The sequence below is a fragment of the Bifidobacterium sp. M0353 genome (genome assembly GCF_016100645.1).
GTDB classification, from domain to species: Bacteria; Actinomycetota; Actinomycetes; order Actinomycetales; family Bifidobacteriaceae; genus Bombiscardovia; species Bombiscardovia choladohabitans.
Map to the genome: position 1 here is coordinate 141027 of NZ_JACFSB010000001.1, position 57671 is coordinate 198697.

At 59.2% G+C, this 57671-nt stretch carries 31 protein-coding genes, 1 tRNA gene and 1 pseudogene (1 of these 33 only partly in view); 12 read left to right on the top strand and 21 right to left on the bottom strand.

Annotated features, from left to right (window positions below; all coding sequences use genetic code 11):
- Positions 1 to 2486: InlB B-repeat-containing protein (locus H3V04_RS00520; protein WP_198186865.1), on the bottom strand; the 2486-nt coding region annotated here is incomplete at its 3' end.
- Between the two features lie 417 nt (positions 2487 to 2903).
- Here H3V04_RS00520 and H3V04_RS00525 point away from each other — a divergent pair.
- A complete protein-coding gene (locus tag H3V04_RS00525; protein WP_198186866.1) occupies positions 2904 to 3932 on the top strand; it encodes a LacI family DNA-binding transcriptional regulator in 1029 nt (342 codons plus the stop codon).
- Positions 3933 to 3937: 5 nt separating this feature from the next.
- Here the strand turns inward: H3V04_RS00525 and H3V04_RS00530 are convergent, their stop codons facing one another.
- From H3V04_RS00530 to H3V04_RS00570, 9 genes are all read right to left on the bottom strand, one after another.
- The gene (locus H3V04_RS00530; RefSeq protein ID WP_198186867.1) at positions 3938 to 6361 is read right to left on the bottom strand and encodes a beta-L-arabinofuranosidase domain-containing protein; all 2424 of its coding nucleotides are present in this window, start codon (positions 6359 to 6361) and stop codon (positions 3938 to 3940) included.
- A 237-nt stretch (positions 6362 to 6598) separates the two neighbouring features.
- A complete protein-coding gene (locus H3V04_RS00535) occupies positions 6599 to 10036 on the bottom strand; it encodes an InlB B-repeat-containing protein (RefSeq protein ID WP_198186868.1) in 3438 nt (1145 codons plus the stop codon).
- 375 nt (positions 10037 to 10411) lie between these two features.
- A complete protein-coding gene (locus H3V04_RS00540) occupies positions 10412 to 14137 on the bottom strand; it encodes an InlB B-repeat-containing protein (RefSeq protein WP_198186869.1) in 3726 nt (1241 codons plus the stop codon).
- Positions 14138 to 14396: 259 nt separating this feature from the next.
- On the bottom strand, positions 14397 to 18077 hold the full coding sequence (locus tag H3V04_RS00545; RefSeq protein WP_373564630.1) for an InlB B-repeat-containing protein: 3681 nt from the start codon (positions 18075 to 18077) through the stop codon (positions 14397 to 14399).
- A 466-nt stretch (positions 18078 to 18543) separates the two neighbouring features.
- On the bottom strand, positions 18544 to 22074 hold the full coding sequence (locus H3V04_RS00550; RefSeq protein WP_198186871.1) for an InlB B-repeat-containing protein: 3531 nt from the start codon (positions 22072 to 22074) through the stop codon (positions 18544 to 18546).
- 52 nt (positions 22075 to 22126) lie between these two features.
- Complete coding sequence (locus H3V04_RS00555) at positions 22127 to 22330, bottom strand: hypothetical protein (RefSeq protein WP_198186872.1); 204 nt, start codon at positions 22328 to 22330, stop codon at positions 22127 to 22129.
- A 247-nt stretch (positions 22331 to 22577) separates the two neighbouring features.
- A complete protein-coding gene (locus H3V04_RS00560; protein ID WP_198186873.1) occupies positions 22578 to 23243 on the bottom strand; it encodes a TetR/AcrR family transcriptional regulator in 666 nt (221 codons plus the stop codon).
- Between the two features lie 6 nt (positions 23244 to 23249).
- Positions 23250 to 24026, bottom strand: a complete 777-nt coding sequence (locus tag H3V04_RS00565) for an ABC transporter permease (protein WP_198186874.1) — start codon at positions 24024 to 24026, stop codon at positions 23250 to 23252.
- On the bottom strand, positions 24023 to 24994 hold the full coding sequence (locus H3V04_RS00570; RefSeq protein ID WP_198186875.1) for an ABC transporter ATP-binding protein: 972 nt from the start codon (positions 24992 to 24994) through the stop codon (positions 24023 to 24025). The genes H3V04_RS00565 and H3V04_RS00570 overlap by 4 nt, the downstream gene beginning before the upstream one ends.
- Before the next feature lie 324 nt (positions 24995 to 25318).
- Here H3V04_RS00570 and H3V04_RS00575 point away from each other — a divergent pair, with 324 nt between their 5' ends.
- Positions 25319 to 26482 carry an IS1249 family transposase gene (locus tag H3V04_RS00575; protein ID WP_198186876.1) on the top strand — a complete coding sequence of 388 codons (1164 nt, stop codon included), beginning with the start codon at positions 25319 to 25321 and terminating at the stop codon, positions 26480 to 26482.
- A gap of 283 nt (positions 26483 to 26765) precedes the next feature.
- On the opposite strand, the gene H3V04_RS00580 is transcribed toward H3V04_RS00575, so the two are convergent.
- From H3V04_RS00580 to H3V04_RS00600, 5 genes are all read right to left on the bottom strand, one after another.
- Positions 26766 to 30551: an InlB B-repeat-containing protein gene (locus H3V04_RS00580; RefSeq protein ID WP_198186877.1), complete on the bottom strand. Its 3786-nt coding sequence runs from the start codon at positions 30549 to 30551 to the stop codon at positions 26766 to 26768.
- A gap of 1854 nt (positions 30552 to 32405) precedes the next feature.
- Positions 32406 to 32984 (bottom strand): hypothetical protein, encoded by a 579-nt coding sequence (locus tag H3V04_RS00585; protein WP_198186878.1) that lies wholly within the window; start codon positions 32982 to 32984, stop codon positions 32406 to 32408.
- A gap of 556 nt (positions 32985 to 33540) precedes the next feature.
- Positions 33541 to 34077 (bottom strand): Panacea domain-containing protein, encoded by a 537-nt coding sequence (locus H3V04_RS00590; protein WP_198176749.1) that lies wholly within the window; start codon positions 34075 to 34077, stop codon positions 33541 to 33543.
- A gap of 35 nt (positions 34078 to 34112) precedes the next feature.
- Positions 34113 to 35177: a hypothetical protein gene (locus tag H3V04_RS00595; protein WP_198186879.1), complete on the bottom strand. Its 1065-nt coding sequence runs from the start codon at positions 35175 to 35177 to the stop codon at positions 34113 to 34115.
- A gap of 136 nt (positions 35178 to 35313) precedes the next feature.
- Positions 35314 to 36165 (bottom strand): AraC family transcriptional regulator, encoded by an 852-nt coding sequence (locus tag H3V04_RS00600; protein ID WP_198178902.1) that lies wholly within the window; start codon positions 36163 to 36165, stop codon positions 35314 to 35316.
- Positions 36166 to 36430: 265 nt separating this feature from the next.
- Here H3V04_RS00600 and H3V04_RS00605 point away from each other — a divergent pair, with 265 nt between their 5' ends.
- The 3 genes and pseudogenes from H3V04_RS00605 (at position 36431) to H3V04_RS00610 (ending at position 38488) form a co-directional block, all read left to right on the top strand.
- Positions 36431 to 37930, top strand: a complete 1500-nt coding sequence (locus H3V04_RS00605; RefSeq protein ID WP_198178904.1) for an oligopeptide:H+ symporter — start codon at positions 36431 to 36433, stop codon at positions 37928 to 37930.
- Between the two features lie 61 nt (positions 37931 to 37991).
- Positions 37992 to 38290 (top strand): annotated as a pseudogene (locus H3V04_RS10440) (glycoside hydrolase family 127 protein); the annotation flags it as partial.
- Between the two features lie 21 nt (positions 38291 to 38311).
- Entirely contained in the window at positions 38312 to 38488 is a 177-nt protein-coding gene (locus H3V04_RS00610; RefSeq protein ID WP_198184066.1) for a hypothetical protein, read from the top strand.
- Positions 38489 to 38506: 18 nt separating this feature from the next.
- Here the strand turns inward: H3V04_RS00610 and H3V04_RS00615 are convergent, their stop codons facing one another.
- Together H3V04_RS00615 and H3V04_RS00620 are read right to left on the bottom strand one after the other, a co-directional pair.
- Positions 38507 to 38983, bottom strand: coding sequence for an MFS transporter (locus tag H3V04_RS00615; RefSeq protein WP_198186880.1), 477 nt, complete (start codon positions 38981 to 38983; stop codon positions 38507 to 38509).
- Positions 38980 to 39372: a MarR family winged helix-turn-helix transcriptional regulator gene (locus tag H3V04_RS00620; RefSeq protein WP_198184064.1), complete on the bottom strand. Its 393-nt coding sequence runs from the start codon at positions 39370 to 39372 to the stop codon at positions 38980 to 38982. Before H3V04_RS00620 ends, H3V04_RS00615 begins: the two co-directional genes overlap by 4 nt.
- 504 nt (positions 39373 to 39876) lie before the next feature.
- Here H3V04_RS00620 and H3V04_RS00625 point away from each other — a divergent pair.
- The 5 genes from H3V04_RS00625 to H3V04_RS00645 all read left to right on the top strand — a co-directional run bounded on the left by H3V04_RS00625 (position 39877) and on the right by H3V04_RS00645 (position 49349).
- On the top strand, positions 39877 to 44430 hold the full coding sequence (locus H3V04_RS00625; RefSeq protein WP_198186881.1) for a discoidin domain-containing protein: 4554 nt from the start codon (positions 39877 to 39879) through the stop codon (positions 44428 to 44430).
- 444 nt (positions 44431 to 44874) lie between these two features.
- Positions 44875 to 45813 (top strand): carbohydrate ABC transporter permease, encoded by a 939-nt coding sequence (locus H3V04_RS00630; protein ID WP_029677855.1) that lies wholly within the window; start codon positions 44875 to 44877, stop codon positions 45811 to 45813.
- Positions 45810 to 46784, top strand: a complete 975-nt coding sequence (locus tag H3V04_RS00635; protein ID WP_198186882.1) for a carbohydrate ABC transporter permease — start codon at positions 45810 to 45812, stop codon at positions 46782 to 46784. The genes H3V04_RS00630 and H3V04_RS00635 overlap by 4 nt, the downstream gene beginning before the upstream one ends.
- Positions 46785 to 46920: 136 nt before the next feature.
- Positions 46921 to 48258: an ABC transporter substrate-binding protein gene (locus H3V04_RS00640; protein ID WP_110412545.1), complete on the top strand. Its 1338-nt coding sequence runs from the start codon at positions 46921 to 46923 to the stop codon at positions 48256 to 48258.
- Positions 48259 to 48494: 236 nt separating this feature from the next.
- Positions 48495 to 49349 (top strand): AraC family transcriptional regulator, encoded by an 855-nt coding sequence (locus H3V04_RS00645; RefSeq protein WP_198186883.1) that lies wholly within the window; start codon positions 48495 to 48497, stop codon positions 49347 to 49349.
- 289 nt (positions 49350 to 49638) lie between these two features.
- Here the strand turns inward: H3V04_RS00645 and H3V04_RS00650 are convergent, their stop codons facing one another.
- Both H3V04_RS00650 and H3V04_RS00655 read right to left on the bottom strand, forming a co-directional pair.
- On the bottom strand, positions 49639 to 50508 hold the full coding sequence (locus H3V04_RS00650) for a bifunctional 2-polyprenyl-6-hydroxyphenol methylase/3-demethylubiquinol 3-O-methyltransferase UbiG (RefSeq protein ID WP_232342394.1): 870 nt from the start codon (positions 50506 to 50508) through the stop codon (positions 49639 to 49641).
- Between the two features lie 165 nt (positions 50509 to 50673).
- A tRNA-Arg gene (locus H3V04_RS00655) sits at positions 50674 to 50746 on the bottom strand.
- Between the two features lie 208 nt (positions 50747 to 50954).
- On the opposite strand from H3V04_RS00655, the gene H3V04_RS00660 reads away from it, so the two are divergent.
- Positions 50955 to 51980 (top strand): endonuclease/exonuclease/phosphatase family protein, encoded by a 1026-nt coding sequence (locus H3V04_RS00660; RefSeq protein ID WP_232342396.1) that lies wholly within the window; start codon positions 50955 to 50957, stop codon positions 51978 to 51980.
- Between the two features lie 6 nt (positions 51981 to 51986).
- Here the strand turns inward: H3V04_RS00660 and H3V04_RS00665 are convergent, their stop codons facing one another.
- Together H3V04_RS00665 and xseA are read right to left on the bottom strand one after the other, a co-directional pair.
- Positions 51987 to 52310, bottom strand: a complete 324-nt coding sequence (locus H3V04_RS00665; RefSeq protein ID WP_198186886.1) for an exodeoxyribonuclease VII small subunit — start codon at positions 52308 to 52310, stop codon at positions 51987 to 51989.
- Between the two features lie 95 nt (positions 52311 to 52405).
- Positions 52406 to 53680, bottom strand: coding sequence for an exodeoxyribonuclease VII large subunit (gene xseA, locus H3V04_RS00670; RefSeq protein ID WP_198186887.1), 1275 nt, complete (start codon positions 53678 to 53680; stop codon positions 52406 to 52408).
- Between the two features lie 520 nt (positions 53681 to 54200).
- On the opposite strand from xseA, the gene H3V04_RS00675 reads away from it, so the two are divergent.
- Positions 54201 to 57671, top strand: the 5' portion of a protein-coding gene (locus H3V04_RS00675; protein WP_198186888.1) for an acyl-CoA dehydratase activase-related protein. 1995 nt of this gene lie beyond the right edge of the window; the window shows 3471 of its 5466 coding nt (coding positions 1-3471); it begins with the start codon at positions 54201 to 54203; its stop codon lies beyond the right edge, outside the window.

A 57671-nucleotide genomic window follows, 5' to 3' on the forward strand; every position in this document is an offset into this window, starting at 1 on the left:
TCGGTGGTCGTCCCGTCGCCGAGCCGGCCGGAGCCGTTGACACCCCAGGCGTAGGCGTTGCCGTCGCTGCCCACGGCCAGGGAATGATAGCCTCCGGCGCTGATTTGCACGTAGGTGAAATCCTCTGGCAGGTCCGGGTACGTGTTGCGGTCAGGCTTGTTCACCCTGACAGGCGTATGCCGTTCGGTGGTCGTCCCGTCGCCGAGCCGGCCATTGCTGTTGTTTCCCCAGGCGTAGGCGTTGCCGTCGCTGCCCAGGGCCAGGGAATGATAGCCTCCGGCGCTGATTTGTACGTAGGTGAAATCCTCTGGCAGGTCCGGGTACGTGTTGCGGTCAGGCTTGTTCACCATGACCGGCGTAGTCTGCCTGGTGTCCGTCCCGTCGCCGAGCTGCCCATTGCTGTTGTTTCCCCAGGCGTAGGCGTTGCCGTCGCTGCCCACAGCCAAGGAAAAAGCATAGATATTGTTTTTTGATCCGCTGACTTGGCTGAACCTGATGCCCCGGCTGGCGCTGTCTGGCGGGGTGATGGTGGTGGATTCCCTGCCCAGCTGGCTGCCCTTGTCCGGGCTGATGCTCCACGTGCTGTTCCGGCTTGCCGGCGTCCACTTGGCGGTCAGGGTCAGATTCTTAGTGACGGGCTTGCTGAAGTCGTAGGCTACCTCGCCGGTGAACCATCCGTCGAACAGGAAGCCTTGGCGCGTAGGGTCGGGGGAGGGCCGCTTCACCCTGCCGTTGGTGGTGGGGAAATGCTGGTCTGCTGGTTCGGGTTTTCCTCCGCCCGTGTTGAATCGGACCGTGAGCGTGGATCTTGGTTCCGCGCCTCGTATCAGCGGCTGGTCGACCGTGTACTTCAGGCTCTTGGTGAAGGGCTGGCCGTCTTGACTACCTGTGATGAGAATGGCGGCTGGCCCCGGCTTGCGTGCGGGCAAGTCCGCCTGCCATGAGCCGTTGTTCCTGGTGAGTTTAAGCGGCTGGCTGTCCATGCTGGCTGATTCCAAGGTGGATTCTATGATGGTGCTGATTCTTACTGGCTGGCCGGGCTGGCCCTGCCCGTCCAGGCTCCACCTGTAGATGCCGCCCTGCCTGTCCCAGGCGGTGATCCTGCTGCCGATGCGAACCGCTTGCATGTAGCGTTGGTTCTCTTTATTCGCACTGGTGGGTGTTTCGCCGGGCTTCCAGGCCCAGATATGGCCGTCCTTGTCCACGATGAGGGCCTGGCTGTCGTTGGTGGTGATCCGGCTGGCTTTCATGCTTTTTGGCAGGCTGAAAGCTGTGATGCTGGTTGTGCTGTCGGCCAGGTGATGGGTATGACCGTCTGTGTCCAGCAGGAGGAATCCCTGGTTGAGGGCTTGGACTTGGACGATGCGCATGCCCGGGTCCTGCTTGATGCGTTCTGGTTTGGCTTTCCCGGTGTTGATCGTCTCCAAGGTCCAGGCTTGTCCGTCCGCGTCCACGATGAGGGCCTGGATGCCGGAGGCGACGGCGGCGACGGCCTGCGCCTGCCCGGGCAGGCTGAACGTGGCCCGCTCAGTGGATTTCGGATCTTGGCCGGCCTGGTGGCTGTGGATTCGGCCCTGCCGGTCCACGGCCAGTAGCAGGTCTCCGTTCATGCTGATGCTGGTGAACCCGACATCCTGTCCGGTGTCGAAGAGCGTAGGCGCGGGCTGCTGGTTGTCCCAGGTGTATATGTGCTGGTCGGATCCGAGTGCTGCCTGCAGGTGGCTGCCGGCTGTGGCCTGCTGGTAGTGGAACCCTTCGTGAGCCTGGGCGGGGAAAGGAACCTGTTTGGGTGTGTGGTCCTGCGTCCAGGTGTGGATGCGGCCGTTGCCTGTCAGGCCGATAACCTGCTCTCCTGCGGTATGGACGTTGACATAGTAAGGCTCCTGCAGGCTGGGCGGCTTGATGGTTAGCCTAGTGCCGGTGGCGGGCCCGTGCTCCGGGCTCAGCGTCCAGTCCGTGGTTTTCGACCAGTGTGCTTTCAGGGTGGTGTCCTGGAGGATGGGGGTCTGGAAGTCGTAGGGCTGGCCGTCACGTGTCCACCCGTCGAACCGGAAGCCGGGACGTTGCGGGTTCTGCTGCGGGGGAGTGGCGAGGGTGCCGGTTTTCACAGTTGATTGGGTAGGCGTGTTGCCGTCGGCCGGGTCGAAGTTCACCACATGCGAAGTTTGATCAGCGGTATCGGACGGCTTGGTTGAAGTGAATCCTGTGTTGTCGGGTGTTCCCGTCGTCGATGACGGAGTGTTTGGGCTTGCTGTTGGACTTAATGATGTGGTGGCTTGTATTGGCGAGGGTGAGGGCAGTGGGGTGCTGGTTGTGCTGCCGGGGGGGATGCCGGGGGTTTGTTCAGCTGTGTGGGGGGTCTGACGACCCCACTCGATGAGTGGGGGAGCGTCCGCGTTGGCGGATGCCGTTGCCAGGCCTGCCAGCAGGCCCAGCAGGAGGATCGTCGTCGCCGAGGCGCGACGCAGACGGGTACCCAGATGCATAAGCCGACAACCTTTCGCCCGCACCGGACACAGTCACCTCGAACATCCCCAGAAACGTGCCGATGAATCCCTGCTTACAACGTCCTATCCGTCAGGATGCCGTCCAGCTCTCCAATGCCCAAGCCAGCCCCCACGCCGACGTACAAGCCATATCGAAACCCAGCCAACTCCCCAACACCACTACACTCATCATGCTACCTGAAAAAACAAGAACACACGACGCCGTTTGTGATATCGGATCCGTATAGGTCAAGCCAGCCTCGGGCTTCGTGCCAGCACAGCGTCTCTATTTACCGCCTCATTGAAGACAAAGCAAGCAAACATCGTATTGCAACCCGTATTTCAGCTTCAAGTTCCTTGTCTGCCCGGCGATAGAATGGGCTGACGAATCAGGCGCGAGGGAAGCGACGGCTAAAAGTGACGACTCTGGATGATGTAGCTGGCCAGGCCGGGGTGTCGCGGATGACGGCGTCCAACGCCCTACGGGGCAAATCCTCGGTCAAACCCTCCACGGCGCGTCGTGTGCTGGAGGCGGCTCAGCGGCTGGGATACCGGCCCAATCTGGCGGCCCGGCGGCTCAGCTCGGGCAGGTCCGGGATCATCGGCTTCTCCACTGTGGAGCTGGACCGTTCGCCCTTCTCTGCTGCCCTGGCGGCGGCGGTATCGGATCAAGCCTTCAGCATGGGGTATCAGACCCTGATTCAGCAGACCCGACAGATGGCCAGCTACGAGTCATCCATGGTGGCAGACATCGCCACCCAATTCTGCGAGGGGACCATCCTGTCCGCGCCGACCCTATCCGCTGATTCCATTGCCGCGCTCAATCGACGCTATCCCCTGGTGGTCTTCGACGGGCCTCGACTGGACCGATCAGTAGACACCGTGCGCAGTCCTAACCGCCAGGGTGCCCAGGCGGCAGTTGGGCATCTGATAGACCATGGTTGCCGGCGGATTCTGGTTCTTGGCGCCACTTACAAAGCCCCGGACGAGCTGGCCCAGTCCAGCCTGGGGCGGGAACAGCGGCTCTTGGGGGCCATGCAGGCAGCACAAGGCCACGGAATCCGCATAGGGCCCGAAGATGTGGTCGACTGTGAGTGGGACCAGGGCAACGCCGACCAGGCCATGGCCGCCCTGCTGTCTCGCCGCAGGGATTTTGACGGGATCTTCGCCCTGACGGATGTGGTGGCCATCGGGGCCCTGCACGCGCTGGGGGAGCATGGGGTTCGGGTGCCCGGGCAGGTGGCCCTGATCGGTTTCGACGGGCTGGAAGTGTCCCGCTTCCTCACACCCGCCCTAACGACCATTCGCGTAGACACGGACCGGGTGGCAGCCGAGTGCCTGCGACTGCTCATGGCTCGGATGAAGGATCAGCCCGGCAGACATCAGCCCGAGCAGGTGGTCCTGCCCTTCTCACTGGTGGTGGCTGGCAGCACAGCCCGGTCCTGAGCCCTTCAACCGCGAATCAGTGCCAGAGTCAGCAGGTCAGGGGTGGGACCTTCGGCTCCGGCCTGGATCTGCACCCTGACGGCCCGGTCGGGCAGGGCATCCAATCCATGACCGGTCAGGGGGTAACGGTCCAGTACTCTGCCGTTTTTGCGGCTTCTTACGGGCTGGCCCAATTCCAGGCCTTCCGTACGCAGGGAGTAGGGCGCGGCGCTGCCCTGGTCCCGCATGGCCACCTCCAGCATTTTCGCACCGCCGGTGGCATCCCTCAGCCGGTACGAGAAGCAGCCTCCGGCCAGGGCGTGACGGGTGTTGATTCCCTCAATCAGCTCCTGCCGGTCATTCCTGCCCTGATACTCGTGGTCGATTTCGGACTGCTGGGACCCGCAGTCCACCCGGTCGCAGACCTGGAGCTCATGGGCCTGCTCCTGTGCATCAATTTCTTCCAGGGCCCGGTGAACACGGTCCTTATCGCCATCCTGCGCCCAGGGCAGGTAGACCGAATATCGGGAGGCCTCGATGGAGGTGAATGGGACCAGCAGCAGGCGTGAATCGGTCCACCCTGGTTTCCCGTCTTTTGGTCTGGAGATGGCCACCTCTATGGCACCGTCGTCCTGGGGGTGGGGCAGCAGGAAGTCCTGGGGTTCTCCCTGGAGTACAGGCAGGTCGCCCAACGGACGCAGGGGGCCGGAGGCGATGTGTCCGGCACGGGAGTCGTCAGCCTTCAGGCCTATCAGGTCGGCATCGTCGCTACGGGCGGCCATGACCTTGACGCCGCGCAGCAGGCTGACCCAGTCCGACCCATCCGGCAGGGGCTCGGCAGTCACCCGGACCCGATGGCACAGCTCCAGGCTCATTCGGCCGGTCCAGGTCAGATGCAGGTGGTCGAAGCAGGGGCTGCCATCCGGATCGGACTTCGCCGGCTCGACGGTCATGTCCGCCTGGCCTTGCGCGATCCGGTAGTCGGCATCCTCCAGCCACCAGGGATGGCGTATGTAGAGGTCCAAGGTCTGCTGACTCTTGTCGCTGGCCTCCAGATCCAGATGGCCCAGGTTGGTGGCTCCAGGGCCGGGAGCGTAGGCCAGGCTGACCTGTAGTCCGCGCTGGAACCAGTCCAGGCTGGCGGGGATGAAGAGGTTGACCGCCAGGGACTCGGATTCCTGGCTGGATTTCTTTCCGGGCCGATGCTCGAAAATCATGGCACCGTAGCGGGCGTGGTTTTCCAGGCCGGTGCCCACACAGCACCAGAAGGAGCGCTGGGCGCTGGAATAGACCCGATAGTGCCGGGGTCGCATGGGGGTGAAGTAGACGAAGCCGTGCTCGCGGATGCCCACCGTGGAAACCAGATGGTTGACCAGAACCCGCTCGTAGAAGTCCAGATAGCGGGCCTGTCCGGTGCGGTCGTAGAGGCGCAGGGCCAGCTTGGCCATGTTGTAGCTGTTGCAGGTCTCCAGGCCTTCGCGGGAGGTGACCATGGCCGAGAAGTCGTCCGGCGGATTGAAATGCTCGGAGATGGAGTGGGCCCCGATGGAGACTGTGCGCTTGTCCACCACACCATGCCAGAAGGTGTCCACGGCTGTGCGGAAGGCCTTGTCCCCGGTGATCTCGGCCAGACGCTCGTAGCCCAGGACCTTGGGTATTTGCGTATTGGCGTGCAGGCCGGTCAGCTGGTCCTTGCCTGCGGCCAGCGGTTCGAAGAAGGGGCGGTCGGTCAGGCGACGGGCTTGGTGGAGATAGCGGTCCTCTCCGGTCAGCTGATAGAGGCGGGCGAAGGCCTCGTTCAGGCCCCCGTACTCGCAGGTCAGCATGGTTTGGAAATCATGTTCGTCGATATTGTCCGCCAGGTCGCACCACCAGTCGGCCAGGCGCAGGACCATGACGCGGGCCATTTCGGAGGCGCTCTTGGTTTGGAAGGACTGCCAGCAGTCCAACAGGCCGGCGAAGAGCTTGTGCAGGTTGTAGAGGGGCACCCAGGAGCCCAGAAGATCGAAGGACTGGGCCTGCACGTGACCCTCCCGCAGGTTCCGGAAGAGCTCGGCGCTATGAGGCATGCCGCCCAGGAAGCCGTCGCCCGAGGCCTCCTGGCACTCGAGCAGGCCGGTCAGCATGCGGGCGGCGCGCTCCAGGAAGGGCCAGGTTTGCAGAGTCTGCCAGTAGGCCGCAAGTCCGGAAAGGTAGTGGCCGCCGATGTGGCCATCCAGACCCATGGACTCCCAGTTGGGGTATGGATCCGCTGTGGCGGTTAGGCCTGCCTCGCGCCGGTAGGGGGCCAGAAGGCGATCGGGATCCAGGCTCAGCAGGTAGTCCGCGCCGGCCTGCTGTGCATCGGCGTAGACGCTGCCGGGGGTCAGACGGACCTGCGACGGGTTGAAGTGGGGATCCGACCCGGGACGGTTCTGCATGGACTGGGATTGATGGCGCGCATCGGTCATGGCTCCTCCTTGCGGTGCCGTTCGGACAGGCCTGCGATGGCGGAGTCGGCGGCATTGCTGATGATAATTGTAGCGCTACATATATTGTCCATTCCGGCAGGCTGCCATGCGATGCCAAAGTTGTCTGGCGGAAGAATATGGGTGGCCCCGTTGCGTTGGGGGAGTTAGGGCCACCCGTGTGGTCCGGGGGTGTTTGGGGATAGTGATAACCCGGACCTACTTACACGAGGGAAGTCTTTATTGTTGTCGGGTGAGGGTTTCCATCCGGTGGCGCCTGGCTGCTGCGGCGCATGCGAAGGCGAGCAGCCCGGCGATCAGCAGGGGGACCAGGCCGCCTCCGCCGGCCCTAGGCAACACGCTGATGGAGTTGTATCGATACGTGTTGCTGGTGTCGGGGGTCTGGTCTGCTCCGTTCAGCCTCCATTCGATGGTGACGGTTGATATGCCGGGCATATGCGCCGGCGTGGCAACCGTCCAGGTGCCATCGGGGTTCCTGGTCAGGTCGGAGGCTTCAACATTGTCGAACAGGACATGCGTGGGGATGCCTAGTTCGGGGAAGTTGTCCTTGGCTGGACTGGCGGACTGGGTGTCGCCGGTGTCGCGGCCCAGCTGGCCCTTGGCGTTGTCCCCCCAGCTGTAGAGGTTGCCGTCAGATCCCAGGGCCAGGCAGTACGATGCACCTGCGCTGGCCTGGGTGAAGGTGATCCCTGCCGGGGTATCCACCTTGTTGGGCCTGCCTGCCGAGGTTTTGCCGCTGTCGCCCCAGGTGTACAGGCTGCCGTCGGAACCCAAGGCGATGGAATGCTTGCCTCCTGCGCTGGCCTGGGTGAAGGTGACGCCAGCCGGGGTGTCGACCTTGCCGGGCTTGTCTGCGGGGGTGCTGCCGGTGTTGCCCCAGGTGTAGAGGCTGCCGTCGTCGCTCACGGCCACGGAGTGGCTTACGCCTGCGCTGGCCTGGGTGAAGGTGACGCCAGCCGGGGTGTCGGCTCTGCCGGGCTTGTCTGCGGGGGTGCTGCCGGTGTTGCGCCCGAGCTCGCCGTGGGTGTTGTCTCCCCAGGTGTATATCTCGCCTTGTGTGTCCACGGCCACCGTGTGGCCCTGGCCTGCACTGACACTGGTGAAAGTAACATCTGCCGGGGTGTCGGCCTTGTCGGGTTTGTCAGCGGGGGAGCCGCTGGTGACGGTACGTCCCAGCCGGCCGGTGCCGTTGTCGCCCCAGGTGTAGAGGCTGCCGTCCGAGCCCAGAGCCACGGCATGAGATCCTCCTGCGCTCGCCTGGACGAAGGTGATGCCTGCCGGAGTCTCAACCTTGTTGGGCCTGTTGGCTGGGGTGCCGCTGGTGACTGTGCGCCCGAGCTCGCCGTGGGTGTTGTCTCCCCAGCTGTAGAGGCTGCCGTCGGAGCCCAGGGCCACGGAAAATCCGTAGCCCGCGCTGACATGGATGAAGTTGACGCCTGCAGGGGTATCCGCCTTGCTCGGGTGGCTGTCCTGCTTGCCGGCGGTGTCGCGGCCCAGCTGCCCATGGCTGTCGTTGTCCCCCCAGGTGTAGAGGCTGCCGTCGGAGCCTACGGCTGCGGAATGGATGTCTCCTGCATCGGCTTGGCTGAGCCGGATGCCGCGTTCCGGTGGCGGGGTCAGCGTGACGGTTTGGCCACCGGTCTCAGGCCCGTTGTCCTTGTCGAGCTTCCACCTGTTGCTGTCGGCACTGCTCCAGTGGGCGGTCAGAGTCGCCGAGCCGGTGACCGGCCTGCTGAAGTCATAGGCTGTGTCGCCGATGAACCAGCCGTCGAACAGGTGTTTATTCTTGGTTGGATCCTTGGCGGGGGGTTTCAGTCGGTTTCCCTCGGTCACGGGTTGGAAACCGAACCCAGTGCCACCGTCGGGGTCGAAAACGATAAGGTAATTGCCCAGGTATCTGTAGGACAGACGCGCGTCTGGACGCTCACCGTTCATCTTCCAGGTGATGACTACATCAACTCTGCCGTGGTCATGTGGGGGCGTGGTGACGCTCCAGGTGCCGTCCGGGTTGGCGTCGAGGTTACTGCCGGGCGTCCCGCCGAAACTCACATTATCGGGCTTGGGATCCTCGGGGAAGGCGACCATGCCGGGGCGGCTGTCGTACCTGCCACTGGTGGGGCGTCCCAATTCGCCGTACTGGTTGTATCCCCAGCTGTAGAGGTTGCCATCCGAGCCGATGGCCAGGGAGTGGGAATAGCCGGCGCTGACCTGGGTGAATTTTGCGATGCCCGTCGGCATGGTCACCTTGCCGGGTTTGGCCTCATATCTGGCTGATCCGGTGTCGCGACCCAGCTGGCCGCAATCGTTGCTTCCCCAGCTGTAGAGGTTGTCATCCGAGCCCAAGGCCAGGGAGTACCTGCGTTCTGTACTGATCTGGGTGAACTTCTTGACGCCTGCCGGCATGTTCACCTTGCGTGGTCTGCGGTCTTGTGTTGCTGATCCGGTGTTGCGTCCCAGTTGGCCAGATTCGTTCCAACCCCAGCTGTAGAGGTTGCCATCCGAGCCGATGGCCAGGGATGTCCACTCTCCAATCGCGATCCACGTGTATTTCTTGACGCCAAGCGGGGTGGAGACTTTGCGCGGTGTGCGGTCTTTGAAGTCAAGGTCGCCGGTGTAACGTCCCAGCTCGTCATAAGTATTGTCTCCCCAGCTGTAGAGGTCGCCGTCCGAGTCCAGAGCCATGGAGTAGAAGGTCCCTGCGCGGATCTGGGTGATTTTCGCGACGCCTGTCGGCAGGTTCACCTTGCCTGGCTTGGCATCATATGTGGCTGAACCCGTGTCGCGTCCCAGCTCCCCGTAGCTGTTTGCGCCCCAGCTGTAGAGGTTGCCATCGGAGCCTAATGCAAGGGAATGCCAGGATCCTACGCAGGCTTGGGTGAAGTGTACGCCGGCCGGAGGAGTGACCAGCCCCGGCTGATTGTCTCTCTTGGATTCGCCGGTTGTCTCGCGTCCCAGTTGGCCTTGTTTGTTGTATCCCCAGCTGTAGAGGTTGCCGTCCGATCCCAGGGCCAAGGAATGAGAGGATCCTCCGCTGACCTGGGTGAAGCGGACGCCGGCCGGCGGGTTGACCAGGCTCGGTGTGCGTTTTTCTTCTTCGGGGGTTCCCAACTTGTAGTTGTTGTCCCCCCACCGGTAGAGGTTGCCGTCCGAGGCTATGGCCTGGGACCCGTCTTCTTCTGCCGGGATGATGTGGCTGAAGCGTATGTCTGGTTTGGTGGGCGGGGTCAGGGTGATTTTGGCGTATCCTCTGGTCTTCCCGGAGGCGGGGGAGAGGCTCCAGGCGCTTGTGCCCTTGGTCCAGTGGGCGGTCAGGGTGAGATCTGTGGTGACGGGCTGGGTGAAGTCGTAGGCCACCTTGGAGTCGCCCTTGGCGTCTTTGGCGAACCAGCCATCGAACAGGTAGCCGTCCCTGGTCGGGTCTTGTTCGGGACGGCTGGCCAAAGCACCGTCCTTGACGTTCTGGGAGTCGATGCCGCTGCCGTCTGCGCTGTCGAAGACGACCCGATACGAAGTTGAACCTGCCTGAGCACGGCTTGCTGCCGTACCGACGGATGCGTCTGTTTGCCGGTCTGCTGTAGTTTCTTCCAGTCTGGTCGGCTGGGCCGGGCCGATCGGTTTCGCGATGGCGTCGGCCGCAGTGAGGCCGCCGATGATCATGCTGGCTGGAAGGATGACAATAACTTTCAAAATGTCTACAACAATGGCTGACCGGGAAGACGCGTCCGGATGGCACATGATCGCTACAAACCCCTTTCCCAAGGTAAGGCGGTCCGATGATGAAAACCCCAAGTTTTTTCATCGGCTGCTTGCCGGGCACGTTCCCGGTAGCTAGAAAGAACGCTAGCATGCAGGTTCGGGTCTGACGGGGAGCAACACTCGGATAAAACGAGTAAAAAATATTATGTCAAGTTGGGATGCAGATATTTTCCTCTAGGCGCAGAGATAAAAAATGAAAATGGGTGGCTCCATGATGTTGGGGGGTGCGGAGCCACCCATCATGTCCGGGCCGTTCTTGGGATGCGGCCCGACCGCTTACTCGAGCGAAGCGAATTCATGCCTGTGGCGTCCGGCTGCCAGAGCGCCGGCGGCGGCAAGCAGGCCTGAGGCGAGCAGGAGGAGTACTCCCGTTTCGCCTGTGAGGGGGAGGATGCCTTTGAAGGTGTAGCTGAGGTGGATCGGGGTCTGGTTGGCGGCCCCCAGGGACCAGTCCACGATCACATCAGACAGTCCCGGATTGTGGGCTGGCGTGGTCAGGGTGACCGACCCGTCCGCGTTCTGCTGCAGGCTGTTGGCTGCCGTTTGGTCGAACCTGACGCCGGTAATCAGCTGCGGCGGATATAGCGCCACCAGCGTCGGCGTAATGATCTTCGTATCGCTGTTGCTGCCGGTGCCGAGTTGCCCACGGTAGTTGTATCCCCAGCTGTAGCTCTCGCCGTCCTGACCGATGGCCAGGGAAGAAGCCGATCCTGCGCTGATTCGTGCTACCGCGAACCCCTTGCCTGCGTTGTCCTGGCCCGCTGGGGGTGACACTTGTGAGGGGACGAGCAGCTCGGAGGTGCCCTGGTTGCTGCCCAACTGATCAAAGGTGTTTTCTCCCCATCCCCAGGCTGTGCCGCTCTGGTCGATAGCCAGCGAATATGTGGCTCCGGCGATGATTTGGACGGCCTGGAATCCCTGGCTGGCATCGGCAGGGTTTTTTACCTGCGTGGGTGTGGACCGGTCGGTCAGCGTGCCATCGCCGATCTGGCCATCCGCGTTCATTCCCCATGCCCAGGCTGTGCCGTCCTGACCGATGGCCAGTGCGTGGACTTCACCGCTGCTGATCATCCTGGCCTTAAAGGTCTTGCTGGCGTTCTTGGGATCGGGCACGGGAGCTGGGTCGGCAGCATATGCGGTGCTGTATTTTCCTGTGCTTTGGCCGTTGCCGAGCTGTCCGTGGTTGTTGTATCCCCAGGTGTATACGTTGCCGTCGGCGTCCAGGGCCATGAGGAAGCTGTATCTTGCGCTTACCTGGACCGCCTTCAGCCCATTGTCGGAGCCGCTCGGATCCTTGGCCAGGGCCGGCGTCAGTTTGGGCGCGCTATAGGTGTCCTGGCTGTTGGTGGTTTCGCTGCCCCAGACGTAGACGCGCCCATTCAGGTCGATGGCTGCCGAATCGGTGAAGCCGGCGGTCACCTGGGTGGCCTTGAAGGGTTGTCCGTCTGGGCCCTTGACGGGCTGTGGCTTGGAGTGGTCTTGCGTGCTGCCGTCGCCAAGCTGGCCATATTGATTTTGTCCCCAGCTGTAGACGGTCTGGTCGGAGCCGATGGCCAGCACGTGGGTTCCGCCTGCGGCGACCTGCGTGTAGGTGAACCCGGTAGCTGCGCCGTCAGGCAGGGGGACCTTGGTCGGCGCGTACTGTGTGGCCGTCGTACTCGGATCCTGGCCCAGCTGCCCGTAGTCGTTGCCGCCCCAGGCGTAGGCATTCCCATCGCTGGTCACCCCTATAGAAAAACCGGCAAAATTATCGCTGGCGCTTATCTGGTTGAAGCGGATGCCCCGGCTGGTTTTGGGCGGGGTGATGGTCACCTGCTGGCCGCCCTGGGCATCGCCATTATTCGGGCTGATTGCCCAGCTGCTGCTGTCTGCAGGGCTCCAATGGGCGACCAGGGTGATGCTGCTGGTGACGGGCTGGCTGAAGTCATAAGCCACCTTGGATTCGCCTTTTGAGTCCTTGAGGAACCAGCCGTCGAACAGGAAGCCGTCTTTGGTCGGGTCTGCGATCGGGCGTGTGGCCTGCCTGCCTTCGGTGACGGACTGGGGTCCGGGCATGCCCGAGGGTGCTGTAGGGGAGTCACTGTCGGAAGAGAAAGTGACATGGTAGGTGTTCACGTATTGGTAGGTCAGGTGGGCGTCGGGCTGCTGGCCGTTCATGCCCCAGATGATGGTGACATCGGTCTTGCCTGCTGCATGCTGGGGCGTAATGACGCTCCAGGTGCCGTTCGACTCGGTGATGAGGTTGGTGCCGGGCGTCCCGCCGAAGCTGACGCTGACGGGTCTGGGATCCTCGGGGAATGTGACTGTGCCGGGGAGGGCGTCAGAACGACCAGTGGTCGTGCGTCCCAACTGGCTTCGGCTGTTGTCTCCCCAGCTGTAGAGGTTGCCGTCCGAGCCTAGGATCAGGGAGGAGGTATTTTCTGCGTTGATCTGGATGCAGCTGATGCCTGCCGGCAGGGATACTTTGCCCGGTGTGACATTTCTCAAGCTGTTGGCATCACGTCCCAGCTGGCCGAATTTGTTGCTTCCCCAGCTGTAAAGGTTGCCGTCCGATCCTACGGCCAGGGTGTGTTGGTTTCCTGCGCCGAACTGGGTGAATCTCGTGACGCCTATGGGCAGCGTCACTTTGCCTGGATCGATGTTTTGTGTGGGTGTGTCGGTATCTCGTCCCATCTGGCCGTAGCTGTTGTAACCCCAGCTGTAGAGGTTGCCGTCCGAGCCCATGGCCAGAGAACACCATCCCTGTGCGGCAATCGCGGTGTATTTCGTAACGCCTTTCGGCAGGATCACTTTGTTCGGCAGGGTTCCTGGCTGTTCGCTGTTGGTGTTGCGTCCGAGTTCGCCCTGAGTGTTGTCTCCCCAGCTGTAAATGTTGCCGTCCGAGCCCAGAGCTAGGGAATAGAAGGTTCCCCCGCTGATCTGGGTGCAGGTGATGCCTGTCGGCATTGACACTCTGCCTGGCGTGGCGTCGTAGGTCGCTGATCCCGTGTCGCGTCCCAACTGGCCTCGGCTGTTGTCTCCCCAGCTGTAGAGGTTGCCGTCCGAGCCGATGGCCAGGGATTGCGAGTATCCGGCGGTGAACTGGGTGAAGTGGACGCCGATCGGCGGGGTGACCAGGCCCGGTCTGTCAGCTGGCGTGATGGTGGTGCTGCGTCCCAGCTGCCCGTTGTCGTTTAGTCCCCAGCTGTAGAGGTTGCCGTCCGAGCCCATGGCCAGGGAAAGGCTCATTCCTGCGCTGGTCTGGGTGAAGTGGACGCCGGTCGGCGGGGTGACCAGGCCTGGGGTGCCTTCTGGCGCCTTGCTCGCTGCGGTGGCTGGTGTCTCATTGGTGTCGCGTCCCAGACTTGCTTTGTTTTGTCCCCAGCTGTAGAGGTTGCCGTCCGAGCCCGTCGCCAAGGTGTGCCATAGACCCGAGCTGATGTGGCTGAATCGTACGCCGGGTTTGGCGGGTGGGACCAGGGTAATCTTGTCGCCTCCGGCGGCTGACCCGGAGGTGGGGGAGAGGCTCCAGGCACTGGTTCCCTTGGTCCAGTGGGCGGTCAGAGTGAGGTCTGCAGTGACGGGTTGGGTGAAGTCGTAGGCAAGATTGCCGGTGAACCAGCCGTCGAACAGGTAGCCGTCCCGGGTCGGGTCCTTGGCGGGCCGGCTGGCCAGTGCGCCGTCATCGACGTTTTGAGGGTCGATGCTGCTGCCGTCGGCGCTGTCGAAAGTGACGGTGTGCCTTGTTGAGCGTGCTTGGGGGCGGCTGTCAGGTGTTTGATCGTGTTCGGGTGTGGTGTTCAGTGGCGATGGTGTGGTGTTCAGTGGCGAGGGTGTTGGTGTCAATGGGGACTGGGGTGTCGTCGGCGTGGCCTGCAGCGTTGGCTGGCTTGTGTCGGTGTTGATGTCGGTGTCGGTGTCGGCTGTGGCGAGGCTGCCCATGATCAGACATGCGGGCAGGATGATGGCAAGCAGAAGGCTCGCGGCAATGCATGGCCGGGCAGAAGCATCCCTATGGTGCATGATGGCTGCGAACCCCTTTCCCCAAACAGGTGGCTCGATGATGAAAATCCCCAAGTCGCTTCACGAGACGTGTGCCGGGGACCATCCCGACAGCTGTATTGCAGTCTATCACGCGCGGACGGGCAAGGATGGAGCAACACCCGGGTGAATAAGGAAGGGTGGCTCCGCTGTGTTGGGGGATTGCGGGGCCACCCTGTAGGGCCAGGATCGTCATAATTTGGGGATAGACGTAATCCGGGCCTGCTTACTCGTGCGAAGTCTACTGATTCAGGCTTCCGGCCTTTCTCATGCGTCGCGCTGCCATGGTTGCTGTGATGATGAGCAGACCAACGGCGAGGGGCAGGAATATGCCGGTGCCGCCGGCCCGAGGCAGGACGCTGATGGAGGTGTATAGGTAGGTGTTGCTGGTGTCAGGGAGTTGCGTAACCCCGTTCAGCGTCCAGTTGATGGTTACCGTAACCGGCCCTGGTGTGTAAGGCGGCGTAGTCACATTCCAAGTGCCGTCATTGTTGGCTGTCGGATAAATTCCGCTCGTATTGCCGAACTGAACGAGTTTGGGAATGCCGACTCCAGGGAAAATGATCTTGCCTGGATGCGGATCATGGTCGCCGCTGATGTCGCGTCCCAGCATACCTTGGTCGTTCTTTCCCCAGCTGTAGGTGTTGCCGTCCGATCCTATGGCTGAAGAGTGATTGCCTCCTGCCTGAGGCTGGATGAGGGTGATGCCGGCTGGAGCGTCCACTTTGGTGGGCAGATGGTCGGATTTGCCACTGGTGGTGCGTCCAAGTTGTCCGCAATCGTTGTATCCCCAACTGTAGAGGTTGCCGTCCGATCCTGTGGCGAGGGCAAAGTAACTTCCCGCCACAAACCGGGTGAAATGAACACCTGACGGCATGACGACCCTGGAAGGGGTCGCAGAAATCAGTTCCGTGTTTCCCAACTGATCTTTGTTGTTGCCTCCCCAACTGTAGAGATTATTGTCGGAGCCGAGAGCCAGCGAGAAGTTCAGGCCCGTGCTGGCTTGTGTAAATGTGACGCCGGTTGGGGCCTTTACTTTGTAGGGCAGAGGGTCATATAGGTCAGTTGTCGTACTACGTTGGCGGCCCAGTTGGAACGAATTGTTGTATCCCCAGCTGTAGAGGTTGCCGTCCGAGCCCAGGGCGAGGACATGCTTGCTGAATGGACCTGTGAAAACCTGGGTGAATGTGATGCCTTCAGGTGCAGCGATTCTAAGAGGGTCTCTGCTCTTTAATCCTGACCTGCCTTGCCCTAGTGCGCCCTCCCTATCGTCTCCCCAGGCGTAGAGATTGCCATCGGAGCCTAATGCCAAGGCGAAGCTATCGCCCGCGTAGACTCGAGTGTAGTGGATTCCCGCAGGCGGTGCCACTTTGTCTGGGGGATTGCGATTGTTGGCGAAGGTGTTGCGTCCCAGCTGTTCACAATCGTTGCTTCCCCAGGTATATACATAGCCGTCTGAGCCAAGGGCCAAGGCGAACTTTTGTCCTGCAGCGGCCTGGGTATAGCGGACTCCGGCGGGAGTTTCCACCACGACTGGCTTATCTGAGGGGGTGTGTCCAAGTTGGTAATTATAATTTGTTCCCCAACTGTAAAGGTTACCGTCTGAACCGAGAGCCAGGGAAAAATCCTGTCCCGCTTGGATCCAAGAGAAGCGGATTCCACGTGGGCCTTGCGGCGGGGTGAGTTTGACGCTCTGGCCGCCGGTTTGCGGTCCTTCCTTCTTGTCGATGTTCCAGTGCGAGACGGGACTGAAGTGGGCGACCAAGGTGATGTCGCCGATGACGGGCTGATTGAAGTCGTAGGCTATATTGGAGTCGCCCTTGGAGTCTTTGAGGAACCAGCCGTCGAACAGATAGCCGTCCTTGGCCGGATCTTTGTCGGGGCGGAAGGCCTGATCGTCATCCATGACCCGCTGGGCATCTGGTGTTGGTGTACCGCCTGCGCTGTCGAAAGTGACTGTGTACGTGGAACCATCATACTTGTAGGGCAGGTGTGCATCGGGCTGATGGCCGTTCCTGATCCATGCGACTGTTAAGTCCACCCGGCCCTTTTCGTGCGCTGGGGTGCGGAAACTCAAGGTGCCGTTCTGGTTCTTGGTCAAGTCGGTAATCGGGGTTCCATCCAGCTTGGCGCTGATGAATTTGAATGCTTGTGGGAAGTCGGCCTTGTTTGGTGTGGTAACTGGCACACTGCTGGTGTTCCCGGCACCCAGCTGGCCGCTGCTGTCGTCTCCCCAGTCGTAGAGGTAGCCGTCCGAGCACATAGCCAGGATGTGCCTGTACCCCGCACTGAATTGAGTATAGGTGATGCCGTCGGGCATGTTCGCTTTGCCCGGCTGGTTTGTGGTTTCACCACCTGTATCTCGTCCCAGCTGGCCGCTGCTGTTGTCTCCCCAGCTATAGATGTTGCCGTCGGAACCAGTCGCCAGAGAGTAGTCGTATCCCGCGCCGACCTGCCTTGTTCTGATGCCGTCAGGCAGGGCTACCTTGCTGGGCTGGCTGGTGCTGCCATACCCCCAGTTGTATGCATTGCCATCTGAATCAATAGCCAGTGTGTGGCGGTATCCTGCGCTGACCTGGGTGAAGCTCAAACCGTCCGCAGTATCCATCTTGTATGGCTGATTGGCCGGTTCGCTGGCGGTGGGTGTGCGTCCCAGCTGGCTGTTGCTGTTGTCTCCCCAGCTGTAGACGCTGCCATCAGAGGCGAGTGCAAAGGAAGCCGTGCCGCCCGCGGACACCTGGGTGAACTTTACGCCTTTTGGAAGCGGTATTGGGTTCGGGTACGCGTGCCCATAAATCGACGAGTCACCATGGAGTTCGCCGGTTTCGCGTCCCAGCTGGCCGCTGCTGTTGTCTCCCCAGCTGTACACAGTTCCGTCCGAGCATGTGGCCAGCGCATAGTTTGGTCCTGCGCTGACTTGAACAAAGCTTTTGGAGGAATTTGTAGATGGGACCACCTGATTTGGCACGGGACTTGATGAGTGGACGAGACCTAGTCCTGACTGGCCTTTTTCATTGCTTCCCCAGCTGTATAGATGGTTACTGATATCGATGGCCACAACAAATTCGTCTCCTGCGCTGACCTGGATGAAGCGAGTGCCACCTGGAACGTCTACTCGTCCAGGCCGATCGGCAGGTTCGCTGGCGGTGGGTGTGCGTCCCAACTGCCCCTCGCTGTTGTTGCCCCAGCTGTATAGCACTCCGAGCGAGTCAAGGGCTAGTGAAAAGTCTTTTCCTGCGCTGAACTGGCTGAAGCGAATATCTCCTATGGCCGGCGGGGTCAGGGTTGCTGTCGTGTTGCCGGTGGCAGGACCATGGTTGGGGCTGAGACTCCAGGAATTGAGACCCTTGACCCAGCGGGCTGTCAGCGTGAGGTTTTCGGTGACGGGCTGGGTAAAGTCATAGGCGACATCCCCAATGAACCAGCCGACAAAGGAATAGCCTTTGCAGTAGGGGTCTGGGGGACGTACCACCCTGCTTCCACGGCTGAGCGTTGACTTTTGTGTTGACGAACCTATTGTGCTGTCAAAAGTTACTGTGTATGTTGTGGCCAAGCGTGGCTGGACCGAGTTTCCGTTGCTTTCGTCTGCCTTGTCAGCATTATTGGAATCACTGTCAGACGGGGTGGCCGTAGGAGCAGGGGAGGAGTCGGAAGAGGGAGTCGGCTTGGTGGGATTCTGGGATGCGGTAGTAGCCGACGGCGATTCCGATGTGTCTGGGGCAGTGGAAGGCGTTGATGGTGTTGCTGAGGTGTTTGGGGTTGCTGTAGGTGAAGAAGGTGTCGCGGGTTTTGTTGACGGGCTCTGCGAGATTATGGTGCTGGAGGAAGTGCCGGGGTTTTGCTTATCTACCCGAGCGGTCGGTCGACCCCCCCCCCCCCCCGGTGCCTTCCAGAGCAGTCTGCGCGCTCGCGCTGGCTGCACTGGAATCGTTCGTGACCGGCTCGGCAGTGGCAGCAAGGCCAGTCAGAAGGCTGGTAGGCAGGATAATCGCGAGCAGAAGGCCAGCAACAGTGGATGACCGAATCTGCTTTTTCCGACGATGACGCATGATGGGTGCGATCCCCTTCCTCAAAATCAACGGCCCGTTGATAAAAATCCCAAGAAAACGAGCTGCATGCCGGGAACGGTCCCGGCTTCTATCTCATCATGCTACCACGCTCTACACACATTGACTGCGGAACTGGAATTCGGCGGAAGTGCCGGTGCCAGCTGCTGCCTTGTGGGTGTCTATATTGCGTTGTTTCCCTTTTGCTGCTGGGGTTGATGTGACAGGGGAATGAGATAAGGGGGGGGGGTAGGTGGCTCCGCTGAGTTGGGGTCTGCGGGGCCACCCTGTTTGACCGGGCCACCTTGGGGTATGGCCTGGCTGCTTACTCGTGTGAAGTCTTCAGGCTTGCGGGCTGCGTGCTTCCAGCTGGTGGCGTCCGGCTGCGATGGCACCAGCGGCGGCAAGTATTCCAGCGGCCAGCAGGATCATGGTCCCGCTGCTGCCTGCGCGAGGCAGCATGCCTTCGTAGGTATAAGCCAGGTGCGCCTGGGTCTGGCTGGTACCGCCAAGTGTCCAATCCACAATCACGTCAGCCAGGCCCGGATTATGGGCGGGGGTGGTCAGGGTGACGGAACCGTCAGCGTTCTGCCGGAGGGCGTCGACCACTGTCTGGTCGAAGCTGACGCCGGTGATCAGCAGCTCCGGGTTGAAGGCGATCAGGGCCGGGGTGCTGCTCTGAGTCGTGCCCCCGTCGCCAAGCTGGCCGTACTGGTTGTCGCCCCAGGCGTAGGCGTTACCGTCCTGGCCAATGGCCAGGGAGTGGTTTCGTCCTGCGCTGGCGCGCGCTGCTGCGAGCCCGCTGCCGGCCTTGTCTTGGCCGGCGGGCGGCGATACTCGCGTGGGTGTGGGCTGGTCGCTGGTGGTGCCGTCGCCGAGCTGGCCGTCGGTGTTCCATCCCCATGCCCAGGCTGCGCCGTTCTGGTCGATGGCCAGGGAGTGATGCACGCCGGCGCTGATCCATGCGGCCTGCAATCCTTGGCTGGAGCCTGTGGGGCTTGGCACCCGCCTGGGGGAGGGCTTGCTGGTTTTCGTGCCGTCGCCCAGCTGCCCGTGGTCGTTGTAACCCCATGCCCAGGCTGCGCCGTCCTGGCTGATGGCCAGGGCGTGGTTGGCTCCTGCGCTGATCTGCGCGGCTTTGAAGGTCCTGCTGGTGTTCCCGGGGTCAGGCACGGGTGCCGGATCTGCGGTGTATGTGGTGCTGTACTCTCCTGTGGCCGTGCCGTTGCCAAGCTGCCCGTAGTTGTCGTATCCCCAGCTGTAGAGGCTGCCGTCCGTGTCCATGGCCATGATGAAGCTCCATCCGAGGCTGACCTGGACCGCGTGCAGTCCCTGGCTTGAGCCATTGGGGTCCTTGGCCAGTGTCGGCGTCGGTTTGGACCTGCTGTATGCGGTGTAGTTGTTGTTTTCGCTGCCCCAGGTGTAGACGCGTCCCTGCTGGTCGATAGCGGCTGAGTCGTAGGCGCCGGCGCTCACCTGGACGGCTTTGAAGGGCTGGCCATACTCGCCTTTGACGGGTTGCGGCTTGGAATGGTCTGTGGTGGTGCCGTCGCCCAGCTGCCCGTGGTCGTTGGCCCCCCAGCTGTAGACGATGTCGTCGCTGCCGACGGCCAACACGTGGTAGCCGCCTGCCACGGCCTGCGTGTAGGTGAAACCGGCTGGCACGCCGTCGGGCAGGGGGACCTTGACCGGCGTTTTCTGCGGGGTGCTGCTGGTGGTGCCCTGGCCGAGCTGGCCCTGCTGGTTGCTACCCCAGGCGTAGGCGTTCCCGTCGCTGGCCACGCCCACGGAGAATCCGCGGAAGTCCCCGGCCTGGTAGCCGCCGGCGCTGATCTGGCTGAAGCGGATGCCTCGGCTTATCTTGGGCGGCGTGATGGTCGCCTGCTGGCCGCCCAGGGAACTGCCCCTGACCGGGTTGATCGACCACCCGCCGGTGTCGGCTGGGCTCCAGTGGGCGATCAGCGTGATGTCTCCGGCGACCGGATGGCTGAAGTCATAAGCCACATTGGAACCGCCTTTGGCATCCTTGAGGAACCAGCCATCGAACAGACAACCGTCTGCTTTTGGATCCGGATAAGGGCGCTTGACCTGCCCGCCCTCTATGACGGACCGGTCTGCCGGCATGCCTGAAGGCGTCGGACAGGCAGCGTCCGTGGATGTGAATCCCACCTTGTATTTGGGCCCGGTGTATGTGTAGGACAGGTATGCGTCCGGCTGCGGTCCGTTCATGCTCCAGGAGATGGTGACATTCACCCATCCCTTGCTGTGCGGCGGAGTGGTGACGCTCCAGGTGCCGTCCGCGTTGGCGGCCAGCCCTGTGCCCGGTGTCCCGCCGAATTCGATGCTGGTGATCGCGGCATGGTTGGTCAGGGGAATCGTACCTGGCTGATAGGAATCCCGTTTCTTGGTGTCTCGTCCCAGTTGGCCGTTGGAGTTGCGTCCCCAGCTGTAGAGGTTGCCGTCGGAGCCGATTGCCACAGCATGATCGCCGCCTCCGATAACCTGGGTGTAGTTGACGTTCTTCGCTGGCGGGTCGATTTTAGTTGGTTGGGGATCTGTCGTATTCCAATATGGCCTTGCCAGTTGCGCATGGCTGTTGTTTCCCCACGTGTATAGGATCCCTTGGTCGTCCAAGGCGAAGCCATTCCAGTCTCCCGCACTGATTTGGATTATGCGTGTCTTTGTGGGCACGTTGACCTTGCCTCGCGGGTTGATCCTTGCGCTGCCGGTGTTTCGTCCCAGCTGGCTGAAATTGTTGTATCCCCAGCTGTAGAGCACCCCATTCGAATCCAAGGCCAGGCAGTGCATGCCTTTGGCAATTACCTGCGTGTAGCGGACTCCGGCAGCAGGAGGATCCACTTTTCCCGGACTGTCGGCCGGCGTGGTGCTGGTGTCGCGGCCTAGCTGACCATGACCATTGCCTCCCCAGCTGTATAAGTTCCCATCAGTGTCGAAAGCCATGCAGTAGTCATATCTGGAGGTGATCCGGGTGAAACGGATTCCGGTCGGGGTGTCCACTTTGCCTGGCCTGGTGCTCGGCGTGGTGATGGTCTCGCGTCCCAGTTCGCCGTCGCTGTTGTATCCCCAGCTGTAGATGCTGCCGTCCGAGGCTAATGCTTCTGAGTGGTACTTTCCTGCGCTGACCTGGGTGAAACGAACTCCTGCAGGGGCGTCCACCTTTCCCGGAGTGTCGGCTGGCGTGGTGCCGGTGCCGCGCCCAAGCTGACCATAACTGCTGCTGCCCCAGCTGTACAGGTTCCCATCCGAATCAAGGGCCAGGGAGTGATCGTAACCTGCACTGACCTGGATGAAACGAAGTCCGGCTGGGGTGTCTTCCCTGCTTGGCTGCCAGTTGTAGTCGGAGCCATACATTTCTCCCCAGTGGTAGATGCTGCCGTCTGATCCCACTGCCACTGAGTATTGGTATCCTGCACTGAACTGGCTGAAGCGGATGGTCCGAGCAGGAGGTGCAGTAAGCGTGATAAGAGTGTTGCCAGCTGTGGGGCCTTGGGTGGGTGAGAGGTCCCAGACATCACCGTTTTTGGTCCAACGGGCTTCCAGTGTCACGTCGCTGGTGACTGGTTGGCTGAAGTCGTATGCGGTCAATGTGCCGCTGATGAACCAGCCATCAAACGAATAATCGGGTCGGGTTGGGTCGTTAGGCCTCTGTGCTTGGGCGCCTTCATCGACGGTCTGATCAGGTGTGGTGGTCCCGCCCTCTGTATCAGTGAACCTGATGGTGTACTGGGTGGCTGAGCGGGCCTGGGGGGTTTCGGCGTTCGTGCTTGGCGCAGCGGTTGCTGTAGGTTGAATTGGCTCCAGGGGCGACGATGTGTGTAAAGGCGATGGTGTGGCCAGTGGTGGCTGGGGCATCGAAGGTACGGTTGTCGGCGTTGCCTTGCTGGGGGAAATGCCGGAATTTTGCTCAGCTACGCCAGGGGTCTGCCGACCCCCCCCCCCCTGTGCCTCCTGCTATGGCAGGCGCGTTGGCGCCGACCGTAGCAGGCTCGCTGGTCTCAGTACTGGCATCGGCGCTGGTGCCGGCAAGGAGAACGAAAGGCAGGATGACAGAGAGCAGAAAACAGACTGCTGCAGCCGGTCCGATAGACGTGTGCTGACGCTGACGCATGGTAAGTAAAATCCCCTTCCCCAAAGGCTGTCCCACCGGCCCCCTACCGGTTGAGATACCCTTGGAGACTTCCCCGACGTTGCGCAAATCCCCATTCCTCTGTGCGAGGGTGCAAGCAGGAAGCCTAGCGTCTTTCAACTATACTACGTACTGATAAGGCTCTCTCAGGTGGAATGTCGTGAAGGCGATTCGCAGTAGGACATCAAAGTTTAGGGTGCATGGCCGGGAACGATCCATTGGCCACTGATCAGGCAGGCCAACCGGCGATCAGGGCGTGCAGGCCCTTGCGGTAGCTGGTCTCCATAAGGGCACTGATTCCGTCGTCCGTAGAGGCGAAGAGCGTTTTCAGGTCATCGAATCCTTGGGTATCCTCGGCAAGTCTTTTGGCCAGATCCGTGTTGGTCTGGCCGCCCGCCCCGCCGACCGGGGGAGAGGCCTGGGCGATGGCGCTGCCCAGGGTCAGTCCGGCCAGGCTGTTGAGCAGGTGGATGATGTCTGAATCGACCTTGAGCCCGTGAACGGTCAGTTGATTCAGCCAGGTGCTGACCATGTGGAAGGACTGGTCCGTGTTGATGGGATGCGTGGCCATGAGCGGGAGCGCCCGGGGATGCGAAAGCAGCGTCCGGTGAACCTGAAGCATGACATCTTCAAGCGCTTGCCGCCATCCCATGTCCTGGGGTATGGAGTTCAGGTCGGTGGCTGACTGCCAGATGAGCTCGACGATTCCATCAAGCAGGGCGGCCTTGCTGGGTACATGGCGGTAGATGGCTGGTCCTGACACCCCCATTTGCTTGCCCAAGGCGCGGATGTTCAGGGCCTCCAGTCCGTGCTCGTCGACGAAATATAGGGCAGAGCGCAGAATGTAGTCTCGGTTGAGCGTCGTCTTGACGGGTGCCTTGGGTGGGTCAGCCATGCTTCCTCACTCCTTCCGCTGTACTCCTCTCTTGAATAGTACCGTTGCCAGGAGAGCCAGGGCGAGCAGGAAGGCCAGCAGGATACGCAGGTCAGGCCATACATCCGCCATTCCGGCATGGTCGAAATTGATTTTTCCTACGGCGTCCATGGCCCAGTAGACGGGGCTGCCCTTGGCCAGTTTCTGCGCCCAGTCCGGGAAGCCGGAGACAGGGCTGAGCGCACCTCCCATACCAGCCAGGAGCATGCCAAGAATGTTGTTGAAGGACATGGCCATGTTCTGCGAGGACGAGAAGATGTAGAGCAACAGGCCGAAGAGAGTCAGTACAATCGAAATGACCAGGCAGACCGCGGCCAGGGCCAGGACTGATCCATTGGGCCGATAGTGGTAGAGCGCCGTCCCGATCAGCATGACTAGAGAGACCTGGACCACCTGCACCATGAAGGACACGCTCAGTTTGGCCATGACCAGGTCGAAGAGGGAGACCGCCGACACCCGCATCCTGTCCCAGGTGTGCCATTCATGCTCCTGAAAGAAGAGTTGGAGGACCAGCTGCAGGGAAAACATGGCGAAAAGGATGGCGAACCCCGGAAGCGCCTGCTCTGATCCGTTCGCGCCCAGATGCCCCTGGGCCCTCAGCGAGTCCCGGTAGGAGGGAAGCATGAAGGGAATGATGATCAGGGGAATGGCCACAATGACCGCCTGCAGCCAGATGCTCCGCAGCTCGATTTTGAAATTCAGGCGGAATGTCGCTAAATATCCGTTGAAATGCACGGCGCTCACCTGTCTTCCCATGCTCGTAACCCGGCAGGGTCGCTAGAGGACGAACCCATGACGGTCATGTAGGCCGACTCGATGTCAGGCTGGACGATGGTGACTGACGACAGACGGGCCTCTTTCATGACCGGCTTCTGCAGGAGGCGGGCCAGCTCCTGCTCCGGACTGGACACTGGGTGGTCGGGCTCCAGGAAGCCGTCTGTCATCTGCCATCCGGGGATCTGGCCTGGGGCCTGACCGACGAAGCTAATACGCAGGGATGCCCTGGCGTATTTGTGGAGCACCTCCTGCAGGGAGCCCTGGACCTTGATCCGCCCGTCGATCAGGAAGGCCAGGTCCGCGCCCATCTCTTCCAATTCTTTGAGGTAGTGGGTGGTGTAGATGATGGTGGTGCCCTGCCGGCTCATGGCCTTGACCATGTCCAGTATTCTGGCGCGGGCCTCTACATCCGCTCCGACCGTCGGCTCGTCCAGGAAGAGCACCGGGGGATTGTGGACCATGGCCATGGCAGTGTGGAGGCGGCGCTTTTGTCCTCCCGATAGATTCTCGGCTGCTGTTCCTGACTGGGATCCCAATCCCATGAGCTCTATCAGTTCGTCGGCCCTTTTGCTGCATTGCTTGGTGTTCAGCCCTTGCAGGCCGGCCATGCCACACAGGTTGTCCCGGACGCTGAGGTGGGGATAGATTCCCAGGTCCTGTGGCGCAAGTCCGATGATCCGGCCGAAGATGCGTGAGGGGGTTCGATAGGGGTTGTGCCCCTCTACTGAGATGTGGCCTGAGTCCGGCTCGCCCAGCCCGGTCAAGGCCGAGATCAGGGTTGACTTGCCTGCTCCATTCCTACCCAGCAGACCCAAGATGCTGCCGCGCCTGACCTGAAGATCCACACCCTTGATCACCTGCCTGCTCCCGTATGATTTGCGCACCTGGCAACAGGACAGGGCGTATTCCCCCGAATTGTTTTTTACGGGTTGCAAGATGTACCTCCTGACGATCATTAGTGATTAACGATGTAAACTATAATAACATTGTTAACAACCTGGTCTCGCCAAGGTTTTCATGGGCCGCATTGTGGTCTGCGTCAGCTTTCGGATATTCTGATGTGGCTTGGCGGGGATATACGCCTTGCATTGACTTGCAAGTACTATGATTTTCGTTAGCAGTGTTGGGGCTATAGGAACTAAACGCGTTGTTTATGTTGGGGGTTTGGCCTTGTGGCTGTAAGCGTGTTGGGTGGTTGTTAATAGGTCGGGTTGTTAATAGGGGTCTTGCAGGGGTGCCCGTTCCTGTTCGATTGGGGAATGAGAACCAGATCGAAGAGGGCCAGGCATTGCCCCATATGCCATGGGCGGATGCGCAGGCATGGGCGCAACAGATCAGGCACGCAGCGCCGGATGTGTCCGTCCTGCTCGATCACGTCCACCGCGCGCAGGCAGGACCGGGCCCGCGCCGCGCAGTTGAGGGAGTTCCTGGACTGGCTGCTGACGGGCAGGACCCGGGAACAGATGGGGGCCATGGGCGCCAGGGCCTGGCGTAAACGGGTCGGCTGGTGCTGGAACATCAAGCCGGCAATCACACCGGACGGGGTGGTCCATCACACGCTCATGGCCGACGGCACGTATATGGCACACGGCTGGTGCCTCCTGATAGCGATCGACGGGCAGACGGGCCAGGTCATCGACCGGCAGTGGTGCCATCAGGAGAACACGGCGGCCTGCACGGCCCTGTTCTCCCGCATCCCCGGGCCCGACGTGCTCATCACCGACGGCCTTCGCGGCGTGCAGAAAGCCTGCCATGCCTGCTGGCCGGGCACGCGCATCCGACGCTGCCTGGTGCACGTGCAACGCAACACCAAAACCGACCTGACACTCAAACCACGACTTCAGGCCGGCAAGGAACTCAAGCGACTCTCCGACCAGCTCACCCGGGTCCATACCATCGAGGAAGCGGTGCGTTGGGGTGAGGCCTTGAACGCCTGGCACGAAAGATGGAAAACCCTCATCGACGAACGCACCATGGCCAAGGACGACCCAGCCAACCCCAAAGCCAGCCACCAATCCTGGTGGTGGACCCACCAGGAACTCCGCCGCTGCTACCGCAGGCTCGAACACCTCTTCCAAGACAGGCAGCTCTTCGCCTTCCCGGAACCCGAACTCACCGCCGGCGGGCCAGTGGAACGCACCACCAACCGGCTGGAAGGAGGAGTCAACCCACCCATCAAACGCACCCTCCTGCAACACCACGGCCTACCCGAGAGCCACATGAGACGCGCCTGCGAATGGCACTGCTACATGAAAACCGACAACCCCGACCCCGCCAGCCTGATCAGGGACGAACACCACCAGCCACGACCAGCACCCAAACGGGAAACCAGACAGGAACAGGACGAGCCCGAACACTACGGCACCGCCATCAACTGGAACGAGTTCCACACACCAGTCAGATACCCCAACACCACACTCTGACCAACACACAACCAAACCCACACACAGAACCTAAAACAACGCGTTTAGTTCCTATAGGCCCAGTGTTGGGAATCTGGTAATTGCTCTTCAACGAAGAAGACCCGGGGGATTGCCAAGCATGAGCGGACACCCTTTTCGCCCACCAGTCACGATTTTGTTCAGGCAACTCTGCCTCTTAGCTATTATGTAGCTTTAGCTAAAGAGCACAGCAACAGGCTAAGGAAATGGGTGGCCCGGCAATCTTGGGGTTTGCGGGGCCACCCCGCTTACTCGTGCAAAGAGTTTAGTGGCGACGGCTGCTGCTTTCTCGCTGGTGGGAGGCTGCTGCTGTGGCGCCTGCGGCGGCGAGCAGCCCTGCGGCGAGCAGGACCAGGAGTCCGGTGCTGCCGGCCCTGGGTAGGATGCCCTCGTAGGTGTAGCCCAGGTGGGCGGTCGCCTGCGCGGCGTTGTCTATGGTCCAGTCGACGGCCACGTCGACGGGTCCTGCGTCGTGGGGCGGGTTGGTGATGCTCCAGGTGCCGTCCGTGTTCCGGTAAAGGCTGGTTCCGGCGATGCCGCCGAACTTGACCCCAGTGAGCACCACAGGCGTCGGATCGAATGCAACCGCCATGGGGATCGTGCTTTTGGCTGCCGTTTGGTTGTTGCCCAACTGCCCGTACTGGTTGTCTCCCCAGGCCCAGAGGTTGCCATCCTGCCTGATGGCCAGTGAATGGAGCTGTCCGGCGCTGCTTCGAGCGGCCTTGAACGTTTGGGTCTTGTTTGCTGGGTCCTTGATGGTCGCAGGCTTGCTCTGATTGACGGTGCTGCCGATGCCCAGCTGGCCGTTGCTGTTCCATCCCCATGCCCAGAGGCTGCCGTCCCGGCCGACGACAAGGGAGTGGTTCACACCTGCGCTGATCTGGGCTGCTTTAAGGTTTTGGCTGGTATTAGTAGGGTTCTGCGCGGTTTGTGGCTTGTACTTGTCGCTGGTGCTGCCATCCCCCAGCTGGCCGTACCCGTTGTATCCCCAGGTCCAGGTGTTTCCGTCCGTATCGATGGCCAGGGCGTTCCAACTCCCTGCGCTGATTTGGGTGGCTTGGAAGGACTGATTGGGCAGTCGGGCCGGATTGGATGCGTAATTGGTGCTGTCGCTGGTGCCGTTGCCGAGCTGGCCGTTCGTGTTGTATCCCCAGGTGTACACGTTGCCATCGGCGTCCAGGGCCATGACGAAGCTCCAGTTGAGGCTGACCTGGACCGCATGCAAGGTCTGTCCCGGATTGTCCGGGTCGGCGGCTGGAGTCGGGTTCTTCCTGGTCGTGCTGTATGCGGGCGTCTGTCCCTTGCCGGTGCTCTCGCTGCCCCAGGTGTAGACGCGGCTTTCGGAGTCGATGGCGGCTGAGTCGGCGATGCCGGCGCTGACCTGTACGGCTTTGAATGGCTGGCCGCTGGTGTCCTTGACGGGCTGGGGCTTGTACCGGTCTGTGGTGGTGCCGTCGCCCAATTGCCCGTGATCGTTGCGTCCCCAGCTGTAGAGGATGCCGTTGGATCCGATGGCCAGAACGTGCGAGTCACCGGCTGCAACCTGCGTGTAGGTAAAGCCGGAGTCCGCGCCGTCGGGCAGGGGGATTCTGACTGGAGTTTTCTGCATGGCGGCATCTGCCGGTTTCTGAGCCAGTTGTCCGTATTTGTTGTTGCCCCATGCGTAGGCGTTTCCGTCGCTGGCGACGCCTATGGAGAAGGAGCCTCCGGCGCTGGCCTGGTTGAAGCGGATGCCCCGGTTGATGGTGGGTGGGGTGATGGTCACATGCTGGCCGCCGAGCACGTTGCCCTTGTCGGGGTTCAGGGCCCAGTGGGTGTCCATTCTGGTCCAGTGGGCGGCCAGGGTGATGTTGCCGGTGACCTGCTGGCTGAAGTCGTAGGCGATCCAGGAGTCGTTGCTGGTGTCCTTGGTGAACCATCCGTCGAACAGGCAGCCATCCGCTTTCGGATTGGGGAAGGGGCGTTTGGCCTGTTTGCCTTCGGTGACGGTCTGGTTTTGGGGCATGCCGGAGGGTGACGGGTAGGAGCTGTCCGTGCTGGTGAAAGTAACGGTGTAGGAGTCCAAATATCTGTAGGCCAGGTGGGCGTCCGGCTGCTGGCCGTTGAGAGTCCATGAGACGGCCGTGTCCACTTTTCCTCGGGCATGCGCGGGCGTGGTGACGCTCCATGTGCCGTCAGTGTTCTTGGTTATGTTTGTGCCTGCCGCTCCGCCGAAGCTGACCGCAGTGACTGTCGTCGTGCCGGGCAGGTTCACCCGGCCGGGGATATGACGATCGTTGGTGGTGTTGTCGCCCAGCTGGCCGTTGGCGTTTTTGCCCCAGGAGTACAGGTTTCCGTCTGAGGCCAAGCCGAAAGAGTTGTTGTCCCAACCGGCGCTTACCTGAACCCAGGTCAGTCCAGTTGGTGCGTTCTGTGGCGCAGCAACCCGGATAGGGGTGTTTCGCTGGGTAGTGGTGTTGTCGCCCAGCTGGCCATTGTTATTGGCACCCCAGGAGTAGAGGTTTCCGTCTGAGCCAATGGCCAGTGATGCAACAGATAGGAGGCTTACTTGTTTCCAAGAGAAATTAGGTAGCACTCCATTGGGTTTCTGCGCTTGAGTTGGCCCGTACACGTCAACGGTGAGCCCATTGCCGACGTTGCCTCTTCCGCCGTAACCCCATGTATATATGTTGCCGTCGGATCCGATCGCTTGCGAGTAGTAGTCCCCCATTTGGAATTGTCCCCAGGTCAATCCGGAGGGAGCCCCTTGTGGCCATGCGATTCGTACGGGCGTGATTTTATTATCGGTGATTGATCCTGTACCCACTTCACCACGGGTATTTGCGCCCCAGCCGTAGAGCCAGTTATCCGATCCCAAGGCCAGAGAATGCCATCCCCATCCGCTCATCTGCTTCCATGTGAATCCGGAGGGTACTCCGCTTGGCATCTTCACCTGGATGGGGGCATGCCGTTCAGTGGTAGTGCCGTCCCCCAGTTGGTTATGATCGTTGTCGCCCCAGCTGTAGAGCTTGCCGTCGGATCCCAGACCAAGAGCATGCAGGCTACCTACCGCTTCCTGCTTCCATGTGAACCCGGACGGGGCATTTTGTGGCATGTTAACTTGTTCGGGGGTGTAATGCGCGGTTGTAGTGTTGTTCCCCAACTGGCCATAGGTGTTGTCGCCCCAGCTGTAGAGCTTGCCGTCTGATCCCAGAGCCATGGAGAACAAGTATCCGGCTGAGGCCTGGACCCAGGTGAAATCCTGGGATACGCCCTGGGGTTTCTTCACAGGGACCGGCTCATGACGTTCAGTGATGGTCCCGTCGCCGAGTTGGCCATGATCATTGCTTCCCCAAGAGTAAAGGTTGCCGTCCGAGGCGACTGCAAGAATGTGCCCCCTTCCAGCGCTGACCTGGCTGAAGCGTATTCCTCGGGGTCCGGGCGGGGTCAGGGTGACTTTCGTGCCGCCGGCGACCGGCCCCTGCACAGGGCTCATGCTCCAGGCATCCGCCTTGGTCCAATGAGCGGTGAGCTTCAGATCGTTGGTGACGGGCTGGTTGAAATCGTAGGCGACGGGTGTTGAACCGATGAACCAGCCGTCGAACAGGTAGCCATCTTTGGTCGGATTCGCTGGACGTTTCGCGCGCTCGCCGTCAGCTATGGTTTGCGTCGTGTCGGTGCCTTGGGGGTTGCTGAAGGTGACGGTGTGCGATGTGGAGGCGCGTGATTGCAGTCCAGCGTTGTCTTTGTCGTCGGGAGTCCCGGTCTTGTCCGGCGTGGGGGAGATGGAGGGGGTCGGTTGTGTGGGATTCACAGGGGAGGATGAGGCCAGCGGAGAGGGGGAAATAGGAGAAACGGGAGTTGTTGCTGTTTCTGTTGGCTGGGTGGTGATGTCAGGAGCATTGCTGGACTGTTGCTTAGCTTCACGATCCCCCTCCTCCCCGCTATTCCCATATGGGGTCGGCGCGACCGCGCGGGCCGCACTGGATTCGGTTGTGGCGCTGTCTGCCGTGGCATAGGTGCAGACCAGGAGACTTGCGGGCAGGATAATGGCCAGCAGGAGGCTGATCAACAATGCCGGTCGAGCGGATATAGTTATATTAGAGTGCTGACGAGGCATAGTGTGATCCCCTTCCCCAGGAATCGCAGCCATATTGTCAAGAATCCCCAACATCCGGCGAATCACGCGCCGAAGACAACTTTGGCCGCTAATGACACAGTAGCATAAGCGCTGATGGTCTAGAACAAATAAAATTGAGAAATTTCTGTTTACTTTCTGACGATTTAATGGCGCTCGTCGGCTTTTCATCCATGGTTGGCCTTTCGTTTCTGAGGGTCCATTACCGATTTGGTAAGCGAAACAGAAGGGATGCCAAGAAAATAGGTATTGTTATCAATGCATCAGCGAGGAGAGCGAACTCAAAACAGTGCTATGCATGCCAAAAGTTCATTAGGGAAAACCGATAGCTATGAAACCATGGAGTTCTATGCAGGTATGCGAGAGATTCGTAGCGGACGATGCGGGTTTGTCGATGTGTTGAGAATGCGGTGTTGACAGCAATACAGGACCTGGTGATGTATCATCCAGGCTTTCTATTCGGTTGCTAGTACACACATTCCGACTGCAGTCGATCTTATGCTAGATGGTCATAGTTGATTACTTGATCAAACTTGGTTTTAGCGGCAGCAATTTATCAAGGTGATGGCAAATATCGACACAAAGTGCAACGACTCGGTATGCTTGCGTGCAAAAGTTCTGTTAATCAATGCTGACTTTTTCTGCCGTCATACGCCAAGCAGCCCAACAGTATGCGGAAGCACAAGAGCGACCTTCCGAGTCCTGACTTGGGTATGAGGCGCCAAGAGCAGACTGTCGGTCTGCGGCAAGATGTCATAGAGACAGGCAAAGGGGCAGCGAGGTAGAACTGAACACGTCGACTCACTTGCCTTTTATCTCCATGATCGTCCCATGTGGTTGCTGATATTTGGCCGAGTGCAGCAAAAGGATGGAGGCATGTGCAGAAGAACGGCGAGGCTGGCGTTGGGCATCAGCGAGGTGGAGCACCGGCAAATGGATGGGATGGTCTTGCAGCGCAGGCCGAGCGGAGGGGGTCTTTAGCATTAGCCATGCCAACAAGCTCTCTTTCTGGTTCTGTAAAAGCCTAATTAGAGCCTGCCCATCCATAACAATCGGCGATGCAGTTCCCCTCGTTGTCAATGGCTGGTCCCTCGTGGCCCTGCTGTAGTTGGTTCCACAGGTTGGGGTAGTCCTGAAGATTGAATCCGCCGCTGTGTTGAGTGGATGGGATAGATCCGCCTCTTCCACCGGTCAACGTGTCGGTGGAGGCGGCGGAGCCTCGCAGGCTCCGGCGGCCCCATCAGCCCCTCAAGGAGGTAACGGAAGTACAGATTGGCACCAATGGGTAGATCAAACAACTCCGAGTAGCTGTCATGCCGGGGAATTCTGCCCCATTGGGTGATTGATTGAGGATTTACCAGCGGGACCGGTTGCTTGGAAGGTCTCCCATCCCGCTGGCGTTACTTGTGAGCGACCATAAGGCTGTCTCTTTACGGTATTCTGCTGCACCCGCTCAAGAATGCGATCTGGTCCGGCTTGGGTCTGAACGTGTAGGCGTGGATAAGGATGTCAATAACATTTTGAATCGGCCTTTGAGCCACACACAAACGTGAGAACTTATTCTTAAACTATATGCATCGCTTTAGAGCTACACCGCTTTCCTTATAGGGTGTAGGTAGTAGCTTGTAATTGGGGATTATCAGCAGTGAATGTGGGCCGCTACTGCTGGAGCGAGTGCTGATACGGCCGTTGCGGATGTGATGAATACCCGTAGAGCTTTGCGTCGCACTTTCTTCATTGCATCAATATGGCGATGTGCCGGATCAGTGCAGGAGGCTGTACCCGGAATTATGCGGCCTGCTTCGGCAAACTCCGAACGTGAGGATCGAGCAATGCAATCAATTTGACACCATTCGGCTGGTCGCATGAGAGTTTGTGCGGATTACCCTGTTTAATGTCGATCTTTGCGAAGGGGAAGAAATTCTGCCCGTCGTCTGCTGGATAATTCAAGTTTGAAGAAGAGCGCTGCATAGCTTGTCCGTTCACCTTGCATTGCGCGGCTTCTGTCTGCTTAAGATCGGCCCGTCGCGCAAGTACATACAGGGTTCCCGGCTTGTTCGCGGAGATGGTTGTGACGCTGCTGTCACCAGAAACGTCGTACTTTGTCAAAGATGAAAGGTAATTGGAGGCCTGTTCCACGGACGGCTCTGACCGATTGGATCCCTGACAGCCCGAGAACAGGGCCACACTCATCAAAACTGCTACAAGGGCGATTATTTGTTTTTTCCAGATGGCGCCAGCCGTCCTTGCTTCGCTATGGAACCGGGCTGGCAATGCCGTGAGCCGACCCAAGTGTCCGTGCGGATCCCGCTGATGCGCCACTGTCGAATTAAAGTCCGTCTGCTCATAAGCCTTTGTCTTCTTCATCAGTTCTCCTTAGGCAGGTAGAGGAGGGTTCACGACGTTGTTAGTTGAATCTAAGTTTCATAACTCAGATGAGCGGCAATTAAATAAAACGAGTTTAGCTCTTTATTTAAGAAATACAAATATTTGCCAGTTTGTATCTTTCGTGGTCGAATTCTGGCTATATTTACGTGATTAGCCGTCATTCTCCTAATTAATCGAATAGCACCATGCATGCGGTTCCTACACGCTTTAATCCTGAGATCACAACAGGAATTGTGATCTGCTTCGAGCAAGTTTCTGAAGGTGTGTGCTTGTCACATTGTTTTCTTACCGGCTATTTACCAATACAGAAACAATTACTCGAAAACTTATATGAGTCTGGCTGAATTTCTGAGTTGTGCGGCCAGTTCAGTGAATGTTTTCTGTCCGCTGACTATTTCTTGTATCCAGCGATACATGCCATTGCGCTTAGGTTCGTCTGAATCGTCAATATCCAATTCGATACCCATTCTGAAAACCTAAGAAGACGAATCTTGCAAGACGGCTCTTTTGTCGGCTTGTTCCTTGCAGTGTTGCCTTATGTGTCTTCCAGCAGTTTCAGCGCATTTGGGAATCGCTCATCGACTGCACGAACACCTCCGGCTAGGGTTCTCCGCAAATCAGGATGATCAATGCCATCGTGAGAGCGGAGCATGGCTTCTTCAGTAATTTCTTTGTTCTTGCCGGATTCATATACAGCTTTCCAGGCTGAACCGTCGCGATGTAAATAGTCCACAAGTTCGAAGGCTGCCAATGGCCCGTATAAAGTGGCAACTCTTTGAACTACGTTTTTCGCTGCTCGGAGTCCGACTGAAGAATCGGTTTGATCATGCGCATCTATTATAGCGGGGGCAGTTATCCGATTTGGGCCATACTCTTTGAATGCTGCATAAACGCTCGGTTCCACGGGGCCGCTTTCCCAGGCTTGTACAGGTTCGTCGAAAAGCCTATGCCTGTGTATCCGGAGGCATTCAACCTGTGCGAAATACACCAGCTTGTTGATTTTCATATTTGTCAAATACAGGTGTGTATGAGGATAGGTGATCAACATGTTGGCGATAGTCAATGCAAGCATGTGATTCTTGCCTCCTTTCATGCTGATTTGCGTCCTCAGGGCAGCTGGTCCATATGCCCGCCGTAGTCATGGTTGACAGGGTTGGTGTTCCAGGGGTAGGGCAGTGCGGTCTGCGGATAGATGTCCGCCAGCACGTCGTAGCCTGTCGGGTCGTATTCGCGCAGCTCGTTCCTTGTGTTGAGCGGGCCTCGGACGCCGTCCCAGGTATCGTCGGCACTCTCGGCCATCACGTTGAACCACATGGCGGTTAGGGTGGCGAAGTACTCCTCGATGTTGCCCATCAGGTAGGTGTGCGGCCAGAGACCAGTCTCCTGTGCATGGCTGTAGGCGGCCTGGATCCGATGGGCCAGGCTCTGATCCTCCAGGCGGTTGATGCCCAGCAGGTGGATGGCGTGGCCGAATTCATGGGCCAGTATGGACTCGTTGGGGTAGCGGGTCTGGTGCACGTCCTCAGTGATACGTTCGATGTTGGCGGCGGAGATGGAAGTGATCGGGTCGCCGATCATGCCTCCATAGCCTTCCACCGGCCGATCCATGATCTGGGCGCCTCCGCGGTGCTCAGGTATGTCATAGACGTCCTCGTGCAGCCCGTAGATGGCGACCCTGGCACCCTCGGTGATCATGGTCTGGGCCACCTGCGGCGATGCGGACAGCATGGTGTCGATCAGATCGGCCGCAAGCAGCCGGGTGTGGTGCTGGACGTCGTCAGATGATTCGATGGGGATGCCGCAGCGGCAGTTGGTGAATTGGGTGTATTGATAGTGCCAGTTGTTGACTACGATTTCGACTTCCGGATCAGCCCGCTGTCCTTGGCGGTTGACGATGGCTGCATCCGCCAGTACGGTCAGGCGTCCCAGAACAGTGAAATCCAAGGGTTCCCTGGTAATCAGTGTTGACCGTTTTTTGATGGGTTCGTAAACGTTGAGCAGGTTCCACTCCACGTCGGTCCTCTCCATCAGCGGCAGGGGATGGTCGTCCAGGAAAAGGCGGAAGTGGCGGGGGTCGGCGGCTCCCTGCACCTCCTGATCCCAATAGAGTTCAATGCGTCGAGGATCGATCATTTGGCTGAAAATCACCCGAGGTGGATTGGTATGAGGCATTGGGGGATCTCCCTTCATCGCGGAATCACCTTGATGGTTTCATCCTATGGGACTTGTGGGCGAAATCTCTTTTGCGGAGACCATTGAGTCAATAAAAACCACCTATTGTTCCCTTCGCTCAACCCTGCGGTCGGGTTCAGTGGGAGTTGAAGTGACGCTGATGAAAGGTTCTGCGGTAGCGGGTGGGGCTGATGCCGGTGCTGCGTTTGAACACCTTCATGAAGTACTTGTCATCCTTGTAGCCGACGATGGTCCCGATGCTTTCCACCGTGTCGTCGGTCTCCACCAGCAGCGACTTGGCCGCCTCCATGCGGAAACGTTCGATCTCCTGAGAGATGGTGATGCCGAACTTCTGCCGGTACTTGCGCGACAGGTAGCTCTTGTTGTAATTGAAGTAGTTGGCGATCTGCCCCAGGCTGATGGGTCCCAGAGCGTGAATGCGGATCCAATCTCGCACCGGCTGCAGCTCATGAATGTTCATGGACTGCGTGCGAAGCAGCTGCCTGGTCTGCATGGTCACCTCGTAGAGCACGCAGGCCAGGATGGCGTTCAGATAACTTTGGTCGCCGTGCATCTGGTAGACGTCCAGCAGCTGGTTGGTGATGACGGTGATCCGGTCCATGAGCAGATTCTCGCTGTAGGCAGGCAGAAGGATGCTCGCAGTCTCGTCCACCCTAGGGTCGTCGCCGGTACCCTCGATGGGATTCAGACCGGGCAGTTTGAAGTGCAACCAATCAAACTTGAGGTTCTCGGTGATGGTGCGGAATCCCTGATGCTTCAGGTCGGGCGGGACGATCAGGAAGGTGCCGGGCCCTACCATATAGCGCGTATCGCCAATCTGCAGGGGCAGCGTGCCTTGGATGTTGCAGATTATTTCGAAGGTACTGATGACGCGCTTGTCGTGTTGCCAGCCCGGCTCGCCGATGAAGGTCCCGGCGGATACCAGCTCAGGTCGGGGCTGGCTTTCCTGGTCAAAGAACAATGTCATGAAAGTCGACCTCTCCTCGGGGGAATCGGTAAAAATGCTCCACGTATTGTGGATTCTAGGCCACCGGATACGGAATTGACCATCGCTACCATTGAAGACAGCATAGACAGTGGAGCCTAGGCACGTCAGAAGGAGACGGGACGACTGTGGCAGACCGGACCATTCCAGCGCAGGGGTTGGTGACCCAGGCGCCTGTAAAGAATCTATACCTCAAAATCTTCCACCTTTTCTATAAATTCACCACCATTCCGGGAGCGATGCAATCATGAAACACACTGAGAGCACCTTGGAGGAGGTCAGAGACGACAAGGGCTTCTTCGGACACCCTCGCGCCATCGGTACCCTGGCCCTGGGCAATTTCTGCAACTCGGCCGCCTGGGGCGCCTTCTACGCCCTGATGATCTACTACCTCTACACCCCCTTCTCCAAGGGGCTGGGATTCTCCCAGGGGGATGCGGCTCTGATGATCGCGGCCATGGGGGCGGCCAACGGGTTGCTCAACATCGTGGGCAGCTGGCTGTCCGACAGGGTCCTGGGAATGCGTAAGGCCTTGATACTGGGCAACCTGCTCAAGGCCATAGCCTTCTTTATCCTGGCCATACCTCCGACCAGTCAGGTCTTCGGACAGACCATGGCCTACATCGCCCTGGTGCTGCTGTCCATGCCCATCATGGGGATGTCCAACGCCTCCCTGACCGGGCAGCTCTACCGCAAGGAGGATGCCCGCAGGCGCGACGCGGCCTTCACCATCCACCAGTTCGCCAATACGGTGGCCGGAATCATCACCCCGGTCGTGGTGGGCCAGATCGGTCTGAGCAACTACCATATCGGCTTCGCTGTGGCCGGGGTCTTCGCCCTGCTCTACGGTGCGGCCATCTTCTTCACCCAGTACCGCTTCTTCGGACCCCTGGGCGAGGCTCCCATCAAGCCCTTGTCGGCCCGGGAGCGCCAGCGGATACTCAAGGGTCTGGTCATCGGGTTGGTTGTGCTGGCACTGGTCATCGCCGCCCTTGTGCTGACCAAGCATTTCAACCTGAACGCCATCATCAACGCCGTCACCACCTTCGCCTTCGTGGTACCCCTGTGCTTCCTGGTCAACCTGTTCGCCAAAAAGGACCTGACCGGCCGAGACCATACACACCTTCGGGCCTTTCTCTGGTTCTTCTTCGCGCAGATCATCATGGCCCTGGGCGCCACCCTGCTGACCAGCGCAATCGCCATCTTCCTGGACAAGAAGGTCAACCGGGTGATCTTCGGCATCACCATCGCCCCCGGCTCACTCCAGGTCATCTACATGGTCATGGATCTGATAGCCGGCCCCATCTTCATCTTCCTGTGGACCAAGACTCGTGCCGGGGCAATCCGGACCACCTATAAGTATGGTATGGGGCTGCTGGTCACGGCTCTGGCCTTCTTCACGCTGACCATACCCTCCTTGATTCTGGGCGGGAGCGGATCCTCCGGCTACTCCCTCTGGTGGGTGCTGATTTACTACGCCTTCATGGCCCTGTCCGACCAGCTGGTCGGACCGATCGGCAGCTCCCTGGTGTCCGGACTTTCGCCTGAATCCTACGAGACCCAGCTGCAGACCGCCTGGAATCAGACCGCGGCCATCGGCAATGCCATAGCCATCATATTCTTCAAATTCTTCCAGACGGCCGACCAGCAGGTCTACCTCTTCCCCATCGTGGCCGTGGCCCTGCTGGCCGTTGCGCTGGTGCTGATTGTGTTCAGCCGCCGCATAGAGAGGCAGATGGCAGCATGAGTCAGCGATTCAACATGAGCGGGCCCATCGACATCAGTCAGGCCAGCGTCGACGACCACTTCTGGTCAGAACAGCGGTCCTGCCCTACCAATGGAGGGCCCTCAACGACCAGGTGCCCGGCGCTGCGCCCAGCTACTGCATGCCCAACTTCAGTGCCTTCGCTGCTCTCAATGAGAGGCTGAATGTGCAGGAGGGAAGCGGGGACTTCCGGCCGCCGACTTACACCAACCAGGGATTCCACTGGCTGCCGGAGGACCCGGACCATCCCGATCCGGACAAGTTCTATGGCTACGTTTTCCAGGACACCGACTTCTCCAAACGGGTGGAGGCGCTGGGTACTCGCTGGCGCATCATCCGGATGCCGATGCGGTCATCCGCAGCATGGTCAGACTGCGGGTACCTGCCTGGCGTGAGTCGGCAGAGGGGGCTGATGCCGCTCCGCTCTACCGCCTGCGGCAACCTGTTCGCCGCATGCCGACCACGGCCACCCTGATTCCCTATTTCGCCTGGTCCAACCGTGGCGAAAACGAGATGAGGGTTTTCCTGAACGTGGACTGAAGGCCATTCTGCCATCCCTTAAGTGCACTGCGGTTTCTGGGAGCGAAGCAGGGCGGCCAGGGTCAACAGATCCTCCATGCCGCCGATGATCAATAACAGAATCAGTGCATGCTGGGAACCGTTGATGGTGCCCAACCCCTGTACGTCCCTTCCCGGCAGCAGGAGGGGAAAGACCGGAGCCAGCGCGTCAATGACCAGTCCGGTCAGGAATAGCAGGTTGGCACAAAGAAAGAGGGTTCGGCTGCAAAATCGACGCTTGAGGGCCGCCGAGAGCGGGGTGATGGAGGCGACGACCAGCAGGTAGAGGGTTGTCATCCATTGCACGCTGGAGGTCCCGATGCCGAAATGGCTCATGAGGGCCGGGAAGGTGATGTTCATGGCCGTTTCCACAATCACGCCGCAGAAGGACATGATGCCGGTGGCCACCACCGCGCCTATTACCCTGCGGGGGATTGCTGTGTTTTGCGCTTGTTGCGTTGCTCGGGTTGCGCTCATGAGCGAGACTCCTTTCCAGCCTGGGAGGGATCGTCGGAATTCAAGGTGGTGAAATAGGCCAGCACGCGGTCGAAGGCAGCCAGATCCCGATGGTCGAACTGGCGCTCCATGGCCTTTTGCTGGTTGTCGATATATGCCCGCACGGCTTTCTGCAGGTCACCGGCCTTGGCGGTGGGCGCAATGATGCGTTGGCGGCCGTCCCTGGGGTCGCGTTTGGCGGCGACCAGCCCGCTGGCCTCCATTCGCTGCAGGATTTTTGTCGTTGTGGATGGGCGGATGTCGAACTCCATCTCGATGTCCCGCTGGGTGCGGTCCTGGGATTTGCCCAGAAAGTCGATGATGGACATCTGGGTGCCCGTGAGCCTGTATTGGGCCGCGTAAGCATCCATGGATCGTGACCTAACGTTGGCTGCCTGTTTGATCCGCTTTCCATAGTTTTTGTTCAAAGGCTCTCCCCGGTTAGATTGTTGGCTGTCCAAGGAATGATCTTCCGGGTATGGACAAGTTGTTCAGATTCTGATAATTGGTCGCTCTGCCGGATCCCCTGTACAGAACCCTGTAAGGAATCGGTTCAAGATTCGATAGGCCCAAGGACGCGGTGGACGTGCATTGCCGGATTTCGGCAACAAATATCATCTTCTTGCTATGCAGGGAAAATGCCTGATTCCCGGGCTTACCGTATAGGCAAACGGAAGTCTTCCCGTCCGGCTCATATGTAGGTGGTTGGAAGTTAGCCACTTCCGCATGGCATGGTCTGCGACAGAGCAGTGCACGTAACCATGTCTCGCGACAGGGTCCTTATTTTGTAGCAATGGCGCCTTAAATGCCAGGACCCCGGGATGAGCCGTTGGGTGGACAGTCTGACTATTCAGAGAAGAATGAAGGTACAGGACATGAGCATATCCCACAAGGTCCTTGCAGGATTGATGGCAGGGGCCGTTCTTCTGACTGGTGCATCGATGGCGACTCCGGCCATGGCATCGGAGAATGAACAAACGATCAATGTGACGCCGAATCCCTGGTATGCCGATGGCCCCTTCCAGGGTTGGGGAACTTCCTTGGCATGGTTTGCCAATGCCACAGGCAACTATGGAGAACCCGGTTCAATCAGTCAATCCAGCGGAGACCCTCAGACCGATGCCAAGGCTTTGGCCTATGGACGGCAACTTCGTGAGGATTTCTATACGAGCATCTTCGGTAGGAAGGGTCTTGGTCTCAACAAGGCTCGCTACAACATAGGCGGTGGCAATGCCTCGGACGTGGCATATGGCTATCCGTTCATGCGGCAGGGAGCCGCTATGCCCGGCTACTGGGCCCAGGACCCGGATGGCTCCTTGGGCCTTTACGGCGGTCTGGCGACAACGATGGCTAACAAGGCCGGCATTGATCGGGCTTTCGATCCTCACAGCGATGCCTCCTATGTGTGGGGATCCGCCTCCTCTGATTCCCCGCAGGCCCGCGACGTCAAGGCTCAGGAATGGTGGCTGAAGAGGGGAGCTCAGAACCATGACATCGACCACGTCGAGGCTGCAGCCAATGCGGCTCCCTGGTTCATGACACAAAGCGGGTATGTGAGCGGAGGCGATAGCGGGAATGCCAACAACCTTGCGGATGCGGACAAATTCGCTCAGTATCTGGCTGCGGTAACCCGGCATCTGTCACAGCTCCATGCCGACAACGGGAATCGGGTTGGGATCAATACGGTTGAGCCGCTCAACGAGTCGGAGACAGGATACTGGAGCTCGCCGCGAGGAAGGGCTTCGGATGCCTTGCCAGCCGAGGACAGAGCTCTGATCGACCGATACTGGAATCGGTATTACCAAGGTAAGAACAAGGCTGTTACGCCATATACCACCGAGGTCAAAAAGCCTCAGGAGGGTATGCATGTCGATACTGGGACAGCCGGCAATGTCATACGCGCGCTCAGATCGGCTCTGGATGCAGAAGGCCTGCAGCAGACTTTGGTTTCAGCTACCGATGCGACGGATTCAGGCCAGTTTGTCGATTCCTACCATCGCTATCCGCAGGATGTCAGGGATGCCATCGGCCAGTACAACACCCACGGGTATGGCACCAACCGCCAGCGGGCTGCCCGGGACATTGCCCAGGGGGATGGCAAAGCCTTGTCCATGAGCGAGGTGGATGGCTCCTGGCAATCCGGAGGCTTCAATCCTTATGGTTTCGACAATGCCTTGGGCATGGCCGGTAAGATCAACGCAGATGTCTACGCCTTGCAGTCCAGGGATTACACCTTCTGGCAAATCGGTGAGGACCTTTACAATGTGGCCACTGGCGACAAGGATATGAATGGCAACAGTGCCAATCCCAAGGGGGAGGACACCAATTGGGGCACTGTCTTTCTCGATTATGATTGCTCGGTCGCCGGCGTTGACGGCAAGCTCTACTCTCGCAGGGAAGTGGACAACAATGGAGGCCAGACCTCGGGAATTCGCCCCTGCCGGATCGTGGTCAACGCGAAGTACAATGCTGTTCGCGCCTACACCAAATTCATTCATCCAGGGGATTTCATCACCGCCAATAACGCAACCAAGGACAATATGACCGCCAGCTCGGCAGATGGCAAGACACAGACGGTGATACACCGTAACGGCAGCGATCAGCCGCAGACGCTGGTCATCGATCTGTCAAACTACGGGAGCATCGATTCCGACGCGAGCGGAAAGCTCTTCCTGACCACCGAACCTGATCATCAGCAGGACATATACACGGCTGATATGAGCTATATGAACAAGTACTCCAATAAGGAGCAGCCGCATGGAGTCACCATCGATGCGGCAGCCAAGACGGCCACAGTCAAATTGCCGGCTCGTTCCATCGCCTCCATACAGCTCACCGGCGTATCCGGGGTCTCCCCACAGGCCCAGGTCAAGGATGGCAGCACGATTCAGCTTCAAGGGCAACAGTCAGGAAAGATGCTCACCGCGTCCTCCGATGGTCTTCTCATGCTTGAGGGCATGGCCAAGAATCCGGATCAGGGACGATCCCAGGCCTTCACTGTTCACAGCGTCGAGTCCTCTGCCGGCAGTCCCAAGCTGCCTCGGTACCTGATCTCTTCTGCAGACGGGAGCAGGTTCCTTTGCGCGGACGGCCGGATGCGGGCGGGTACCAGGGCATCCATCGGTACCGATGCACGGTTCATCTGGATGCTCAATACGGAAAACGGCAAGACCTTCAGCCTGGTCAACCAGGCAGATAAGGTTGCCCTGGACGTGACTGGCCAGCGGACCGATGCGGGTGCCACGATCTCTGTGGCAGAATCGACCGGTGCCGACAACCAAGGATGGTACTTCCGGTCTACGGAGCCGACAGGGGCCGAGAAGACCACGGTCCAGGTGCCACTTGGCGGATCCGTGGCCATGCCTCAAACCGTGATTCCCTATTATTCCTGGGGTCAAGGGGAGCCAGTACCTGTGGTCTGGAAAACAGAGGCCGTTGATGTAGGTAGAGAGGGAACCTATCAGGTTCAAGGTGTTGCCACTGATTTCTTTGGCAATACATTCCCTTGCCAGGCATCGGTTTTCGTGGGCGATCTTACCGTGACCGATCCTGCTTCCGCCACTATTCTCTTCGGTTCAGATGCCCGGGAGGCCCGCAAAGCGATGGAAGCCACCACCGTTTACGCCCATGTCAAGGCTTCGCCGGCCATCAAGGTCGACCCTCATGCCGTCAGCTGGGATTGGGCTGATCTTCAAGGAAAGCTGGACCGGGCGCACGAGGGTGATGTGGTGCCTGTGAAAGGCAACCTGGCCATAAGCGGAGGACGTTCCCTGCCCCTGTCTTTCAGCCTGTACCTGGAGGCAGCCAAACCACAGAACGTGGCTGATGTCAGTTATAACCTGACCGTTACCGACCAGGACGTTGAGTATGGCAAGGAGGATCAGTGGAGGAAACTCACTGATGGCAATATGCGGGAGGAAGCCTGGGCGACATGGAATTCGGCCGGCAACTACCGCCATAGCCCAACTGCCAATCTTGACTTCGGGCAAGTGCGTCAGCTGGATCGGGTGGCCATCACCTACAAGGACCATCCGCCGGTGTCGGCCAAGGCTGAGTACACCAACGATGGTGCCAACTGGAAGCCGCTGGGGAAGGTCGTCAACAACCCGCAGCCTGGTCAGACCGTGACCTTCCAGGCAGCAGGGATGGTAGGGGCCAGCAAGGTCCGCATCGTCAACACGGTAGACAACGCCTGGATGGATGCGGCGGAAATCGAAGCCTGGGCCCGTCCATGGGTAGGCCCGGTCAGAAATCTGGCTTGGGGCGCCGGCACCCACTTCTCGGTCAACGTCCAGGATGGTGATACGGCTGGAAAAGCCATTGACGGACATGTTGCCTCGGGGTGGTCCACCCAGTCGGCATCTTCGGATGTCGATCCGACAGCCACCTTCAACTTCGACAAAATCCGGACTATCAGCCAGGTCAAGACCGTCTTCCACTGGGATGGGCGAGCATCCTGGCCAAAGTCGCAGACCTTGGAATATTGCGATCAATCCGACAGCTGGCACCGGCTGGAAACCAAGACGGGATGGTATCTTCCACAGGCCGGTGGTACTGATGCCTCCACAGAAACCGATGCGCCTACGGTGACCTTCACCCTGGCCAGCCCTGTCCAGGCAAAGGCGGTGCGGCTTGTCAACAGTCTCCAGGACACCAAAACGTATATCAACGTGGCCGAGATCGAGGTAAACGGCACGGAGAGTATTTCGGCCTTCGAGCCTGAGCCAGGCAATGATGCCAACCTGGCTGATCTGCGCTTGGACGGACAAACCATTACAGATTTCTCGTCCGATCGCAATGATTATGTAGTCGATTTGCCGGTTGGCTCCGAAAGCAACCCGGTCTTGCAGGCCTTTAGCAGGGACAACGCGGCTAAGGTGGTTCAGACTGATGAAAGAAAGACCATCGGTGGCAAGAGCCTGATTACCGTCACCTCTGCTGACGGGTCGCGCTCCAGAGTCTACTCGGTCCGCTACCGGTCCTTCGATTTGCAGGGGTTGCAGGTCGTCCCGCCCACGAAGACCAGCTATGCCATCGGTGAGCGGTTTGACCCAAGCGGATTGGCGGTCAGCGCTGTGTATATCTCAAAGGACACGAATCACACAGAAGTCAGGCCTTTGGCCTTGGATGATCCCGAGCTGTCGGTGACGGGCTTTGACTCTACTGTGGCCGGCAAAAAGACCATTGTCGTGGCCTACCGCGGGGTGAACGCCAGCTTCGGTATTTGGGTAAAGGCCACCGGGCGGAATGCGTCCGGCACAGGCGCTGTGGGTTTGAACGGAAATGATTCTCCGCTTGGCGGACCTTCACATGCGGTTCTGGCGCATTCGGGAGCCTCGATAATCTCGGTAGCCCTACTTGTCGGAGCTCTGGCACTGACGTCGTTCGCGGCATTGCTCGGCAGACGATACCTGTCAAGCAGACGATAAGGGTACCGCGGGCGTCTTGTCTTCCAACACCCTGTGCGGTTCTGGTTCACCAAAGTTGCAATTGGCGAACCGGAACCGCTTTCAGGTAGTCAGACGACAAACCCCTTACAGCGAAAGCAATATTTCAATATTAGATAGCAGTTTTCATGTACGGAGCGTTCTATTTGTTTATAGACTGAAAGTACGTTAATGATTGTACTATCAACGTAATGAAAAGAGGCACAAGGATGTGTGCATATGAAAAACAATCGTGACCTTTTACAGCAAAACATCTACATTCAACAGAGTTGTCTGAATGGCTGACAGTTTCTGACATCTCGATGCTCAACGGCCAGTTGCAGGGGCGTCCGTTCCCTCGATTCCGGGTTGTTGACCCAGTTCTTCTTCGTCGTTGTTGACAGTAGGGGGTTGGGTTCACGCAATCAGACATCTCAAAGGAGAATAATGACATTTTCCAAATCGGCGGCAGGGCCAGCTGATGTCGCGAACAATCAGCAGTCGAGCACCGTCAACAAGCACAGACGGGATTGGCGCGGTTGGAAGTTCATGGGGCCTTTCGCTGTGGCTTTCCTGCTGGTGTTCATCATCCCGATCATCTACGCAATTTATATTTCTTTCTTTGAAAAACGAATGGTTGGCGGCACGGTTTTCGCCGGGCTCAGCAATTACAAACGTTTGTTCGCAGATGGTCATTTCTGGAGTTCGGTCGGCCGTGTCAGTGCTTTTACGCTGATCCAGGCGCCGCTCTGCCTCTTTCTGGCAGCCCTGTTGGCTCTGGCGATTGACTCCATGAGATTGCACGGAACCAAGTTCTTCCGAATTTCCACCTTCCTGCCTTATGCCGTTCCTGCCGTCGTGTCCACGCTGATCTGGGGATTCATGTACGGGGCCAAGTATGGACTGGTCGGCTCTTTCAATTCATGGACCGGCTTGCATCTGGACCTGCTGGCTTCCAATATTCTTCTGGTATCTATCGGCAACATCGTGACCTGGGAATACACCGGCTACAACATGCTGATCTTCTATTCCTCCTTGTCTACGATTCCGCATTCGCTCTATGAGGCGGCGGCAATCGACGGGGCCAGCGAATGGCAGATCGTCAGGCGGATCAAGATGCCGGAGTTGCGTGGAAGTCTGGCCATCACCGTGATTTTCAGCATCATCGGCTCCTTCCAGCTGTTCAATGAACCCTCGATCATGCAGAACATGGTGCCTGGGAACACCATTACCAGCTACTACACGCCGAATATGTACGCCTACAGTCTGAGCTTCGCGGGCAACCAGTCGAATTATGCCGCGGCCTTGGCCATCGTCATGGCGGTGATCACCATGGCGATCGCTTATGCGGTCCAGTTGAACAGTCTGAAGGAGCAGATGAAATGACCTCTGACATTTTGGATGAGACGCCTTCAGCGATTCGGGCGCGTGAACGCAGACGTGCCAAGCGAGTGGCCAGGGATGAAAGGGCGGAACGCAAACGCGCCGCAAAAAACGGATTCTCCAATCCCGCGAATCCCCGTCGCTCGATGACGCTGACGCTGGTTACCGGCATCTTCGCTCTGTACTGCCTGTTTCCCTTCGCCTACCTGATTATCAACGCCACTAAGACGCAGTCTGACTTCACCTCGACCTTCGGCCTCTGGTTTGGTCACACCTTCGCGCTTTGGGACAACATAACCACGGTCTTCACCTATGAGGACGGCATCTTCGGACGTTGGCTTTTGAACACGCTGCTCTACGTGGTAGTGGGAGCGGGTGGCGCAACCGTACTGGCCATCATGGGCGGATACGCCTTGGCCAAGTTCGCTTTTCCTGGCCGCAAGGCAGTCTTCGCGGTCGTGCTGGGTTCCATCAGTGTGCCCGGCATTGCCCTGGCTGTTCCGCAGTTTCTTCTGTTCGCCAAGATGGGCTTGACCAATACGCCCTGGGCCATGATCCTGCCCAGCCTTATCAGTCCCTTTGGCCTGTACCTCATGTGGATATTCTCCGAGCAGGCTGTTCCTACAGAGCTCCTGGAGGCGGCCAGGGTTGACGGTGCGGGGGAGTTCAGAACCTTCCTGACCATCAGTCTGCCTCTGCTGGCTCCCGGAATCGTCACCACAGCCTTGTTCGCCATAGTGGCCACCTGGAATAACTACTTCCTGCCCCTGATCATGTTGAAGGATGCCAATTGGTACCCCCTGACCATCGGACTGAACCAATGGAAGAACCAGGCCAACACTGCCGGCGGTCACGCCATACAGAATCTCGTCATCACCGGATCGCTGATCACTGTCATTCCTCTGATGATCGCTTTCCTGATTCTCCAGCGGTACTGGCAGTCCGGATTGGCTGCAGGTGCGGTCAAGGAATGAATGGATTTTTGCAATTGCGGCCAGTTGAGCCAATCGCAGGGTGAGTGGCCGGGAAGGGAGTCTTTCGTCTGTCATGCGGCAAGGATTCATCCCAATAAAAACCTGATGAATAGCACTAAGAGAAAAGAGTGATGTAATGAAACATGCAAAAGGGCTGAAGCGTCTAGTAGCTTGTGCCGGCGTACTGGCCATGTTTCTCGGTGTCACCGCCTGCGGCGGTAGCAAGCAGAGCAGTGGTGACGAGAATGTGGAGCTGAACGTCTGGGCATGGGAGCCCACCCTGAAAGCCGCAACCAAGGAGTTCGAGAAGAAGTACCCGAACATCAAGATCAAACTGCAGAATGCCGGGACAGCCAAGGAGCAGTACACTGCACTTGACAATGCCTTCCAGGCAGGCAAGGGAGCACCTGATGTGGCGCAAATCGAACTCTATGCCCTGAGCCAGTATGCCATCAATGATCGGCTGACCGATCTGAGTGACAGGACCAAGGGTTACTCGAAGTTCTACAATCCTGGCACTTGGAATTCGGTTCTGGTCAACAAAAAGCCCTACGGGCTGCCCTTTGGCTCGGGGGCCATGGCCTTCTTCTACAACAAGGATGTGTTTGACAAGGCTGGCGTTGATGCGACCCAGATCAAGACCTGGGATCAGTATTACGAGGCTGCTAAGAAGATTCGGGCGGTGGGTTCCTACATCGCTGCCGATTCCGGTGACGCGGGCTTCTTCGACGCCATGATATGGCAGGCCAACGGGCATCCTTACAAGTTGTCCGCAGATGGCAAGGATCTGTCCATCAACCTCGATTCCGACAAGGGGACTCAGAGTTTCATCAAGTGGTGGCAGAAGATGATCGACGAGGATTTGGTCGACACCAAGACCGTCATCTGGACCGAGGACTGGAACAAGAGTCTGAACAATGGCAAGCTCGCATCTGCGCTGATCGGCTGCTGGATCCCAACTACGCTGGTCAACGTGGCACCTGACCAAGCTGGCAAGTGGAGGGTCACTACCATGCCCACCCAGGATGGGTCTGCGGTCAACTCCAACCATGGCGGTTCGTCGCTGGCGATTATGGCTTCAAGCAAGAAGACCGATGCAGCCTATAAGTACATTGATTTCATCTCGCGGAATCAGGCCAGCATTGACGCTCGCGTGGCAGGCGGTTCATTCCCCGACGATGTGAAGACCACTGAATCGAAGAAGTTCAAGGAGGCCACCACCGTCAAGAACACCAAGGGCGATGACATCGAATACTTCGGCGGTCAGAAGTACAACGAGGTTCTGGCCAAGGCGGCGAGCGATGTGATCCCTGGTCACGCCACGCTGCCCTTCGAGGTCTATGCGCGGACCGTGTTCGCTGACGACGTCGGTTCCGCCTATACCGACAAGAAGATCACCCTGAAGCAGGGTGTGGATGCCTGGCAGAAGCACCTGAAGGAGTACGGTAAGCAGCAGGGCTTCAACGTACATTGATCTTCATGAAGTAATGGGAACTCTGCCGTTGCCTTGTATTGTTTGAGTATGAGGCAACGGCTTTGCTGTAGGGGCAGGGACGATGCCCTGTGACTGATGAATGTATTGTCTCGTGGCTTCATGCGTAAGGTTGAAGCTGCCGGTTGCTTGTGCGTATTCCTGCGTTTGTTTAGGGGTCGTCAAGAGTGGCTGTCCTGACTTGTAGGAACGTGTTTTTGCGGGAAGGAGGGGAGATTGTGGCGAAGCCTGCTGAACACGGCATTGATGTCAAGGCCTCTGACTTTTTGATTCACACCCCTTCGGCTATTGCGCGAACGACTTTCTTCTATCCACTGCGGGTGGGCAAATTCTCCTATGAACCCGGCTATAGGCTGGAGCGGAGATCCTTTGACAGTTATCTGATCATTCATATCGATAGCGGCAAGCTGACGTTGAATCTGCCCGAAGGGTCGTTCGTGGCCGAGGAGGGCCGGTTTGCGCTGGTCAACTGCTACGCACACCATGCCTACGGCACCGATGTCCCGACGACCGCCCAATGGCTCCACTTCGACGGCATCATGGCTCGGCCCTACTACGACTACATCATCAGGAAGCTAAGCAACGTTTTCATGCTTTCCTCCGAGACCTACGCCTTGGAGCGGATGCGGACCATTACCTCCTTGATGTCAGCGGAAAACGGCTATTCGGAAGCGAGGATGTCCAAATATATCACCGACCTGCTCACCGAGTTTGCCGATGAGCAGCCGCGATCCTTCAAACGAAAGCAGGAGGAGGTGGTTGAGGACACGATCGCCTATGTCTCCTCCCACTTGCATGAGCCGCTCACTGTCTCGAAGCTGGCCAAACGGGTCTTTTTGAGCGAGTACCACTTCATTCGGTTGTTCAAGCAGGAGACCGGCATCACGCCGCATGCCTACCTGGTGGATTCCCGTATCCATGCGGTGCAGTATTTGCTGGTAAACACCGGGATGTCCATACGACAGATTTGTCAGCAGTGTGGTTTCACATCCGAATCCTCGCTGTGTGCATCCTTCAAAAAGAGCACGGGCATGACGCCCATGAAGTATCGCAGACTCAAGCAGGGCGGGTGACTGACACGTATTGATTGTGCTGTCGGCTCCTGCGGTGTATCGGTAAAAACGCAACTCTAAAATACGCGTTTTACGCAATCACAAAGTCCGGCCTTTCATGCATCTGTTCCTCGACATAGGCTGAATCGAAGGTGAACGATAATTCGTTACCTTAATTCGGTTTGGAATGCTGCTTATTCCTTTACGCAACGTATGCTGCAATGGAATAGGAGCAGCAGCAAATCTGCCTGAAAGGTCGTCGGGCTAAGTCAGACCATGTCTAAGCAAAATCACGCTCGTACTTGCCCGGTCAGGCTTTCTTTCTGGCTACCATCGAGAAGGTCAGGGGGATCTGAGGCTGATTGTGGGGCATGATCCATCCCTGGAGGTCTGGACTATACTCAAGCATTGGCAGTGACTGCCAGTCGTCCACATTATGCTCGCCGATGGCCTCTATAGTCAGTCCGGCATCCAGAAGAGCGCCGCTTATTTCCTGGAAGTCATGAGCCCAATTGTGATTGGTGGTGTGGGTAATTTGGGGTTTTGTCCCATCTTCGAGCGAGTCGGTTGCTGACGTGTAGCTTTGATCCGTCTCGTAGGTCGTTTCTGTTCCGCCAAAATAATCTTGAACTATCGACATGCCCTCATTGTTCAAGGCGAAAAGCAGTGGATGGTTGTCGCGGATCATGAATATTCCACCGTCTGCTAGCAGGGAGGCGATTGAACGAGCCCAGTCCTTCAAATCGGGAAGCCAGGTGATGGTTCCGCAGCTGGTGACGATTACATCGAATGAGCCTTTCTGCTCGGGCATGGCATCGGCAGCGCAACGAGCATCACTTTGAACATAGGTTATGGATGCGCCGGCCCGTTCAGACAGTTTCCTGGCATAATCCAGCGAGGTGGGAGAGAAATCCAGGCCATATACATCTCGTGCTCCCAAGCGCCACCATGACAGGGTATCAGAGCCTATATGGCATTGCAGATGCAAAAGGTGCAACCCTTTGATGCTGTGTCCTGGCAGATGGGGCTTCAAGACCTCGAGATCTCGCAGGGTTACTGACGACAGGGCCGATGGGTCATCCGCAAATGCGTCAAGATCTCCATAGCCACCGTTGGCATGCACAACTGCCCTGTCATTCCAGTTGAGGAGATTATCCTCTACATCCTCTTTCTGGTGCATTTGATGAGGCACGGTATTCCTTTCTGATTAGGCTTATCAACAGTGATCGAGCCGGACAGTATCCAGAGCAGGTTTTCAAGTGCATATTTGCGCAGACTCGTCAGTCATGTGCGAATATGCAACTCTTTATTATCCTGAATATTTACTTCGTTGGCAAATACAGGGTGCCCCGGATGCGATTCGAACGCACGACACCTTCTTTAGGAGAGAAGTGCTCTATCCCCTGAGCTACCGGGGCAACGGAAACTACTGTACCACGAGGTGGGACTTGGGCAGGTCGCTGGTGTGCGGGCCAAGGGAAGGCCTTGGGACCGTGCTCTTCCTGGAGAAGTTGGCCCCCTATCCCTACTCGCCATGCGCTCAAGGTTTACAATTGCTCAACGGCCGAGCTGACTGTGCATTCCTCGGAAGGGGACCGGGTCGGCGATGATTTGCTGGAGGAGACCATGGCGAGATTCAGACAGTCCTTCCTGGTGAAGCATGTCTTTGGATGGGTGGCCAGGCTGCTTGCGTTGGCCAGTTTGCTGGCTCTGGCGGCGCGTGCCTGCCCGGCATGGCTGTCAGCGATACCCTATCTGCCGGACCTGGCCGCGCTGACGCCCTGGTTCATCCTCTTGGGTCTGCTGGCCCTGGTCCTGGCCCTGATGGCTTCGCGATGGTTTACGGCTTTGCTGCTTATCGCCGCCTTGGCCCTGAATGTCTATTGGCAGTACCCTTTCTACCAGCAAGGATCCGAGCTCAATGGGCAAGCTGATCAGCTCATGGCCCTTGAGCATCCCGACCGCTATGACGAGGTGGCCCGGGTCATGACGCTGAACGTCTACAAGGGTCAGGCCGATGCCGATCAGGTAGTCAAGACCGTCAGCGACAACCGGGTGGAGGTGCTGGCTCTGCAGGAGGTCAGCGAGGGTTTTGTGGACCGTCTGCACAAGGCCGGTATCGACCGCTACCTACCGCACGAGCAGCTTTCCACATCCTCGAAGGAATATGCCAACGGCCTTTGGACGGCCGCGCCAATGCAGTCGCCCTCAAAGGACGACGTGGGTTCCCGCTCCTCCATGATGCCGGCGGCCAGCATCGACTTCGGCAGGGGCAAGACCAGCGTCAGATTCGTCTCGGTCCATACCACCTCGCCGCAACCGGGTAGTTGGAACGCCTGGCGACGCAGCGTGTCCGACCTGGGGAAACTGCGAAAGCACGAGCACACGCGATACGTGCTGATGGGCGACTTCAACGCCACCTATGACCATGCGGTATTCCGAGACATGCTGGGGGAGCGGTTCAGCGATGGGGCGCGTCAGGCCGGACATGGCATGAGCATGACCTGGCCGGCCGACAGGGCCCCCTTGCCCAGGTTGGCGGCCATCGATCATGTTGTGGTGGACCGTGACATCAGGGCCAATCGGCTGCAGGCCGTACCCATAGCGGGCTCGGATCATGCGGCCCTGCTGGCCACGGTGATGGTGGAGTAGGGGCTTTCAGGAATCCAAGTTGGACTGGGTGCCAGCCTGGGCTCCGGCGCTGGCCTGCTCCTGCTGGGCGGCGTCGAGCTTGGCCCGCACCTGGCCCAGCAGCTCCTGGGCGCGCTTGGCGAGGGCCTCGCCAAACTCCCACTGACGCATGGAGGCATCCAGGTCCAGGCCGCCGGCCTCAAGGGCCTGAACCGCCTGGATCAGCTGATCCCGGGCCTGCTCATAGGGCAGTTTGGCGATGGTCTCGCGTTCCTTCTGGCTCAGGGCCGAAGCCAATACCGGCTCTTCCTTGCCCTGATCCTTGGTCTGCTCCTCGTCGGTGTCGCTCATGCCTGCTCCTCTTCTTATCTGGTGCGTTATCAAATTTTTAATTAATAAGGATGATTATCGCTGATGATTATATGTGGCTGACCGCGTAGGATCGGTCACTGCCCGCTGACGACCCTGGTCTCGATCCGACCTTCTTTGACGGTCAGGGTCAGATCCTGATTGGTCTGGACCTGCTGGGGGCTGACGACCACCTTCCCGTCCAGGGTCTGCACGACTGCGTATCCGCGGTCCAGCGTGGACTGGGGAGAGAGGGCGGTCAGCGAGGACTGGAGCTTCTCCACGGTCAGGGAGGCGTCGTCCACGATCCGCCGAAGGGCGATGTCCAGGCGAACCAGGGACTCATCGACCAACCGCTGGGGCTTGTCCAGCATGGTCTGGGGCTTGGTCAGGCTGGGGCGGTTGGCATATCCCTCAATCAAGCGCGTCTCGCCTTCGACCATATTTTCAATACGCGCGTTTATGCGCATCCGGGCCTCCTGGATGATCCCCTCCTGCTCGACCAGGTCGGGCACCACCCGCTTGGCTGCATCAGTGGGGGTGGATGCGCGCAGGTCCGCCGCCAGATCGATAAGGGTCCAGTCGTCCTCGTGGCCGATGGCCGAGACGATGGGGGTGACGCAGGCTGCCGTGGCCCGGACCACGGACTCGTCCGAGAAGCCCAGCAGGTCCTCGAAGCTGCCGCCGCCCCTGGCCACGATGATCACATCCACAGCAGGATCAGCATCCAGCTTCTGGATGGCTTCGACCACCTCGGGCGGGCACTGAGGACCCTGGACGTGGGCGTGCACCACGGAGAATTCGATTGTGGGCCAGCGCAGACGGGCGTTGGTGATCACATCCCCCTCGGCCCTGGCCTTGGGCGCGCAGATCAGGCCGATGCGTTGGGGGAATTCGGGGAGGGGAACCTTGTTTTCTGCATCGAAGAGGCCCTCCCCCTTGAGCTTGCGCCTGAGCTGGTCGATCTGCTCTTTCAGGTCGCCGGTGCCCACACGCTTGATCCGGTCGGCCATGAAGCTCAGACGGGTCTGTTTGATCCACAGGTCGGGCCGCCCGTGCACCACCACCCGGTCGCCCTGGCGGAAGTCCCTGGCCTGGGTGGCGAAGGCGCGGAAGCCCATGACGTTGATGGAGATGTCCTCGAAGTTGTCGCGCAGGGTCAGGTATGCCGAACCGGTCCGGCGGGTGTTGATCTCCACGATCTGACCCTCCACCCAGGCTCCGGGCCAGCGGGCCACTGCGTCGTGGTACTTCTGGCTGAGCACACTGACCGGCCAGGGATCTTCCTCGGTGGTATCTCGTGCCAGGCGGGGCAGCTGATCCAAGGGCCTGGGGGCCAGTCCGGATGGGGCTGAGCCAGTCGACGCACCCATCGACCCGCGCATGTTCGAACCCATGTATGCTCGCACCTGATGCCTCCTGACCATCGGTTCCGCCAGCCTGACCAACTCATCCGGCATAGCCCGTACAGGATGGTATGCGGGTTGGTCAGCGAAGGAAACGTCCTCTCAGGGTCTCTCAATACGGGGACAATTCCATGTCTCTGCCGGTCTGCTGCAGGCCCTCTGCCGATTGTTCTTTGAGCCGATTTCGCCGAGGGCACAGTGGCATTTCTCCCGTTTGCAAGGAGGCTGGATTGAGGTCAAAGTGTGAAAGAGAGGGGTTGGAACAACGCCTTGCTGCACCTGCCCTCGTCTGCGGCTTGCCTGCACCAGAGGCGGTTTTGCTGGTGGCTGTGTCATAGGAGGCTGTGTCATAGGAGACAGTCTTGTTTCCCTGGATCGCGGAAGTTATTCACGCTCTGGCGGTAGCATAAATAAAGTAAGCCGGATATGATGTGGTGTCTGCTTTTCGAGCCCATCATGCGGCGGTCTCACGGATTGAGGTTGTTTCATGTCTGATGGCGTCGACATAGCGGGTCGATATAAGGGCACAGGACCGCGGGATCTCCTGCGTGTGGGTTTGGACATTGGTTCCACCACAGTCAAGGCCGTGGTTCTTGGCACAGGAGACAGGCTGGATCAGGCGCTTTTCAGCGACTATCGCCGCCACCACGCCAATGTGCGACAGTGCGTGGCGGAACTGGTCACCGACATCAGGCTCTCCCTGTCACGGGTTGGCCTGGCCGGCAATCCCATCAGCCTGGTGATCACCGGCTCGGGCGGGTTGGAGCTTGCCAGCCAGCTTCAGGCTGAGTTTGCCCAGGAGGTCATCGCCGAGACCGAGGCCATCAACGCCACTTATCCGGAGGGGGACGTGATCATCGAGCTGGGCGGCGAGGATGCCAAGATCACCTATCTGAAGCCCACTCCGGAGCAGCGGATGAACGGATCCTGCGCAGGAGGGACCGGAGCCTTCATCGATCAGATGGCCACCCTGCTCAACACCGATGCTTCAGGCCTGAACGATATGGCCTCCAAATACAAGACCATTTATCCCATCGCATCGCGTTGCGGGGTCTTCGCCAAGTCCGACCTGCAGCCCCTGATCAACGACGGAGCCGCCAAGGAGGATCTGGCTGCATCCATCTTCAACGCCGTTGCCACACAGACCATTTCAGGTCTGGCCTGCGGACGTCCCATCCGTGGCAACGTGATCTTTTTGGGTGGGCCCCTCTTCTTTATGAGTGAGCTGAGGGAAGCCTTCAAACGGATCCTCCAGGACAGGGTCAGCCGCTACATCATTCCCGAGAACGCGCACCTCTATGTGGCCTATGGCGCCGCCATCATGGCTGGCCGCCACGACCAGGACGACCAGGACAAGGCCGAGCAGGTCAAGACCGACTACTCGCCAGAGACCGATGTAAACGACCCCTTCGGCCCGGCCTGGGGGCTGGACCAGGCTGAAGTCGACAAGGCGAGGTCCGAGAAGGCTTCGAACCTGGACAAGATGGCTCTGCAGGATGCCATGCAGGATGGCCGCACCACCACCTTGGTGGACGGTGGGAACAAGGTTCCGGCGGCTGAGGCCGCCACGGATGCCAGCCGAAATCAGGACATGAACTTTGATCTGACTTCCTTGGATGGTGTCCTCTCCGCCCTGAAGGGCCTGGAGAACATGCCTTCCACGGCCAGAACGATACGGCCGCTCTTCCTGGACGAAGACGAGCGCAAGGAGTTCAATGACCGGCATGGTGCCCAGGTCATCCCCACCGGGGATCTGTCCGGAGCCGAGGGGCCGCATTTCCTGGGCATCGATGCGGGCAGCACCACCATCAAGGCCGTCCTGATCAACGATGACAAGACCATCGTCTGGTCCACCTACGGAGTGCATAAGGACAGCCCGCTGATCGCCGCCGCCAACATCGTCAAGGAGGTCAGGAAGTCCCTGCCGGAGGGCGCCTACATCGCCCGTGCCTGCGCTACCGGATATGGTGAGGGTCTGGTCAAGGCCGGTCTGCATGTTGACGAGGGTGTGGTAGAGACCATGGCCCACTACCGGGCCGCCGAGGAGATCAGCCCCGGCGTCACCTCGGTCATCGACATCGGCGGGCAGGATATGAAATACATCGCCGTCAACGACGGGGTTATCGATTCGATTTGCGTCAATGAGGCCTGCTCGGCAGGCTGCGGGTCCTTCCTGCAGACCTTCGCCCAGTCCATGGGCATCAGCATCCAGGACTTCACCAAGCAGGCGCTGGCCTCCGAGGCCCCGACCGATCTGGGCTCCCGCTGCACGGTCTTCATGAACTCCTCGGTCAAGCAGGCTCAGAAGGAGGGCGCCTCCCCGGAGGACATCGCCGCCGGGCTCTGCTACTCGGTGGTCAGGAACGCCCTCTACAAGGTCATCAAGCTGCGTGACGCCAACGCCCTGGGGCCGGTGGTCGTGGTCCAGGGAGGCACCTTCCTCAACGATGCCGTTCTGCGGGCCTTCGAACTCCTGACCGGCCGCAAGGTGACCAGGCCCAACATCGCCGGGCTCATGGGAGCCTACGGCGCCGCGCTGACGGCCCGCATGCACTGCCCGCAGAATGAAGAGGTCGAGGATATCGTCGCGGCAAGCTCTCACGCGGTCGACGGGGCGAAGTCCGTGGGCAGCACGCCGACCACGCCCAACAGGGCTCCGACTTCCACCCAGTCAAAGGTGTCACCGGTCGCCGTCAACAAGATTGCCTCCAAGAACGACCAGGGCTTCAAGACGACCCTGCCCGACCTGAAGGTGGAGAACGGCCATGTGGTCAGCTCCATCCTGGCGGGGGATGATCTGGACAACCTCTCCATGACCACGACCCACGATGTCTGCAAGCTCTGCCAGAACCACTGCAAGCTGACCATCACCGAATTCGAGGACGGCGGTCGCTATGTCACCGGGAACCGCTGCGAACGTGGCGGAGACAAGAACAGGAAGCGCTCCGACCGTCCCAACCTCTACGACTTCAAGTACAAGCGGGCCTTCGCCTACCGTCGTCTGACCCCCGACAAGGCCACCAGGGGCGATATCGGCATTCCCCGTGTGCTCAACATGTATGAGGACTACCCCTTCTGGTTTACCCTGCTGACCTCATTGGGCTTCCGGGTCATGATCTCCGGGCGTTCCAACCATGAGCTCTTCGAGAGCGGGATGGAGTCCATCGCCTCCGAGAACATCTGCTACCCGGCCAAGCTGGTCCACGGGCACATCCACTCCCTGGTCGACAAGGGCATCAAGACCATCTTCTACCCCTGCGTCACCTATGAGCAGGAACTGGTTCCCGATACGGACAACCACTACAACTGCCCCATCGTGGCCAACTACCCGGTGGTGATCGAGGCCAACATGGCCGAGCTCAAGGAGAACGGCGTCCGCTTCATGAGGCCCTACTTCAACCTGTCCAACAAGGAGAAGATGGTCGAGCGGATCGTCAAGGTCTTCGACTGGGCCAAGGTCAGCGAGGAGGAGGCCCGGACCGCTGTCCAGGAGGCCTACCGTGAGGATGCCCGGTTCAAGGAGGATGTCCGCCAGGAGGGGCTTCGTGCTTTGGCCTACATGCAGGAGTATGGAGTCAAGGGCGTGGTCCTGTCGGGACGCCCCTACCATGTGGACCCCGAGGTCAACCACGGCATTCCCGAGACCATCTGCTCCCTGGGCATGGCCGTGCTCTCCGAGGACTCGATCTGTGAGCTGGACGTGCATAAACTGCCCAAGCTGAGCGACTATATCATTCCGGCGGCGGGGGAGCGGGCCCTGGCCTCCAACAACCCCACGGCCGCCAAGTTCAGGAAGACCGTGCCGGGATTCGGCGACGATCATCAGAAGATGCCTCTGAGGGTGACCGACCAGTGGGCCTACCACTCCAGGCTCTATTCAGCAGCCAGGTTCGTCTCCGAGTATCCCGACCTGCAGCTGGTCCAGCTGGTCAGCTTCGGATGCGGCGTGGATGCCATC

Excerpts from the sequence above, each read along its gene's own strand:
- H3V04_RS00530 (WP_198186867.1), bottom strand. The coding sequence starts at position 6,361 with ATGACCGATGCGCGCCATCAATCCCAGTCCATGCAGAACCGTCCCGGG.
- H3V04_RS00535 (WP_198186868.1), bottom strand. The coding sequence starts at position 10,036 with ATGATCATCGGCGGCCTCACTGCGGCCGACGCCATCGCGAAACCGATC.
- H3V04_RS00540 (WP_198186869.1), bottom strand. The coding sequence starts at position 14,137 with ATGCACCATAGGGATGCTTCTGCCCGGCCATGCATTGCCGCGAGCCTT.
- H3V04_RS00550 (WP_198186871.1), bottom strand. The coding sequence starts at position 22,074 with ATGCCCCAGCCACCACTGGCCACACCATCGCCTTTACACACATCGTCG.
- H3V04_RS00555 (WP_198186872.1), bottom strand. The coding sequence starts at position 22,330 with ATGCGTCAGCGTCAGCACACGTCTATCGGACCGGCTGCAGCAGTCTGT.
- H3V04_RS00560 (WP_198186873.1), bottom strand. The coding sequence starts at position 23,243 with ATGGCTGACCCACCCAAGGCACCCGTCAAGACGACGCTCAACCGAGAC.
- H3V04_RS00575 (WP_198186876.1), top strand. The coding sequence starts at position 25,319 with ATGAGAACCAGATCGAAGAGGGCCAGGCATTGCCCCATATGCCATGGG.
- H3V04_RS00585 (WP_198186878.1), bottom strand. The coding sequence starts at position 32,984 with ATGAAGAAGACAAAGGCTTATGAGCAGACGGACTTTAATTCGACAGTG.
- H3V04_RS00590 (WP_198176749.1), bottom strand. The coding sequence starts at position 34,077 with ATGCTTGCATTGACTATCGCCAACATGTTGATCACCTATCCTCATACA.
- H3V04_RS00595 (WP_198186879.1), bottom strand. The coding sequence starts at position 35,177 with ATGCCTCATACCAATCCACCTCGGGTGATTTTCAGCCAAATGATCGAT.
- H3V04_RS00600 (WP_198178902.1), bottom strand. The coding sequence starts at position 36,165 with ATGACATTGTTCTTTGACCAGGAAAGCCAGCCCCGACCTGAGCTGGTA.
- H3V04_RS00605 (WP_198178904.1), top strand. The coding sequence starts at position 36,431 with ATGAAACACACTGAGAGCACCTTGGAGGAGGTCAGAGACGACAAGGGC.
- H3V04_RS00610 (WP_198184066.1), top strand. The coding sequence starts at position 38,312 with ATGGTCAGACTGCGGGTACCTGCCTGGCGTGAGTCGGCAGAGGGGGCT.
- H3V04_RS00615 (WP_198186880.1), bottom strand. The coding sequence starts at position 38,983 with ATGAGCGCAACCCGAGCAACGCAACAAGCGCAAAACACAGCAATCCCC.
- H3V04_RS00620 (WP_198184064.1), bottom strand. The coding sequence starts at position 39,372 with ATGGATGCTTACGCGGCCCAATACAGGCTCACGGGCACCCAGATGTCC.
- H3V04_RS00625 (WP_198186881.1), top strand. The coding sequence starts at position 39,877 with ATGAGCATATCCCACAAGGTCCTTGCAGGATTGATGGCAGGGGCCGTT.
- H3V04_RS00630 (WP_029677855.1), top strand. The coding sequence starts at position 44,875 with ATGACATTTTCCAAATCGGCGGCAGGGCCAGCTGATGTCGCGAACAAT.
- H3V04_RS00635 (WP_198186882.1), top strand. The coding sequence starts at position 45,810 with ATGACCTCTGACATTTTGGATGAGACGCCTTCAGCGATTCGGGCGCGT.
- H3V04_RS00640 (WP_110412545.1), top strand. The coding sequence starts at position 46,921 with ATGAAACATGCAAAAGGGCTGAAGCGTCTAGTAGCTTGTGCCGGCGTA.
- H3V04_RS00650 (WP_232342394.1), bottom strand. The coding sequence starts at position 50,508 with ATGCACCAGAAAGAGGATGTAGAGGATAATCTCCTCAACTGGAATGAC.
- H3V04_RS00660 (WP_232342396.1), top strand. The coding sequence starts at position 50,955 with ATGGCGAGATTCAGACAGTCCTTCCTGGTGAAGCATGTCTTTGGATGG.
- H3V04_RS00665 (WP_198186886.1), bottom strand. The coding sequence starts at position 52,310 with ATGAGCGACACCGACGAGGAGCAGACCAAGGATCAGGGCAAGGAAGAG.
- xseA (WP_198186887.1), bottom strand. The coding sequence starts at position 53,680 with ATGGGTGCGTCGACTGGCTCAGCCCCATCCGGACTGGCCCCCAGGCCC.